Raw genomic sequence first — 55,292 nt, forward strand, 5'->3', positions numbered from 1 at the left:
GTGCTTCTGAAGGCCAAGTCGGAACAGGCCGGGGTGGCGCAGAAGCTGATCGCCACCGCCTCCGAGCTGGATGCCATCGCTGCCGGGCGGCGCGACGGCGCGGCGCTGCGGGGCTGGCGGGCCGAGGTCTTCGGCGATGACGCGCTCAGGCTGTGCGCGGGCAAGATCGCGCTTGCCGCCAAAGGCAGCAACGTGGCGGTGGTTCCGCTCTGATCCGTCCCGCCCTGCGCAAGGCCCGCGCATGATCTGCCGCGGGTCCGGGGCACGCCCTGCCGGTCCGGCGGGCATGATCTTCCCGTGCCCGGCCGTGCCGCGCAATGGTGTCAGGTCAGCCGCGTCGGGGTACGCCCTGTCAGGACGGGAGCCGGCACTCATAGGCGCGGGCGATCAGGGCTTGTTGCGCTCGCGCCAGTAGGTCGCCTCGCTTGACATGTCGCGGGAATTCAGACGGCGCAGCCTTGCATCGCTCCGGCTCAACGCCTGTTCGAGATCGCGGCAGGGCAGATATTCGGGCGGGGTCACGGCTTCGGTCGCCGTCCCGGTGCCCGGGTCTTGCGGCGCGGTTTCGCGGGCGGCTGGGGTGGACTGGCAATCCGCGACAAGCGCGGTGGCACACAGGATCGGGAAAACAGGCCTTGTGGCCATGGTGTTCTCCATCATGGCAGTCGTCGGATATCGCGATCTCCCCCCGCCATCCGGCGGACGGTGCCGTCTGGATGCGTCCTGCCGGGCCCCGCAGCCCATGCCGCTAGCGGCGGGCCTGCCTCTGGTTCTGCGCGCCGCGGACCACCAGCGTGCGGATGCCCTGCAGATCGTCTTCGGACAGGAACCGCCCGGCGGTGATCTGGCGCGAGGGCTCGGTGCCGACCGCTGTCGCGGTCCCGGGGCGCGCGATCCTGAAGTCGAAGACCAGCGTATCGGAGGGGACTTCGTCCTCGGCGGCAGGGACGGGCACCAGCGCGGCATCCCAGAAGCCCTGACGCTCGGGCAGTCCGGTTGCGGTCAGGATGGCGCCGCCCGGCGCGCGATCGACGGTCATGGCGGTCACCTGATCGACCAGCGGTCTGGGATCCGCGGCCTCGGCGCGGCGCAAAGGTTGTTCTGCGGTGGTTTCGGTCTCGGTCGAACTGCTGAACCAGTTGAACGGGTTCAGCCGCGACTCGCGCACCGTTCCGCAGGATGACACGGCGAGCGCCGCGCACAGGGCGGCCGAAAGCGATGTTTTCATGGGCAGGCCCCCGGTTGCTTCGTCCAATCGGTTAGCCGAAACCGGCGCCGTTGAAAAGCCGGTCTGGTCCCGAAGCTGGACCTTTGGCCGCACCGCCGCTAATCAGGACCGGTCAGGCAAGGAGAGATGACGTGTCGAGTGAAGCCTTCGAGGAGATCGTGGAGACCTTCGAGTTCCTGGAGGACTGGGAGGACCGTTATCGTCATGTGATCGAACTGGGCCGCGCGATGGAGCCGCTGGCCGAGGCGTTCAAGGTCCCCGCGACCAAGGTCGATGGCTGTGCCAGCCAGGTCTGGCTGATGGCCGATGTCGAGGGCGCGGGTCCCGAGGCGGTCTACCGCTTCCAGGGTGACAGCGACGCGATGATCGTGAAGGGGCTGATCGCGGTGCTGCGGGCGCTTTACAACGGGCTGACCGTATCGAAGGTGCTCGACACCGATGCGGGCGCCGAGCTGGCGCGGCTGGGGCTGGACGAACACCTGTCCTCGCAACGCTCGAACGGTCTGCGCGCCATGGTCGAGCGCATCCGGACCCAGGCCGCGGGCGTCGCCGAAGGCGTCTGACGCGCGGCGGTCGGGCCAGACGGGCCTCGACGGGGCTCGGTCGGGCCTAGACGAGGCTCAGTCGGTGAAACGCACCGCGCCGATATAGGGCAGGTTGCGGTTTCGCTGCGCATAATCGATGCCAAGCCCCACCACGAACCGGTCCGGGATCTCGAAGCCGACCCAGCGCGCGCGCACGTCGACCTCGCGCCGCGCCGGCTTGTCGAGCAGCGCGCAGCATTCCAGCCGTGCCGGCTTGCGCCCGCCCAGAAGGTGCAGCACGTGCTTCAGCGTGTGACCGGTATCGACGATATCCTCGACCACCAGCACGTCGCGGCCCTCGATCTCGCCGCGCAGATCCTTCAGGATCCGCACCTCGCGCGAGGAGGAGGTGGAATTTCCGTAGGACGAGGTCTCGATGAAATCGACCTCGACCGGCAGGTCGAGTTCACGGACCAGATCCGCGATGAAGATGAACGAGCCGCGCAAGAGCCCGACGACGACCAGCTTTTCGGTTCCTGCGAAATGCGCGGTAATCTCGCTCGCCAGCGATTCGACTCGGGCGGCAATGGTCTTCGCCGACAGCAATTCGTCTATGACATATGGTCTCTCGGCCATGGGACCCCCTTGATTTTGCCGGGCTTCTAGCAGAAATGGCGTCCCATTGTCAGCAGCGAACGGGATCCCATGCCGCGCCATTCGGAAAACCGCGAGATGCCTTACACCGCCCAGCAGATGTACGATCTGGTGGCCGATGTCGCGTCCTACCCGCAATTCCTGCCCTGGACCGCAGCCGCGCGCATCCGCTCGCGCAAGGATTTCGGCGATCACGAGTTGATGGAGGCCGATCTGGTGATCTCGTTCAAGGTGTTCCGCGAACGCTTCGGCAGCCGGGTGACGCTCTGGCCGGCGGATTTCCGGATCGATACCGAGTATCTCGACGGGCCGTTCCGCTACCTCAAGTCGCACTGGAAGTTCGAGGACCTGCCCGGGGATCGCTGCAAGGTCGAGTTCTTCGTCGATTTCGAGTTCAAGAACCGGGTGCTGCAGGGGGTGATCGGCGCGGTCTTCAACGAGGCGATGCAGCGGATCGTGCGGGCCTTCGAGGACCGGGCGCGGGCGCTTTACGGCGCGCGCCCCTGAGGCCCGCCGAAAGCCGTTCAGCCCGCCGGGCGAGGCGCGCCCAATGCCGCCAGCAAAAGCGCCAGCGCATGGTCGCGGGTCGCGGCGCGGACCCGGTCGCGGCCGAGCGCGCCGAATTCGACGGTCTCGGTCAGGGTCTCGATCCCGGAAACGGCACCGGCATCGGCACGGCGCCTGGCGAGGCCGAAACAGACCCGGCCCTCGGGCTTGAACTCGGATCCGCCGGGGCCGGCGATGCCGGTGACGGCGACGGCAAGATCGGCTGCCGAATGCGCCAGCGCGCCCGAGGCCATTTCGGCCGCGACCTCTTCCGAGACCGCGCCATGGGCCTCGAGCGTTTCGCTCAGAACCCCCAGCATCGCCTGCTTGGCGGCATTCGAATAGGTGACGAAGCCCCGGTCGAAGACGGCGGAAGAGCCCGGTACATCGGTGATGGCAGCCGAGATCATCCCGCCGGTACAGCTTTCGGCGGTGGCGATCACCAGACCCGCGGCGCGGGCCCCGGCGATGAGAGGGGCGGCCTTGTCGCTCACATCAGAAAGATATGCGACAGGGCGGCCAGCGCAAGCACCAGAAGCGCCGTCGCGGCGCCCGCCAGCACGTCGTCGAGCATCACCCCGACCGGCGTCTTCATCCGGTCGGCGAAGCCGATCGGCCCCGGTTTCCAGATGTCGAACAGCCGAAAGCCCAGGAAGGCCGCGATCCAGCCGGGGTAGAGCGCGGTCGCATCGCCCCCGGCCGCCGCCGCGCCGAACGAGACCGGCAAGAGCGCGATCCACATCCCCGCGACCTCGTCGATCACATATTCCGAGCGGTCCGGGTCGGACGCGCCCGCCGCCGCCTCGCGCACCGCCCAGATGCCGAGCGGGATCACCGCCAGCGTCGCCAGGGCGGTCAGGAAGACCCCGCCGGTCACGTCGAGCGCCCAGAAGGCGGGGATCGCCGCCAGCGAGCCCCAGGTGCCGGGGGCCGGGCGCAGGCGGCCGACCCCGAAGACGGTGGCGATCTGCGTGGCGAGGCTCATGGCGCCACCAGCGTCACCGTGGCGAGTGCCGCGATCCCTTCCTCGCGCCCGGTGAAGCCCAGCCGTTCCGAGGTGGTGGCCTTGACGCTGACGCGGGCCTCTTCCATCCCCATCAGCCGCGCCATCTCGGCCTGCATCGCGCCGGCGACTGGGCCGATCTTGGGCCGCTCGCAGATCAGCGTCAGATCGACATTCGAGATCCGGAAGCCCCGCTCGGCCGCCAGCGCGACCGCATGTTTCAGGAAGATCTCGCTGGCCGCGCCCTTCCATTGCGGATCGGAAGGCGGGAAATGCCGGCCGATATCGCCCTCGGCCAGCGCGCCATAGATCGCGTCGGTGACCGTGTGCATGCCGACATCGGCGTCGGAATGGCCCTTCAGCGCCTTGTCATGCGGCACCTTGATGCCGCAGAGAATGACGCCGTCGCCCTCGCAGAAGGCGTGCACGTCAAAGCCGTTGCCGGTGCGAATGTCCATGTTTCTCTCCCGCAGGACCCGCTCTGCGCGGGCGAAATCCACCTTGTGGGTGATCTTGAGATTGTCTTCGTCGCCCTCGACGATGGCCACGTCAAGGCCTGCCGCCAGCGCCACCTCGACATCGTCGGCGGCGCCGCCCGGATGGGCCTCATGCGCGGCGAGGATGGCGCGCAGGTGAAAGCCCTGCGGCGTCTGGGCGCGGTAGAGCCCGTCGCGCGGATGCGGGGCCTCGACCTTGCCGTCGCGCCCTTGCCAGAGCGCGTCGGTCACGGGCAGGGCGGGGGCTGCGCCGGGGCTGTCATCGAGCGCGTCGATCACCCGCCCGATCAGTGCGGCCCCGACCAGCGGCCGGGCGCCGTCGTGAATCAGCACCCGCGTGGTGCCGTCGGGCGCGGCGCGCAGGCCCGCCTGTACCGAGGCATCGCGCGTGGCGCCGCCCGGAACGGTCGTGACCCGGGCCGTGCTGTCCGCGAGGGCGGTTTCGAAAAGTCCGCCATCCTCGGGGTGCAGAACCACGACAATGGCCCCGATCCGGGGATGGGCGGCAAAGGCCTCTACCGTGCGCGCCAGCACGGCGCGGCCTGCAAGATTCTGATATTGCTTTGGTTTGTCGCCCCCGACCCGGGTGCCGCGGCCCGCGGCCACGATGATCGCCGTGACAGTCATCTTTCGCCCCCCTGCTGCCCGCCGGGGTTTTAGGCAAGCCCGTGCTGCGGGGCAATGGGGCAAACTGGCGGCGATGAGTGCTTGATTTTTGTGCAAATGAATTTTCCGATGGGCCAAAGCCTGTCAGGATGATTGCCATTGCGGGGTGGGAAAGCTAAATCGATCTCAAATGCACAAGGATTAATCAATTGGCCATTCATATGGCAGGCATCACGCTCGACCCGCCGGTTCTTCTGGCGCCCATGGCGGGCATCACGGACTTGCCGTTTCGACGGCTGGTTGCCTCCTTCGGGGCCGGTCTGGTGGTGTCCGAGATGGTCGCGAGCCAGGAGATGGTTCAGGCCAAGCCGGGGGTGCGCGAGCGCGCCGCGCTGGGGCTTGGCGAGGAGGCGACGGCGGTGCAGCTGGCCGGACGCGACCCGGACTGGATGGCGCGGGCGGCACGGATGGTGGAAGAGCAGGGGGCCAGGATCATCGATATCAACATGGGCTGTCCGGCCAGGAAGGTGGTCGGAGGGCTGTCGGGCTCGGCGCTGATGCGCGATCCCGACCGGGCCCTGCGGCTGATCGAGGCGGTGGTGACGGCAGTGTCGGTGCCGGTCACGCTGAAGACGCGGCTGGGCTGGGATGACGATCTGCGCAACGCGCCCGATCTTGCACGCCGGGCCGAGGCGGCGGGGGTGCGGATGATCACCATCCATGGCCGCACCCGCTGTCAGTTCTACAGGGGCCGGGCCGACTGGCGCGCGATCCGCGAGGTCAGGGAGGCGGTCTCGGTGCCGGTCGTGGCCAATGGCGATATCGTCTGCGGCGAGACCGCCTCGGCGGCGCTGGCGCAATCGGGTGCCGACGGGGTGATGGTCGGGCGCGGGGCGCAGGGGCGGCCCTGGCTTCTGGCCGAGATCGGCGCCCGGATCGCGGGGCGTCCGGCGCCCGCCGCGCCCCGGGGGGCGGCGCTGACCGAGATGGTCGCGCGCCATTACGAGGACATGCTGGGCTTTTACGGTGCGGCGCTTGGCGGACGCGTCGCGCGCAAGCATCTGGGCTGGTACATGGACCGTGCGGGCACGCCCGGCTCCCTGCGCCGCCGGGTGCTGACGGCGCCGGCCGGGGCGGCGGTGCTGGCGCTTCTGCCCGAGGCGCTGGCCTCGGAGCGGAGGGCCGCGGCATGACGCTCGATCAGGACGCGATCTGGACCGCGCTGCCCATTCCGGCCTTCCTGCTCGATGCGGATGACCGGATCACCAATATCAACCCGGCCTCCGAGCTGTTCGTCAATGCCACGATCAAGACCCTGAGCGGGGTGCCGGTCTTCGACAGGCTGGCGGTCGATGCGCCGCTCGACGAGGCCTTCGCCCGGGTTCGCGCCAACCGCGCGCCGCTTTTCATCAACGATGTCGATGTCAGCGCGGGCAACAGGCCGCCGGTTCTGTGCAATGTGCAGGTGGCGCCGATGAACGACGCCGAGGAGCATCTGCTGCTTCTGGTCAGCCCGCGCGAGATCGCCGGGCGGCTCGGCCGGGTGCATTCGGTGAAATCGGCCGCCAGGTCGGCCATCGGCATGGCCGAGATGCTGGCGCATGAAATCAAGAACCCGCTTGCGGGCATCACCGGGGCAGCGCAGCTCTTGTCGATGAACCTCTCGAATGGCGATCTCGAGATGACCGATCTGATCGTCGAGGAGAGCCGCCGGATCGTGAAGCTGCTCGAACAGGTCGAGCAATTCGGCAATCTGCGCCCGCCGGCCTGCAAATCGGTCAATATCCACGATGTGCTGGACCGGGTGCGCCGCTCGGCAACGGTCGGCTATGCCGCCAACATGGCCATCCACGAGGAATACGACCCCTCGCTGCCGCCGACCTGGGCCGATCCCGATCAGCTGATGCAGGTCTTCACCAACCTCATCACCAATGCCGCACAGGCGGCCGGTCCGCGCGGCGGCACGATCAGGCTGCGCACCTTCTACGATCTGTCGCTCCGGCTGCGCCATCCCGACGGGTCGGGCGTTCCGGTGCCGCTGCAGGTCGAGATCACCGATGACGGGCCGGGCCTGCCCCCCGAGATTTCCGCCGAGATCTTCGAGCCCTTCGTCTCGGGGCGCGAGAACGGCACCGGGCTGGGGCTTGCGCTGGTCTCGAAGATCATCGGCGATCATGGCGGCTGGATCGCGGTCGACTCGGTGCCCGGGCGCACCGTGTTCCGTGTCTCGCTGCCCGTTGCCCCGAAACCCGAAGAGGATGAGAGCTGATGGACGGAACCGTACTTGTCGCCGATGACGACCGCACGATCCGCACCGTTTTGACCCAGGCGCTGACCCGGGCGGGGTGCAAGGTGCATGCCACCTCGTCCCTGACCACGCTGATGCGCTGGGTCGGCGAGGGCAAGGGCGATCTGGTGATCTCGGACGTGATCATGCCCGATGGCAACGGGCTCGAGATGCTGCCGAAGATCGGGCAGGAGCGGCCCGGCCTGCCGGTGATCGTGATCTCGGCCCAGAACACCATCATGACGGCGATCCAGGCGGCCGAGGCCGAGGCCTATGACTATCTGCCCAAGCCCTTCGATCTGCCCGATCTGATGAAGCGCGCGGCGCGCGCGCTCGAGACCAAGCGCCGGGTCGGGCGTCCGCGCGAGACCGCGCCGCCGAGCGGGGGCGATACCCAGGACGACCTGCCGCTGGTCGGGCGCACGCCGCAGATGCAGGCGTTGTACCGGCTGGTGGCGCGGGTGATGAATGCCGATCTGCCAGTGCTGATCACCGGCGAATCCGGCACCGGAAAGTCGCTGATCGCCCGCGCGATCCATGATTTCTCGGACCGCCGCTCGCTGCCTTTCGTGATCGCGACCGCCGCCGACATGGAGGGCATCGACGGCCCCTCGGCGCTGGTGGCGCGGAGCCGGGGCGGTTCGATCCTGTTCGACGAGGTGGCCGATCTGAGCGAGGAGGCGCAGGGGCGGATCGTGCGCATGCTCGACAGTTTCGGCGACAGCGCGCCCCGTGTCATGGCCACCAGCCAGTCTGACCTGATGGCGCGGATGGAGGCCGGGCAGTTCCGTCAGGACCTGTTCTACCGGCTGGGCGGCGTCAGCGTCGCGGTGCCGTCCCTGCGCGAGCGGGTCGATGACATTCCGCTTCTGGCCGAGCATTTCCTCGGTCGGAGCGAGCGCGACGGCACCGCGCCCCGGCGCCTGGCCGAGGAGGCGATGGACCTGATCCGCGCCTATAGCTGGCCCGGCAATGTCCGCCAGCTGGAGCACACGATCCGCCGCCTCGTCGTCACCAGCCCCGAAGAAGTGATCACCCGGGCCGAGGTCGAGGCGGTGCTGGGCAACCAGCCCGAAATCGAGCCGCTGGTCGGCGGCGGCGATGGCGAGAAGCTTTCGGCCTCAATCGCCAAGCATCTCAGGCGCTATTTCGACCTGCATGGGGGCGTGCTGCCGCCGCCCGGGCTTTATGCCCGGATCCTGCGCGAGGTCGAAATGCCGCTGATCGAGATCGCGCTGGATGCGACCGGCGGCAATCAGGCCAAATGTGCCGATCTTCTGGGGATCAACCGCAATACCTTGCGCAAGAAGATCACCGATCTCGATATTCGCGTGACACGGCGTCGCAAGTTGATGTAAATTGGCAACAACGCGTGGCCGACCGGACATAGGACCGGCGGCCGCGCGGTGAGGCCGATACCGCCTTCGGGCGATGCAACGACACGAGGCGAGCAGTGACACATGCCAAGGGCCTTCTGGCCCTGGAAAGGTTCTTGCGTCTGCGCAGATCGCGCCAGGCGGGCAATGCGGCCACGCTGGGCGTCGTCGTGCTGGGGCCGCTTCTGGCGGTTCTGACCTTCCTGACACTCGGCCCGCTCGAGCAGGTTGCCTCGTCGCACGGGCTCCGCATCGTGCTGCTGGCCGATCTGGTCTATGCGCTGGTGGTGGCGACCCTCGTCGTGCAGCGCATCGCGCAGATGATCGCGGCGCGGCGGCGGCATTCGGCCGGCTCCCGCCTGCACCTGCGGCTGACCGGCGTCTTTGCGCTGATCGCGCTGATCCCGACCGTCTCGGTCGCCATCTTTGCCGGGCTCACCATCAATATCGGGCTCGAGGGCTGGTTCTCGGAACGGGTGCGCAACGTGGTCGGTGCTTCGCTGGCCGCGGCCGAGGCCTATGAGGAGGAGCACCGCCGCGATCTGGTCTCCGATGCCCATACGCTGGTGGGCTATCTGACGGCGGCGCGGCAGGCGACGGTCTTCCTGTCCGACGGCGACATGCGCCAGATCCTGACCCAGGCCCAGGCGCGGGTGCAGCGCGGCCTCAAGGAAGCCTATGTGATCGACGGATCGGGCGAGATCCGGGCCCGGGGCGAGCGGTCTTATCTCTTCAATTACGAACGCCCGGATCCCGAGCAGATCGTCCGCGCCGGTGCCGGCGAGACGGTGGTGATCCAGGACTGGGACAACAACGAGTTCCGCGCGCTGATCAGGCTCGACGGCTATCTCGACCGCTATCTCTACATTTCGCGCACGGTCGATGGCGACATCCTGAACCTGCTGGACGACACCCAGCAATCGGTGCGGCTGTACCAGCAGCTCGAGCAGGAGCGCGGCCGGGTGCTGTTCGAATTCGGGCTGCTCTATCTCGGCTTCGCGATGATCCTGATCCTCGCTGCCGTCTGGCTGGGGCTGTGGTTCGCCGAGCGGCTGTCGCGGCCGGTGGGCCGGCTGGCGGGGGCTGCGCAGCGGGTCGGCGCGGGCGATCTCGACGTGCGGGTGCCCGAGGAGACCAGCGATGACGAGATCGCGATGCTGGGGCGGATGTTCAATCAGATGACAAGGCAGCTCAAGCTGCAGCGCGATGCGCTTCTCGACAATACCCGCCAGATCGAGCGGCGGCGGCGGCTGTTCGATTCCGTGCTGTCCTCGGTGACGGCGGGGGTGATGGGGCTCGATGCCGAGGGCCGGGTCGAGGTGCTGAACCGCTCGGCGCTGGCGCTGTTGCGGCTGGATGCGGCCGATGCCGAGGGCCAGGAGCTGCGCGTGGCGGTGCCGGAATTCGCCGAATTGCTGGAAAAGCTGAAGGCCAGCCGCCGCGGCACCGCGCAGGAAGAGGTCCGGCTGCTGCGGGGCGGCAACATGGAGCATCTGCTGGTGCGCATGGCGATGCGCCGGCGCGGCGATGGCGGGGCCGAGGGCTATGTCGTGGCCTTCGACGATGTCACCGACCTGGTGACGGCGCAGCGGATGGCGGCCTGGGGCGACGTGGCGCGCCGGATCGCTCATGAGATCAAGAACCCCTTGACCCCGATCCAGCTCTCGGCCGAACGGATCAAGCGCAAGTTCCGCGGCGCGGTCGGCGATCAGGCCGAGGCGCTGGACCAGATGACCGACGTGATCGTGCGTCAGACCAATGACTTGCGCCGGATTGTTGACGAATTTTCCAAATTCGCCCGGATGCCCGAACCCGACCGCAAGCCGGTCGATCTGACGGCGCTTCTGCGCGATGCGGTGATGCTGCAGGAAGCAGGTCAGCCGGGGGTCGCCTTCGCGGCCGACATTCCGCCGGAACCTGTCCCTGCCGAGCTCGACGCGACGATGATCGCCCAGGCCCTGACGAACATCATCAAGAACGCGGGCGAAGCGATTGAAAGTCTTCGGGAAAAGGGAGAGCCAGAGGGATATGCCCCCGAGATCCGGGTGAGCTTCTCGGTCGAGGAGGGCAATGCGGTAATCCTGATCGCAGATAATGGCGTCGGCCTTCCGCAGGACCGTTCGCGGCTGTTCGAGCCTTATGTCACCACCCGCGATCACGGTACCGGGCTTGGCCTTCCCATCGTCAAGAAGATCATCGAGGAACATGGCGGACGGCTCGATCTGCGCGATGCAGAGCCCTTCGCCGAAGGCGCCCATTGCGGCGCCCTGGCTGAAATCACGTTGCCGGTCGGTCCTGTGAAGGCCCCGGCGCCGCGCGCGGCGGACCCCGCGCTTACCGACACGACATCCGCAACCGCGGGAACCGGGGAGTAGGACATGGGCGACATCCTCATCGTCGACGACGAGCGCGACATCCGGGAACTGGTCTCGGATATTCTGCAGGACGAAGGCTACACGACGCGGCTGGCGGCCAATTCCGATGCCTGCATGGCCGAGATCAACGCGGCCGCACCGGCGTTGATGGTGCTCGATATCTGGCTCAAGGACAGCACCATGGACGGGATCGACATCCTGTCGAGGGTCAAGCGCGACAATCCCGATATTCCGATCGTCATCATCTCGGGGCACGGAAATATCGAGATCGCGGTCGCGGCGATCAAGCAGGGCGCCTATGATTTCATCGAAAAACCCTTCAATATCGATCAGTTGCTGGTCGTCATTCGCAGAGCGATGGAGGCCTCGCGGCTCCGGCGCGAGAATCAGGAACTGCGCCGCAAGGATGTGACGCAATTCGAGATGATCGGGTCCAGTCCGGCCTTCAAGCTGTTGAAATCCAATCTCGAGAAGGTCACACGCTCGAATGGACGGGTGATGCTGAAAGGCCCGTCGGGCTGCGGCAAGGAGGTCGCCGCGCGTTACATCCATGCCAATTCCGGCCGCGCCTCGGGTCCCTTCGTCGTGGTCAATTCCGCCTCGATCGAGCCCGAGCGCATGGAAGAAGTGCTGTTCGGCCGCGAGAGCCCGACGCGCGGTGTGGAAAAAGGCCTTCTGGAACAGGCGCATGGCGGGGTTCTTTACTTCGATGAAGTGGCCGATATGCCGCTCGGGACCCAGTCGAAGATCCTGCGGGTTCTGGTCGATCAGCAGTTCCAGCGCGCGGGCGGCACGGACAAGGTGCGGGTCGATATCCGCGTGATTTCCTCGACCACCCGCGATCTGACCGAGGAGATCCAGGCCGGCACCTTCCGCGAGGAGCTCTATCACCGGCTGAACGTGGTGCCGATCGACGTGCCGGCGCTCGACGAGCGGCGCGAGGATATTCCCGAGCTGGCGCGCCATTTCATCGCCGGGTTCAACAAGACACAGGGATTGCCGCTTCGGGCGCTTGGCGAGGAGGCCGAGGCGCTGTTGCAGACCATGTCCTGGCCCGGCAATGTGCGCCAGCTCAAGAACGTGATCGAGCGGGTGCTGATCCTTGGCGAGGGCACCGATCCGATCCTTGCGACCGAACTGCCGATGCAGGCCGAGGGCCCGGCCGAGGAGGGGCGGATCGTGCTGGCGGGCGCGCTGGCCACGCTGCCGCTGCGCGAGGCGCGCGAACTGTTCGAGCGCGAATACCTGCTGACCCAGATCAACCGCTTCGGCGGCAACATCTCGCGGACGGCCAATTTCGTCGGCATGGAGCGTTCGGCGCTGCACCGCAAGCTCAAGTCGCTCGGCGTTGTGACGACGGCGCGGGCGGGCGGTCGGGTCGCCCATGTCGAGGAGGAGGAGGAACAGCGGACCGCCGCCGATTGACCCTCCATGCCGCTTCTGCGAAGGATTGGGGCAGTTTTCCCTGACGGATACGGGGCGCATGAAGGTCATCATCTGCGGTGCAGGCCAGGTCGGCTGGCAGATTGCCCGCCATCTCTCGGGCGAGAAGAACGACGTCACCATCGTCGACATGAACGCCGATCTGATCCGGCGCGCCACCGAGGCGCTGGACGTGCAGGGGATCGCGGGCCATGCCTCCTATCCTGACGTTCTGGAGCGCGCGGGCGCGCGCGATGCCGACATGATCATCGCCGCGACCCAGTCCGACGAGGTCAACATGGTGACCTGCCAGGTGGCGCATTCGATCTTTGCCGTGCCACGCAAGATCGCGCGTCTCCGGGCGCAATCCTACCTGACGGCGATCTATTCCGACCTCTACCGCCGCGACCACATGCCGATCGACGTGGTGATCAGCCCCGAACGTGAGGTCGCCGAGGCCGCGCTGCAGCGTCTGGCCGCGCCCGCCGCCTTCGATACCGAAAGCTTCCTGCAGGGGAAGGCGCAGCTTCTGGGGATCACGCTCGAAGAGGATTGCCCGGTGCTGCGCACGCCGCTGCGCCAGCTTACCGACCTGTTCTCGACGCTGCGGGCGCTGGTGGTGGGGGTGCGCCGCGAGGGCACGCTTTTCGCGCCCGAACCGGGCGACCAGCTGTTTCCCGAGGACCAGATCTATGTCTTCGCCCATGTCGAGGACCTGAACCGCACGCTGGAGATCTTCGGCAAGTCGACCAAGAAGCAGGAGCGCGTGGTCATCATCGGCGGCGGCAATGTCGGGCTGGCGGTGGCCAAGGCGCTGGAGGCCCATGCCGACCGGATCCGCGCCAAGGTGATCGAGATGGATCGTCGCCGGGCCGAGGTGGCGGCCGACGCGCTGGAACGCACCATCGTGCTGAACGGCGACGGGCTCGACATCAACCTGCTGGCCGAGGCCAATATCGAGCGCGCCGATGCCGTGCTGGCGGTGACCGATGATGACAAGACCAACCTCCTGGCCGCCGTGCGCGCCAAGATGGCGGGCTGTCCGATGGCGATCTGTCTGGTCAACGATCCCTCGCTCGTGTCGCTGATGGGCGCGCTCGAGGTCGACGCCTATATCAACCCGCGCGCCACCACCGTCAGTTCGATCCTGCGCCATGTCCGCCACGGCCGGGTGCGGGGGGTCTATTCGATCGGCGATGCCGAGGCCGAGGTGCTGGAGGCACAGGTGCTTTCGACCTCGCCCATGGCCGGCAAGCGGGTTCAGGATATCGATTTTCCGGAGGGCGCGCTGGTCGGCGCGGTGATGAAATCGGGCGAGGTGATCCTGCCGCGCGGCGATACCCGGATCGAGGAAGGCGACATGGTGGTGATCTTCGCCCTCAGCGCCGACGTCCCCGAGGTGGAGCGCCTGCTGCAGGTATCCATCGACTTCTTCTGAGCCATGCGCCGTCTGGCAGATCTTCCCTTCCTGGTGATCCTGATGGGGATCGGGGCGCTGGCGATGTTTCCGCCGGTCGTGCTTGCGCTGGCCGAGCGCGACTGGACGACGGCGCGCGCCTTCTTCAATTCCGGCCTGCTCTTCTTCGTTCTGGCGGTGCTGATCGGGCTGTCGACCATCAACCGGCCGGTGCATAACCAGGCCCGGAGCCATCTGCTGGCGATGCTGGGCGTCTACACCCTGCTGCCCCTGATGCTGGCGGTGCCGGTTTCGGAGGCGGTCGGAGACACGAGCTTTCTCAATGCCTATTTCGAGATGGTCTCCTGTCTGACCACGACCGGCGCCACTCTGTTCGACAGCCCCGAACGGCTGTCGCCGGGGGTGCATCTCTGGCGGGCGACGGTCGGATGGATGGGCGGCTTTTTCGTCTGGGTCACGGCGATCGCGATTCTCGCGCCGATGAATCTGGGCGGCTTCGAGGTCACGGCCGGAACCGGCAGCATCGCGGGCCGTATCGGTTCCGAACGCGGCGAGGTCAGTCCCGCCCACGATCCGCGCGAACGGCTCTTGCGCTTCGCCCGTCAGCTTGCCCCGGTCTATATCGGGCTGACTGGCAGCCTCTGGGTGCTGATGGTGGTGGCGGACGAGGGGCCGCTGGTCGCGGCCTGCCATGCGATGTCGGTGCTTTCGACCTCGGGTATTTCGCCGGTCGGCGGGGTCGCGGGGGGCCAGAGCGGCGTCCCCGGCGAGATCATGCTGTGGGTCTTCATGCTGTTCGCGATCTCGCGGCAGATGTTCATGTTCGATTTCCGCCCCGAAAGCTGGCGCAGGCTGAAGGCCGATCTCGAATTGCGGATGGGCATCGGCATCACCTGGGTGGTGACCGTCTTCCTGTTCGCCCGGCACTGGGTCGGTGCCTATGAGGTCGCGGCCGAGGAGAACGGCCTGGCCGCGCTGCGCGCGCTCTGGGGCGCGCTCTTCACGGTGACCTCCTATCTCACCACGACCGGTTTCGCCTCGGTCGAATGGATCGATGCAAGGCAATGGTCGGGGCTGGCGACGCCGGGGCTGATTCTCGTCGGGCTAGCGGTCTTCGGCGGCGGGGTCGCGACTACCGCCGGGGGCGTCAAGCTGCTCCGGATCTACGCGCTCTACAAGCACGGCATCCGCGAGATGGAAAAGCTCGTGCATCCCTCCTCGGTCGGCGGCGCGGGCGCCTTTGCCCGCCGCATCCGCCGTCAGGGCGCGCAGATCGCCTTCGTCTTCTTCATGCTCTTTGCGCTGTCGGTGGCGGTGGTCATGGTGGCGCTGGGGCTTCTGGGGCTTGATTTCGAGGCCTCGATGGTGCTGACCGTCGCCGCGCTGACCACGACCGGCCCGCTGGCGGCGGCCGCGACCGACCCGCCGCTCTCCTATGCCGCGCTTGGCGAGGCCTCGAAACTGGTGCTGGCCGCGGCGATGGTACTGGGCCGTCTCGAGACCCTGGCCATCATCGCGCTCTTCAATCCCGAGTTCTGGCGCAAGTGAGTTTGGAATGTTGCAAATTTCCCCCCTGCGAGACGTTGAACAGGGGTGGAAACTCGGTAAACCTCGCTTCATACTCGCCCTCAGAGGGAGACGGCTGTCCGCCGACGGGCAGATAGACAACAAGGCAAAGAAAAAATGGCTGCCGATAAGCAAAACCTGCAAGACGCGTTTCTTAACCATGTTCGCAAGACGAAGGTCCCGGTCACGATCTTTCTGATCAACGGGGTCAAGCTGCAGGGCGTGATCACCTGGTTCGACAATTTCTGCGTGTTGCTGCGCCGGGACGGACAGTCCCAGCTGGTCTACAAGCATGCGATTTCGACGATCATGCCCTCTCAGCCGATCAGTCTTTACGAAGGTGAGGATTGAGCCCCTCCGAAGCGGACGGCTCCGAGCCTCGCATCACCCGCGCCTGGGTGCTGCATCCCGACATCGCGTCGGACCGCGAGCGCCGGGAGGCCGGGCCCGCGCTTGAAGAGGCCGTGGCACTGGCGGCGGCGCTTCCCGATCTCGAGGTCGTGGGCGCCGAGACCGTGCCGCTGGCCCGCCCCCGGGCGGGCCATCTCTTCGGGTCTGGCAAGATCGACGAGCTGAAGGAAAGGCTTACCGAGGCCGAGATCGAGCTGGTGCTGATCGACGGGCCGGTCAGCCCGGTTCAGCAGCGCAATCTGGAGAAGGCCTGGAAGGTCAAGATCCTCGACCGGACCGGGCTGATCCTCGAGATCTTCGCCGACCGCGCGCGCACCCGCGAGGGTGTGCTTCAGGTCGAACTGGCCGCGCTCAGCTATCAGCGCACGCGGCTGGTGCGGGCCTGGACCCACCTCGAGCGTCAGCGGGGCGGGCTGGGATTCGTCGGCGGCCCCGGCGAGACCCAGATCGAGGCCGACCGCCGCGCCATCGACGAGGCCATCACCCGGATCCGGCGGCAACTGTCGAAGGTCGTCAAGACCCGCGATCTGCACCGCGCCGCCCGGCGCAAGGTGCCGTTCCCGATCGTGGCGCTGGTGGGCTATACCAATGCCGGCAAGTCGACGCTGTTCAACCGGCTGACCGGGGCCGAGGTGCTGGCCAAGGACATGCTCTTTGCCACGCTCGACCCGACGATGCGGGCGGTGGCGCTGCCGACCGGGCTCAAGGTGATCCTGTCAGATACGGTCGGCTTCATCTCCGATCTGCCGACCCAGCTGGTCGCGGCCTTCCGCGCCACGCTCGAAGAGGTGCTGGAGGCCGATCTGATCCTGCATGTCCGCGACGTCGCCCATTCCGACAGCGAGGCCCAGGCCGGGGATGTGCGCGCGATTCTCGCCGATCTGGGCGTCGCGCGCGAGACGCCTCAGATCGAGGTCTGGAACAAGACCGACCTGCTCGATGACGAGCGCCGCGCCGCGACCGAAGCGGCGGCCGCGCGGCATGACGAGGTCGCGGCGATCTCTGCCTGGACCGGGCAGGGCGTCGGGCCGTTGCTCGAGGCGGTGACCGAGCGTCTCGATGCGGCACGGCAACGCCGCGAGGTGCATTTGGGTCATGACGACGGACGTCGCCGCGCCTGGCTTTACGAGCAGGGCATTGTCGAGGGCGAGGTGCCCGATGATGAGGGATCGACGCTGACGGTCAACTGGACGGCGCGCCAGGAACAGCGCTTCCGCAGCCTCTAAAGCGTTTTGCATTTAATTTGAGGCATATCCGGCGGCTTTCAGGAAGTTGCAGTATTCATCTGGATCGAACAGGCCACAGATATCCCCAAGGGCTTCGAGCATGGCATCAGAGGTTCTGGCGCCGATGCGGCGCAAGTGGGCTTTGAGCTTGGAGAAGGCCATCTCGATCGGGCTGAGATCGGGGCAGTACACGGGCAAGAACAGAACCAGTAGCCTCGCTTTCGCATAGCTTCGGTCGCGCGCGGGCTTCGATGGGTGGAGAGGTTGGCGAGGATCACGACGGTTCCCGGATCAGACACCGAGGCCAGTTGCGTCTCGACATACGCGTCGAAAGCCGCCCCGTTCATTGCGCCATTGATCACCCATGGTGTGATCAGGGTGTCCTGCGTCAGCCTGGCGACGAAGGTCTGCGTCCCCCATTGGCCAAAGGGTGCCGCACCGCAGAGCCGCTCACCGACGGGTGCCCGCCCCCGCAAACATGTGAGGTCGGTCCTGACCGCCGTCTCGTTGATCAAGACCAGCCTGTGCGGCTCCGCGCGCATGCGGGGCTGACGGCGCATGATCCGGTCTCTGCGTGCCTGGCGCAACGCGGGCCGATCACGTTCCGCTGCTATCAGTCCTTTTTTATATGACGGCCCTGAACGTTCCAGGGCGCGGTGCCGCGAGGAAAGCTGGATTTCGACATCATGTGTCTCTGACAAGGCGGCGGCGAGTTCTTTGAGCGTGATGTCCGGTCCGGCTCGCACGATCTCCAGCAGAAAAGCACGGTATGTTCCATATTGGCCAGCGGGGCGGCCCTGCGCCTTGGGAATGGCGGCCCCCTCTTTCGATGCTCTGCTACAAATCGCACCGCCGTCGCAGCGCTTATCCCAAAACACGCCCTGCCGGCCGAGCAGAGTTCCCCTTGGCCACATAGGCGCAGATCCGCTCCAGAAGGTCCTACGAGCAGGGGGGGTGCCCATGATCCACCTCTCGGAAGAAGTGAAACAGACAATCGGACCCGTGTGACTCCCCGCTCGTTTCAGATCAAACGCAAAACGCTCTGGCAGGTGTCTGACGCCGCGCAAGCGGGGCCGCGGCAAGGAAATCTGAACGTCTTACAGTCAGGGTATCGGGCAGATCACGCGCTCAGAACGAGGTGCCGATGACTCTGCCGCGAAACCGCGCCCCGGCGCCCGGCCTTGCCTGTGCCTTTGGCTTCGGGCTGGCGCTTGTCTGCTTTCTCCGTGTCGTGGCCGCCGAGCCTGTCTCGCTGATCGGGGCGGGCGGTCTTCTGCAGCCCGAGGGGGCCACGGGGCCGCTTCTGACGCAGATGCGCGGGCCGATGCTGGGACGACCGATGCCGGGCTCCGGGCCGGCGCCGGAGGGCAACCGGGACGGCGTTTCCGGGCCGGTCGGCGCCAGCCTGTTTGTCGGGCGCGGCGGGGCGAGCTTCTTCGCCTCCGATCCGGTGGTCGATCCGGTGGTTCGGGCGCGGCGGGCGCCTGAGTCCGCGACCGCCGTGCTGTTCTCGCCGCTTCGCCCCGGCGGCGGAAATGCTGCTCTGGCCGAGGGCATCCGGCTTCTGATCGGCCGGGCTGAGGCAGGGCGGATGGATTATGATGCGGTTCAGCATGGCGCCAGGATCCGGCCTCCGGGGCCGCCGACCCGGCTGAGCATCGCCGAGATCTACAAATGGATCGACGAGACTCCGGGTCAGCCGCATGCGATCGGCCGCTATCAGTTCATTCCCGCCACGCTGCGCCGGCTTGTGGCCGAGCTCGGGCTTGACGAACGGACCCGGTTCTCGGCGCCGGTTCAGGACCGCCTCGCCGATCTTCTGCTCGAAGAGGCCGGACTCAGCGCCTTCGGGGCCGGAGAGATGAAGCGCAAGGCGTTCATGCATAATCTCTCGCGGATCTGGGCGGGGCTGCCGACGGCCAACGGCCGGTCCTATTATCATGGCGTCGCGGGGAACCGGGCGACAATGACCTGGGCGCAGTTCGAGGCGGCGATGTCGCGGATCGCGCCGGAAACGGTAAGGTTGCCGAAGGACGGCTGAGCCTCCGCCCGCCCGCGGCTTCTGTCGGGGGGATCGGTGGCGGGCTCCAGTCCTGCAGCGGGCGGGCGCATGCTTTGCGGAAAGCGGACACGATGGCGCCCGGGCGGGGGGCGGACCCTTGCCGCGCGCCTTTGGTCCCTCCCGGCCCGGAACGGCCGTCCGTGGCCCACGCGGGCGTTGGTGGGGGATTTCGTTGAAAAACGCGCCTGCGGGGGCACCGCGCACCAAGTCGTGGGACATGGTTCCGGTTGTCATGCCCCTGCCTCATAAGCAGTCCCCTTTTCCTCCTTTGAGAAACGCCATTCCGAACTCAGGCGATCTCTCGGCCGCTGTCGGAGTTTCTCAACGCAATCGGCTAGTTGCGCAAACTGGTGTTGAGCGTCCCGGATCTGTTCTGCCGGTGCCGGGCCCGGGCGGACACGTGCCGGGTCCGGATTACCTGTCGACGGGGCGGGGGCATGTTTCACGAGACTGGCCGTCACCGCGGAAGGCGCGCGGTTGGGGCGGCGGCCGGAAGGCGGGTCAGGATCGCGTCTGCCCGGGTTCAAAATGGCCCAAAGGCGGCACCCGGCAAGCTGACCTCGAAGGAGCGCAGTCATCGGGTCCGCGCGCCAAGCCGGTGCTCCGGCAGTTCATCGCCTCAGCTCTCGTCCGCCCGGGAATGGTGCGAAAATATCCCGGGCCGTCGCAACCCTCCGTCGGGCCGGGCTGAAAGCGCCGGACAGGCTTGCGGTCGGTCCGCCCGCCCGCGCATGACCCGGCAAGCCCGCGGTTCAGCGCCCCGCAGGCCGCTTGGCCGGGCGGGGCGCCGGATCAGCGGGATTTCTGCACCAGAGTGGTGATGCCGACTGCGGCGGCGCGGGCAAGGGCGGGATCGAGCGTCATCGGGATATATTCGCCCCGACGCCAGAGCTCGCCCAGATCGTCGTAATGACGGCTCAGCGGATGGCCCGACTGGCCGGTCGAGATGATGAAGACCGAGCTGTCTGGATCGGCGAAATCGTAGACCCCGCGATAGCCCGCGCCATGCAGACTGGCGAAGGGGAAGGGATCGGTGCCCTTGGTCAGGCCCCGGTTGAGCGTGTTGTCCCCGCCCGAGGTCGGCTGGCGTATGTTCACGATCCATTTCAGCAACGGCGTCTCGCCCAGCACCGGATGGTCGTGCCAGGCCTGATGCGCCTGCCCCCAGCGCAGCGATTCGAGCGATCCGCCAAAGGTCTCGGAGAGATACAGCAGCGCCTCGTCGAGCGACTTGCGGGCGATCTCGGTGCAGGTCTCGATCGGGGCCGACTGGCGGATATCGCACCAGATCGAGGCGCCGTCGATGTCACGGAACACCCGCTCGATGAACAGGGGGTCGACATGGGTGAAGGCCCGCGCGAGCGGTCCGAGATCGTCCTCGATCAGGTCGCGCTGAAGAAAGCGCATCCAGGCGGCATAGATCAGCGGCTCGGGCAGATGCTCGTTCATCTCGCCGTTCCAGCCGGCCAGCAGTTCCAGCGCGCGCTGGCGCAGCCTTTCGGGGCTGCCTGCGGGCGCGGGCGCGCCGGTGAACCACAGATCCCTGCCGACCAGAGGCAGCAGCGAGCGCGCGGTGAAGGAGACGGTGTCGAGCTGGGCCTCGATGAAGCTTTCGCGGGTATGGACCTTGCGGGTCTCCATCAGCCGCTTCCAGCGCTGGATCCGCTGGCTGTCACCCCAGTCGAAGCTGACATGAAGCGGAAACGGCCGGTCGACCAGCTTGTTGTTGGTATTGCCCAGAATGCCGCTTGCGGGGTCGCGGAAGCTGGGATTGGCGGCATAGTTCAGCCAGCCCTGCCAGCGGTTTTCTTCTTTCCAGCCCGGCTGGGGCAGGCGGCCCTGGCTCTGGTTGTCGGCCATCCGCCGGGGCATGGCCCCGATCATCTGCAATGCGATGCTGTCGGCATCGGCCAGGGTCAGGTTCAGCGAGGGCGCGATGAAGAACCGGCCGGCTTCGATCGCCTCGTCGACGCTTTGCGAGCGCATGACCTGCATCGCTGCGCTGATCGAGGTATCGGCGCCGTTCAGCAGCGTCCAGCCCAGCGACGCCACATGGCCGGGCGGGGTGATCGAGGCCAGGTCGTAATGGCTGCCGGGCAGGACCGGCCCGTTCTCGGTCCAGCGCAGCGTGATGGTGACCGGCTCGGCATCGGCGACCTTGATGATGCTGCGCCGGGTCTCGAAGGGCCGGAAGCCGTCGGGCGTCCGGTATTCCTGTGGATTGTCCGGGTTCAGCTGTTCGAGGAACACATCCTGATCGTCGAGATAGGAGGTGGTGAGCCCCCATCCGAGCTTGGCCGAGCGGCCGGAAAGGATCGTCGGAATGCCGGGGATGGTGCCGCCGATCACGCCTCCGGTCGACAGCTCGAGCCGCGCGAGATACCAGATCGAGGGCGCGGAAAAGCCCAGATGCGGATCGTTGGCCAGAAGCGTGCCGCCCGCGGCCGAGCGTTTCGGGGCGGCGGCCCAGGCATTCGAGGCGCCGGCGAAGTCCGGTCCGGCGAAAGGCGAGAGCGGACCCTCGGCATAGCGCGCCAGCGGCGCCGAGGAGGGCACGACCCCGGGGGCGAGATCGGCATAATCGGGCAGGGCCGCCAGCCCCGGTCCGGGGGCGTCGGGCAGGATGTCCCTCACCCGCTCGGGCTCCATCAGCAGAGAGACCCGGGCCCGCAGCACCTCGGCATCGAGATGCGAGGACAGCCGCACGCCCATCAGCTTGACCAACGCGATCGAGTCGGCCGGCTGCCAATAGGCGACTTCCGGCCGGAACAGGAAGAACTCGGGCGCGCCACGGCCGCGGGCCTCGGTATTGACGGTCTCGATCCAGGCATTGACGCCACGGGAATAGGCTTCGAGCGCGGCCAGGGTCTGCGGGTCCTGGGCCTCGACCGAGTCCTGCGCGAGGCGATAGATATCGAGCCGCCGCATCAGCTCGTCGATCTTCAGCGTCCGGGCTCCGAACAGTTCGGACAGGCGGCCCTGTGCCGTCCGGCGCAGCACCGTCATCTGCCAGAGCCGGTCCTGTGCATGGGCATAGCCCAGTCCGAAGAAGACGTCCTCGTCGGTCTTGCCGAAGATATGCGGCACGCTGCTATGGTCGCGCACGATCTCGGCCGGGGCGCTCAGGCCCTCGACCTCATGGGTGCCGTTGTAATCGGGCAGCGAGCGCGAGGCGAGATAATAGACCCCGCCGATGCCCAGACCGGCGAGGATGACGACGGCGGTGAAGATCCGCAACAGCCAGCGGAAGAGATGGGGCATGGCGCACCTGTTGTTGACGCCTCGGATGAGGCCGTTAGGTAAGAGAAAAAGACGTTTCATGCAACGAGGGGAGGAGCCGCATGGCACGGGTTGCATTTCTGGGCCTTGGGGTGATGGGCTTTCCCATGGCGGGGCATCTCGCCGCAGCGGGCCATGAGGTTGCCGTCTACAACCGCACCGCCGCCAAGGCCGAGGACTGGGTCGCGCGTCATGGCGGCCGCGCGGCGCCCACCCCGGCCGAGGCGGCGCTGGGGGCGGCGTTCGTGATGGCCTGCGTCGGCAATGACGACGATCTGCGCGCGGTCTGTACCGGCGAGAGCGGTGCCTTTGCGGGGATGGAGGCGGGGGCCGTTTTCGTCGATCACACCACTGTCTCGGCGATGGTGACCAAGGAAATGGCCGCACTGGCCGAGACCCGCGATATCGGCTTTGTGGATGCGCCGGTATCGGGCGGGCAGGCGGGCGCCGAGGGCGGCCAGCTTGTCATCATGTGCGGCGGATCCGAGGCCGCCTATGGCAAGGCCGAGCCGGTGATGGCCGCCTATGCCAAGCTTTCCAGGCTTATGGGCGCCAGCGGTGCCGGGCAGCTGACCAAGATGGTCAACCAGATCTGCATCGCGGGGCTGGTGCAGGGGCTGTCGGAAGGGTTGCATTTCGCCGAGAAGGCGGGGCTTGACGGGCGCGCCGTGGTCGAGGTGATCGGGGGCGGCGCGGCCGGAAGCTGGCAGATGACGAACCGCTGTCAGACCATGCTGGAGGATGAATTCGACCATGGCTTCGCGGTCGACTGGATGCGCAAGGATCTGGCCATCTGCCTGGCCACTGCCGAGCGGACCGGTGCCAGCCTGCCGGTCACGGCGCTGGTCGATCAGTTCTACAAGGACGTCCAGAACCTTGGCGGCGGGCGTTGGGATACGTCGAGCCTGATCAGGCGTTTGCGGACGATGGGCTGAGCGCTCTCAGAGCCTGCCGGACCCGGTCGGCTTTGGCCTGACCCGGACCGACCGTTCGGGCTATCGCGAGGTGTTTTGCCGAAATCCAGGGCAGATGCCCGGGAAACCCTCCGAAGGCGGGCCGGCTGCCCTTGCGCAGGGCCGCGTCTGTTTCCATGATCGCGTCCAAAACGGGGAGTGGCGCGATTCCGATGATCAAGATCAAGGCTTGGCCCCGGCTGGGCCGAAGCGAGGCGGCGCAGGGGTATTTCCTGGTGGCGCCGCCCTTCCTTTATGCGCTGCTGCTGCTGGCGGTGCCGCTTGCCGCGATCGTTCTGTTCAGCTTCTGGAGCCAGGATTACCTGACGCTCGATACCACGCTGACGCTCAAGAACTACCGCGAGGCCTTTTCCGACCCGCTTTACAGCCAGCTTCTGCTGCGCTCGCTTCTGATCTCGCTGGCGGTGACCGCGGCAACCGTGCTGGCCGCCTTTCCCATCGCCTATTTCATCTCGTTCAGCGTGCCGCCCTCGCAGAAGTCGATGTGGATCTTCCTGATCACCATCCCGTTCTGGTCGTCCTATCTGATGCGGGTGTTTCTGTGGAAGGTGATCCTTGGCTATAACGGCGTGCTCAACACCACGCTGAGCGGGCTGGGGATCATCGACGAACCGCTGAGCTTCATCCTCTATAACGCCAATGCGGTGGTGATCACCCTGGCCCATGCCTATGCGCCCTTCGCGATCCTGCCGATCTTCGTCGCGCTCGAGAAGATCGACCGCTCGCTTCTCGAGGCCAGCCGCGATCTGGGCGAGAGCCGGGCGATGACCTTCCTGAGGGTGACGCTGCCGCTGGCGATGCCGGGGGTGGTGGCGGCGGTGCTGATCGTCTTCATCCCGACCATCGGCGATTACGTGACGCCCCGGCTGGTGGGCGGGCCGGACGGGCTGATGATCGCCAACATGATCCAGACCCAGTTCCTGAAACTCAACAACGCGCCGATGGGGGCCGCGCTGGCGGTGCTGGCCATGGCGATGGTGACGGCGGTCGCGGTGCTGTTCCTGGTGCTGAACCGTCGCTACCTGAGGGGTCAGAAATGAAGGGGCTCCGGCTTTACGCGATCTTCTATCTGATCTTCCTTTACGCGCCTATCGCGCTGCTGCCGGTCTTTGCCTTCAATGACGGCACGGTGATCGCCTTTCCGCTGAGGGGGGTCACGTTCGAGTGGTTCCGCGAACTGATGACCATCCCGGCGCTGCATACGGCGGTGCTGAACAGCCTGATCATCGCGGTCTCCTCGGCGGTGATCGCCACCTGCCTCGGGATCTGCGCGGCGCGGGCCGGCACGCGCTTTGCCTTTCCGGGCAAGAAGGGCATCCTGGGGCTGATCATGCTGCCGCTGGTGCTGCCCGAGATCATCGTGGCGGTCTCGCTTCTGGTGGTGCTGCTGCAACTGGGCCTGCCGCTCGGATCCTGGACGGTGGTGCTGGGCCATGTGCTCATGTGCACGCCGTTTTCCATCGCGATCCTGAACTCGGCCTTCCAGAGCCTCGACGTCTCGCTCGAAGAGGCCGCGATCGATCTCGGCGAGAGCCGCTGGTCGAGTTTCCGCCTCATCACGCTGCCGCTGGTGATGCCGGGCATCGTATCGTCTCTGCTGATCGCCTTCACGATCTCTCTGGACGAATTCATCATCGCCTTCTTCCTGACCGGCACCAACCCGACCCTGCCAGTCTATATCTGGGGACAGCTTCGCTTCCCGCAGAAGATTCCCGTGATCATGGCGCTCGGCACACTGCTTGTGCTGACCTCGGTGATCCTGCTGACCGTTGCCGAATATGTCCGCCGCCGGGGCGCCGCGCGCACCGGGAAGGCCGATGCCGGAGGATTCCTGTGAAAGACACGCTGGGCATCGAACGCCCCATCATCGCGCTCGAGAATGTCGAGAAATATTACGGCGAGTTTCACGCCCTGCGCGGCATCTCGGCCGAGATCCGGCAGGGCGAGTTCTTCTCGTTGCTGGGGCCGTCGGGCTGCGGCAAGACCACGCTTCTGCGCACCATCGCGGGTTTCGAGGAACTGTCTGGCGGGCGGCTGACGATCGACGGCAAGGACATGAGGCGCGTGCCTGCCAATGTGCGGCCCACCAACATGGTGTTCCAGTCCTACGCGATCTTCCCGCATCTGAGCGTGGCCGAGAATGTGGGCTTCGGGCTGCGGCGCGAGCCCCTGAGCAAGGCGCAGAAGGCCGCGAAGGTGGCCGAGGCGCTGGAGATGGTCGGGCTGAGGGGCTTTGGCGCGCGCGCGGCCCATGCGCTTTCGGGCGGGCAGCGTCAGCGGGTGGCGCTGGCGCGGGCGCTGATCCTCGAGCCCAAGGTGCTTTTGCTCGACGAGCCACTCTCGGCGCTCGACAAGAAGATGCGCGAGCAGATGCAGACCGAACTGCGCCGGTTGCAGCGGCAGGTGGGCATCACCTTCATTCTGGTGACGCATGACCAGGAAGAGGCGCTGATCATGTCCGACCGGATCGCCGTGATGTTCGAGGGCCAGATCGCCCAGCTCGATACGCCGCAACAGCTTTACCGGCGGCCCAACACGCGTCAGGTGGGCGAATTCATCGGCGTGATGAACTTCCTGCCCGCGACCGCCCGGGTCGGCGACGAGGATCATATCGAGGTCGAGGCGGCCGGGCTTGGCCGTGCGGTGATCGGCCCCGATCAGCTGCCCGGCGGCTGGCATCCGGGCCAGACCCAGAGCGTGGGCATCCGCCCCGAGACCATGTCGATCCTGTTTCCCGGCGAGACCACCGATCGCCGCGTCGCGACCGGCACGGTCGAGGATCTCTCCTATTATGGCGACATGACCTATTACGTGGTGCGGCTTGACGGGGTCGACCGGCCGATGACGATCTCGATGAAGAACCTCGTCGGGCGCCCGGTGCTTGAACGCGGCACCGAGGCGCGGGTGGCCTGGGACGCGCGCTCGCTGGTGCTGTTCGCCTGAGGGCGCGCAGCCCTCAGGGGGCCCAGATCTCGGGGCCGCCGCAGATCTGCGGGTCGGGGGCGGCGACGATCCTGTCGGATTTTCCCTTGTACTCGACCAGCGTCAGCACGCGGCGGATCGCGGCCAGCCGTGCCCGGCGCTTGTCATCCGAGCGGATCACCGTCCAGGGCGCATGACCGGTATGGCTGCGCGCGAAGGTCTCGCGGATCGCGTCGGAATAGGCGTCCCAGCGGCTGAGGCCCTCGACATCGATCCGGGACAGCTTCCACTGTTTCAGCGGGTCGCGCTCGCGCTTGAGGAAACGGCGCAGCTGTTCGGCGCGGCCGACATTGAGCCAGAACTTGATCAGCAGGATGCCCTCGTCGACCAGCATCCGCTCGAAATCCGGCAATTGGCCGAAGAAGCGTTCGCGCTCTTCCCTGGTGCAGAAATCGAAGACATGCTCGACCACGGCGCGGTTGTACCAGGACCGGTCGAACAGCACGATCTCGCCGCCAGCGGGCAGATGCTCGACATAGCGCTGGAAATACCATTCGCTTTTCTCGCGGTCCGAGGGCGCGGGCAGGGCCACCTGCCGGGCGATGCGCGGGTTCATATTCTTGCGGAAGCGCCGGATGGTGCCGCCCTTGCCGGCGGCGTCGCGCCCCTCGAACAGCACCGCGATGCGCTTGCCCGTGGCCTTCACATCGGCCTGCAGCTTTGCCAGCTCGATCTGCAGCGCCTTCAGCTCGTCGGAATAGATGTCGCTGTCGAGTCGCCGGTCATGGGGATAGCTCTGGTCCAGGATGTCGTGCTTGTGGCCATCGGCGATGGCCTCGCGAATGTCATCGGGGGCCCCGTTTCGGTAATAGCGGGTAATGGCGCCGTCGAAGGGAAGATCTGTCATCGCATGCTCCGGTCGCTGCCGGACCAGTATGGCGATCAGGCGCCCGGGTGCAATCCGGCCCGTTCCGCAGCCCGCCGGATCGCGGCGACCGCGGCCTCGGGGTCGGCATGATGCGGCATGTGACCGATGCCGTCCAGTTCGGTCAGATGCACATTGGCCAGCCGCTCGGCCAGCGGCCGGGAATGCACCTCGATCGGCACGATGCGGTCGGCGGTGCCATGCAGGATCTCGATCGGCATCGTCAATTCGTCATAGCGTTCGGCCATGGCGCAGATATGGGGCTTGAGCCCGTTCACCTGGCGCGTATTGGCGCGCAGCGTCTCGGGGCGCAGGCTGAGCGCGATGCCGATATGCGCGCCATAGCCCTCGGGCACCGGATCGGGCTCGAAGATCCGGGCGATGGTCTGCTCGGCGACGAAGCGCGGAACGAAGGCCGAGATCAACGGCACCATGAACATCGAGCCGAAATCCGACGAGACCAGTTCGTAATAGGGGCCGAGCCCGCCCGGCCAGGGCATTGCCGCGCCCGCAAGCGAGACGATGGCCGCGGCCCGCTCGGGATGGTCGAGCGCCCAGGCCAGCGCCACCGCGCCGCCGAAGGAATGGCCGACCAGAACCGCCGGGCCAAGCCCGAGCCTGCGGCTGGCGGCTTCCAGCACCGCGGCCTGTTCGGCCGGGCTTTCGCCATTGGGGTGCAGCGGGTCGGTATGGCCGAGCCCGGGCCGGTCGAAGGCGGTGACGCGGAACGCGCCTGACAGCCGGTCGAGCAGATCGAAGGTGAAATCGCGGGTATTGCCCCCCGCGCCATGCAGCAGGATCACGTCGGGCCCGCTGCCCTCCTGATGGGCATGGACCCGGCGCCCCTCGATCTCGATCAGCCGTCCGGTCGGCGCATAATCCTCGGCCATGCTCAGAGCGTCCCGATCCGGTTCAGTTCGAACGGCGTGGTCTGGTACATCAGGTTGATCCAGTTGCCGTAAAGAAGATGCGCATGGCTGCGCCAGCGGTTCTGCGGCGGCCGCGTCGGGTCGTCGGCCGGATAGTAGTTCTGCGGCACGTTGATCGGCGTGCCATTGGCCACGTCGCGGTCGTATTCCTGTTTCAGGGTGTCGCTGTCATATTCGAAATGGTTGAAGATATAGAGCGCGCGATGGCCTGCATCCTCGACCAGGCAGGGGCCGCTTTCGTCGCTGCCAAGCAGTGTCACCAGCCCGGGTGCCGCGTCGATCTCGTTCTGCCGCATCTCGGTCCAGCGGCTGACGGGAATGACGCAATCATCCGAGAAGCCGCGCAGATAGGGCGAGGCCGGCGCCAGGTTACGATGCCGGAAGCAGCCGAAGGCCTTGGCGGGCAGGATATGCTTCTGGACGCCGTGGAAATGGTAGATCATCGCCATTCCGCCCCAGCAGACGCCGAAGGTCGAATGCACATGGCTCTGGGTCCAGTCGAAGACCCGGGTCAGCTCGTCCCAATAGGTGACCTCGGTGAAGGGCAGATGCTCGATCGGGGCGCCGGTGATGAGGAAGCCGTCGAATTTCTCGCCGCTGTCGGCGACCTCGGCGAAAGGGCGATAGAAAGCCTCCATATGCTCGGCGGCAGTGTTCCTGGTCTTGTGCTCGGTCATCCGCACCAGGCTCAGCTCGATCTGAAGGGGCGTCGCGCCGATCAGCCGCGCGAACTGGGTTTCGGTCTGGATCTTTTTCGGCATCAGGTTCAGAAGCGCGATCTTCAGCGGCCTTATGTCCTGACGCGAGGCCTCATCCTCGCCCATCACCATCACCCCCTCGCGCGACAGCACGTCATAGGCGGGAAGGTCGGACGGGATCTTGATGGGCATCGGACATCTCCATTCGAACGGCGCGCGAACATAGGCGAGTTGCGGCTGTCCCTCAAGGGTTGCTTCGGTCGATTGACAGAACGGACCCTGCGTTGTTCCATATCTCGGAACAATCCGCAAAAGACGGAGGGAATGGGTGCGAGGCTGGACAAGCGCTGCGGGCTGGGGCGTCGCTGCCCTTGCGGCCGGTCTGATCGCGGCGGCGGGCGCCGGGCGGTCCCAGCAGGAGGGGCCGGAATGGGAGTTGCAACGCTGCGTCTGGCGCTGCCTGTCGGCATTCGGGCCGGCCGACAGTGCTGCCTATGCCGCGTGCGTCTCGCGCGACTGTTCCGGGCAGACCTCCCCCGCAATCGTGCCGCCGGCGCCGCTCTGGTCGAGCGGGGTGACCTCGGATGGGCGCGGCGCCTTTGCCGGGGGGCCGGCCGAGGGCCGTCAGGACGCGTTTTTCTATCTTTTCTGCGCCCGCGGCGGCGAGCGGCTTCTGCAGATTGACGGGATCGGCGGCGGTGCCGGGCCGCGCATTCTGACCCTGGCCATAGACGGGCAGGGATTTCCGGTAACCTTCGCCGCGAGCCCTGGGGCCGGTATGCTTGCCCGGCTGCCGCCCGGGGCACCGGTGCTGGGTGCACTCCAGCGCGGCCAGACGCTCGAGATCCAGGGCGGCGCGGGCCCGAGGCTGGGCCGCTTTCCGCTGGCGGGTGCCGCGGCTGCGATCAGGGCCGCGCTGGCGCTCTGTCGATAGCCTGGGCGATCAGGTTGGTGAAATCCTCGGGGCTGCGCAGGGCTGCCACGTCTTCGGCCCGAACCCTTACCCCCCAGTTCCGCGCCATCGCCTCGTAACGCGGCTGGCGGTGGGCCAGCGCGCGGGCATAGGTCCAGCGCACGAAGGCGTCGGGATCGACCGCCGCCTCGGAAAGCCCGGTCCGGGACAGGTAGTCGGCCCAGGCCTCATGCAGGAAGGCGGGTTGGTAATACATCGGCTTCGGTGCCCGGTCGAAGCGGCGCACCAACTCGGCGGTATGGGCCTCGCTACCCTCGATCCAGACCAGCAGCAGCCGCGCGGCCAGCGCCGAGAGTACCGGATCGGCCGGATCCTCGGGGTCGACCACCTCGCAGATCGAGCCACCGGAATCGCAGACGAAATCGCCATAGCCGTACAGCTCGGCCGCGCGGTCGATGAAGCGCGGCGTATCCAGCAGGGCCGATATCTCGGCCTCGCGATGCTGTTCCTGGCGGCGCATGTATTCGTCGAAGGGCAGGCCGCCCTTGTCCCGCGCACCGGGCTTGCCGAGATAGGTCGAGAGCGGCGCGAGATTGTCGAAGGTGATGTTCGAGGCGATGAACACGCTGTCGGTGCGCAGGAGCTCGCGCAGCAGCGGCACCTTCATCGCCTCGCGCTTGAAATTATCGGCGATGAATTCGCCCATGTAGCGGGTGCCGATGCGGTAATCGACCGAGTAGTGGAACCAGCCGCCCGCAGCGCGCAGCATGTTCGAGACATGGGTCTTGCCCAGGCCCGACATGCCGAACAGCAGCACATGCCGCCTGTCTGCCTGCCGCCAGGCCTTTGCCGTGTCATAGATCATTCGACCATCCCTCGATCCGCGGCCGCGTCCTATCCCGGCGCTGCGGGTCGGTCAAACCCATTCGCTTCTGCCCGAACGCAAACGCCCCGGCAGGGCGGCCGGGGCGTCGCTTGCAGCCATGGTGCCAGGCTCAGAAATAATACCCGACCCGGAGCCCCACACCGATGCCGTCATTGCCCTTGAACCTGGTCGTGCTCGGTCCGAACCGCGTCTTGGCATCGCCGATATCGACATAGCGGATACCGCCCGTCACCTTGACCCTGCCGGTCGAGTAGGTGGCGGCCAGACCGATCGAGCGGAACCCGTCGGTCGGCCCAAGATTTCCGGTATAGCTGCCCTCGTGCTTCTCGTAGCCGAACAGGATAGCTCCTGACCAGTTGTCGTTGAACTTACGCCCGAGACCCAGGTTATAAGTGATCACGTCATGGTCGTAATCGACGAGAGATCCGCCCGGCACCACGCTGCCGGTGTAAAGGTCCGGGGTGATGTCGAAGGCCGTCCAGTCCACCCACCTGACAGAGCCGAAGAGCAACGTATCCGCCGCAACACCGGTCTGGAATTCCAGCGTCAGCGCTTGCGGAATCGTGACATCCAGATCGTTCGAGATGGAAAACGACCCGGCGCTCTCAACCGTATCGAACTTGTGATCGATCGCCGAGCTGTATGTCAGCACCACGCGTGCCGCGATTTCCGGCTTTTCCCAGGCGATGCCGACGATATAGCCGAAATCGGTCTCGGTCGAGGAGTTCAGCGAATAGGCGCCGACCCCGGGAAGGCTCACGGTGCCCGACGTCCTGATGGCGCGGAGACCACCGATCAGGCTGACATTGGAAGGAAGCTCGTATCGCAGCAGCGCCGTGACGCCGGTCGCGTTGACGTCGGCATTCGCGCCGTCAAGCGTCGATGTCGGCGATCCCACCGGATAGTTGTTTGTGCTTTCATAGGACACATCCGCGCCGACCGGTTCGTCGAGGATCAGTGCGAGGGAAGCGTTGTCTCCTAGGTCCTGCTTGAAGGAGAGAGAGGCGCCGTTGAAGCCCGGCAGCATGTCGCCCGAGCCCAAACCGGTGGCGCTGGACGACCCGCTCACATCGGGACTGAACCGGCTGAAGCCGAGTTCGAGATAGGTGCCTTGCTCGAACAGGATGCTGACGGATTGATTGCTTCGCTCGATCCCGCCCGCGAGGGCGGGTCCTGTCGTCACGATGGCCAATGCGGCCGCCCCAACGGCATATTTCATTTTCTCCTCCCACTTTTCATTTTTGACTTTTTCTCTTTTGGGAAAACGCTAGCGGGCGGATGCTTCGGCGGTCAATCGTTTCCGCGACGTGCAGGGGATGCGGCCCCTGTTTTCCGGCTGGCGTGTCTTGAGTGCCGCGTTTCCCCGCGCAGGTTGAGGAAGTTCGCCACCAGGATGATCGCGGCGCCGATCAGGACGTAGGCGTCGAGCGGCTCGTCATAAAGCAGCATCCCGACCACGGCGATGACCGGCAGGCGCAGGAAGTCGAGCGGCATGACGATGCTGGCAGGCGCCACCGAGAGCGCGCTGGTCAGGCAGAAATGCGCAGTCAGCCCGGCCAGGCCGATCACCGTCAGGGGTATCCAGGCGGCGGGAGAGGGCCAGGCGATCTGGCCGTCGATCCCGGCGCAGATGAGCCCCATCGCGGCCTGCATCGCCGTCAGCCAGAACAGGATCGAGACGATCGACTGGCTGCGCGTCAGCCGCCGGGTGAACAGCGCCGATCCGGCAAAACCGATGGCGGCACCGGCCGCGGCGATGGCGCCGGGCTCGAGCGCGGCCGGATCGGGACGGGCCACGATCAGGATGCCCAGAAAGCCCACGAAGGCCGCGAGTGCGCGCATCCGGGTCAGCCGCTCGCCCAGGATCACCGGCGCCAGCACCGCGACCCAGATCGGCGAGGTGAATTCCAGCGCGAAGACCTGCGCCATCGGGATCAGGCCCAACGCCAGGAACCAGAGGTTCTGGCCGGTGAAATGGCAGAGGTTGCGGATGAAATGAAGCCCGAGCTGGCGGTGCGAGATCTCGTGCAGTCGCCCGAAGGCGCCGCCGACCGTCAGCACCAGTCCCAGGCCGATCAGCGAGCGGTAGAGCATCAGCTCGAAGGTGTCGAGCTCGACCGAGACCATGCGGCCCGCCACCGCCATCGAGGAAAAGGCGGCGATGGCTCCGGTCATCCACAGGGCGGCCCGGAGCACAGGGGTCATGGCCGGGCGCTCATGCGGGCAGGCCCGCGATCTCGATCTCGCGCGGCAGGCCGGCGGCCGCCAGTTCCCAGGCCGTGCCCTCCTTGCGGGCACGATGGGCGGCGAAGGCGGCGGCGTCGGTGAATTCCTCGTCCAGCAGGAAGCGGCCGGGCCGGTCGGGGTCTTCGCGCATCTCGAAGCGCAGACAGCCCGGCTCGGCCCGGGTCAGGCGCACATGCTCGGGCGCCGCCGCCCGAAGCGCCGCAAGACGCTCGGGCGTGGCCTCGATCCAGCCGGTGACGGTCACTCCCATTCGATCGTCCCCGGGGGTTTCGAGGTGATGTCGTAGGTCACCCGGTTGATCCCCTTGACCTCGTTGATGATCCGCGTCGCGGTCTCGCCCAGGAAGTCATGGGTGAAGGGGTAATAATCCGCTGTCATGCCGTCGACCGAGGTCACGGCGCGCAGCGCGCAGGCATAGTCATAGGTGCGCCCGTCGCCCATGACGCCCACGGTGCGGACGGGCAGGATGGCGACGAAGGCCTGCCAGATCTCGTCGTAAAGCCCGTGCTTGCGGATCTGGTCGATATAGACGGCATCGGCCTTGCGCAGGATCTCGAGCTTCTCGCGGGTGATCTCGCCGGGGCAGCGGATCGCGAGACCCGGCCCGGGGAAGGGATGGCGGCCGATGAAGCTGGCGGGCAGGCCAAGTTCGTGGCCCAGCGCCCGGACCTCGTCCTTGAAGAGCTCGCGCAGCGGCTCGACCAGCTCGAGGCCCATCTTCTCGGGCAGCCCGCCCACATTGTGGTGCGACTTGATGGTGACCGAGGGCCCGCCCGAGAAGCTGACGGATTCGATCACGTCGGGATAAAGCGTGCCCTGGGCCAGGAAGCGGGCACCCTCGATCTGGTCGGCATATTTCTGGAACACGTCGATGAAGAGCCGGCCTATGGTCTTGCGCTTGGTCTCGGGGTCGGAGACGCCCTCGAGCTCGCCAAGGAAGAGGTCCTGTTCCTGGGCATGGATCACATGCAGGTTCATGTGGTCGCGGAACATCGCCACCACCTCGTCGGCCTCGTTCAGCCGCAAGAGCCCGTGATCGACGAAGACGCAGGTCAGCTGATCGCCCACCGCCTCGTGCAGGAGCGCGGCCGCGACCGAGCTGTCGACGCCGCCCGACAGCGCGCAGATCACCCTGGCATCGCCGACCTGCTCGCGGATCTTGCGGATCGCTTCCTCGCGATAGGCGCCCATGGTCCAGTCGCCGGTGAAGCCCGCAAGCCGCACGAAATTCTCGTAAAGCGTCTTGCCGTTCGGGGTGTGATGCACCTCGGGATGGAACTGCACGGCGAAGAAGTTGCGCGACAGGTCCGCGGTGATCGCGAAGGGCGCGTTGGGCGATGTCCCGTACACCTCGAAGCCCGGCGCGATTTCAGCCACATGGTCGCCATGGCTCATCCAGACCTGTTCGCGGTTGGTCGTGAACCAGCCGTTCAGCAGGTTGATCCGGTCGTCCGAGGGCGTGACATAGGCGCGGCCGAATTCGGCGGTGCCATCGCCGCGCTCGACCCGGCCGCCCAGCATCTGCATCATCACCTGCTGGCCATAGCAGATCCCGAGGATCGGGACGCCCAGCGTGAAGACGCTTTCCGGCGGACGGGGCGATCCCTCGTCCAGCACCGAGGCGGGCCCGCCCGAGAAGATCACCGCCCTGGGCGCGAAGTCGCGCAGGAAGGCGTCGGTGACGTTCTGGTAGGGATGGATTTCACAATAGACGTTCAGCTCGCGCAGGCGACGCGCGATCAGCTGCGTCACCTGGGAGCCGAAGTCGATGATAAGAAGGCGGTCATGCGTGCTCATGGCGTCTCATTATGCGACCCCATGCGCCGTGGCAATCCGCCGGATGCGGAGGCGGTCAGCGGATTTGCGAAAGCAGCTCCACGGCGGTCACGAGGGGACGCACGCCATGGCTGTGATCTTCCTCGAAGACGTTGCCGAGAGCGGCCCATTCGTAAAGCGAGTTGATGTCGAGCCGGGCGCAGTCGGGGCGGACCGACCAGGTCACCTGCAGCGGCGAGCAGATGGTCTGGCTGTAGCTCGGTCCGGTGGTCGAGCCGCCATAGGTGACCGGCGTGCCGGTATCGCCGGGCAGGGCGCGCGGCTGGTGCAGGGCCTGCACCTGATGGCCGCGGTAGGTATAGTCCTTGAAATCCAGCGCGGTGTGGTCGTTGACCAGAAGGAAGACCTGGGATTCGACGCGCAGTTGCGGGTTCTGACAGCTGTCCGACATGCAGGCCCCAAGCCCCTTGCCCGGGGCCACGTCGCAGGAGCTGAACACCCAATGCACCTCGATGCTATCGCCGGGTTTCGCGCCGTGAAAGGCGCCGAGCCCGGCGGCGGGGTCTTTCAGCTCCTTCTCCGTCAGCTGCGCGGTCTCGTTGCACTTGTAGCCGCCATGCTCGCCGCCGCCCGCGCTGAGCGCGAAGCCCGGACCGGCATGTTCGGCATTGGTATGGGTGTGGATGTTGCAGAGATTCATCTGGGAGGCCGGCGGCGCCATGGTGAAGAGGCGCGCATTGCGGCCGGCGGGCGCCGAGATGTCGCGCGGGGCCTGGGGACCGAAGCCGCGGCAGATGCCGCCAGTCAGAGCGGCGGCCGGGGTGGCGGGACCGGCTCCATGCGCCACGGTACCGTGCGCGGCGGGATCTGCGACGGCCATCTGGCTGCCGTGACCCCGCCCCGGCCTCGAACTGTCGGCCGGGGCGGGGGTGGCCAGCAGGCCTCCGATGAAGGCGAGGGCGGTCAGGGCCAGGAAGGCGGTCAGGCGACGCGGCATCGGGTCCTCTCTTGTCCAATGTCGGTCCAATTCCGGGCTTGGCGGCACGAACCGCGGGTGGACGGCAACATGACGAAGAATATCTCCGCAGACCGAGACCGTCACGCGGCAGGTTGTCGACCGTATCCGGGCGTTTCCCGGGCCAGACAGGGCAAGGGTGGCCGGAATTCGGACAGATGCGGGGCAGGGCGCGCCGCCGATGTCGCGGAAGACAAAGGAAAGGCCGCAAACCGCGCGGCCCGGCACGGGGGATCGGCCTAGAACTCTGATCAGGCAATGCCAGAACGACGGGAGACGTGCATGAGCGAGGCAGAGGCGACGGGCGCGCGCCGGGGCCGCGGCGGTGGCGGTGCCGCGCGGCGTGCGGCGCGCAGCAATCCGGGCATCGAGACGGCGCGGTTCATCACCCGCAACATCCCCGATTTCGAGATCCTGACACCCGAGGCGCTGGAACTCATCGAGGCCAATGCCGAGACGGTTCTGGCCGAGATCGGCGTCAATTTCGTCGACAATCCGGCCGCCCTTGCGCGCTGGCGCGAGGCCGGGGCCGAGCTTGAGGGCGAACGCGTGCGCATCCCGCGCGGTCTTGCGCGCAGGCTTTGCGCCACCGCGCCCGCGCGCTTCACCCAGCATGCCCGAAACCCCGCGCGCAATGTCGAGATCGGCGGCCGCAATCTGGTGCTGGCGCCGGTCTATGGTCCGCCCTTCGTGCGCGACATCGAGGGCGGGCGGCGCTATGCGACGATGGAGGATTTCCGCCGCTTCGTGCAGCTGGGGCAGATGTCGAAATGGCTGCACCATTCCGGCGGCACCGTCTGCGAACCCACCGACGTGCCCGTCAACAAGCGCCATCTGGACATGCTGCATGCCCATATGACGCTGTCGGACAAGCCGTTCATGGGCTCGGTCACCGATCCGTCGCGGGCCCGGGATTCGGTGGCTATGTGCGAGCAGCTCTTCGGCGCCGACTTCGTCGCCGAGAACACGGTGATGACCTCGCTCATCAACATCAACTCGCCGCTGACCTTCGATGCGACGATGATGGGCGCGCTCGAGGTCTATGCCGCGGCCAATCAGGCCTGCATCGTCTCGCCCTTCATCGTGGGCGGCGCGATGGCGCCGGTGACGGTGGCGGGCACGCTGACCCAGGTGCTGGCAGAAGTCATGGCGGGCGTGGCCTATTCGCAGCTGGTGCGGCCCGGCGCGCCGGTGGTCTTCGGCGCCTTCGTGACCTCGATCGACATGAATTCCGGTGCGCCGACCTTCGGCACGCCCGAGGCGAGCCAGATCCTTTATGGCGCGGGCCAGCTGGCGCGGCGCCTAGGGCTGCCGTTCCGCTCGGGCGGGGCACTTTGCGGCTCGAAGCTGCCCGATGCGCAGGCCGCCTACGAGACCGCGCATACGCTGAACGCGGCGCTTTTGGGAGGCGTCAACTTCATGCTGCACGCGGCGGGCTGGCTGGAAGGCGGGCTGGTCGCAAGCTACGAGAAATTCGTGATGGATGCCGATCAGCTTGGCGCGCTGCACCGGATGGCGGCGGGGATCGCGACCGATGGCGCGGCGCAGGCGATGGACGCACTGCGCGAGGTGGGCCCGGGCGGGCATTTCCTTGGCTGCGCCCATACCCAGGCGCATTTCCGCGAGGCGTTCTGGCGCACGGATCTGCTCGATTACAAGCCGTTCGAGACCTGGGACGAGGAAGGCGCGCGCGACACCGCCACGCTTGCCGCGGAGCGGGTCCGTACGCTGCTGAGCCGCTTCGAGGCGCCACCGCTCGATCCGGCGCGGCGCGAGGCGGTCGAGGATTACATGGCCCGGCGCAAGGTGGAAATGCCTGACGCCTTCGTCTGACTCCGGGCGCCCCCGCTCGGCGGGCGCCCGCGCCTGTGCCCGCCCCTCAGCCGGCCGAACGCTGGCTGTCGATCTCGCAGATCAGCCGGGCCTCGGCCATCAGCGCGATGAGCAACTCGACATGCCGCGCGATCGAATATCCGGCGTCGCCAGACTTCCGGGTTTCCTCCATGCGCTCTTCCTGTTCGATCAGCCAGCTCAGCACGGTGCGGGCGTTGCCCGGCATCTGTCCCTGCGTCAGCCGCACCAGATCGCGGTCGCGGCGGTAATCGGCCAGACCGAACCGCGCCGCCCGCACCAGCAGGCGGGGGCGACGCAGCGTGGCAAGCGTGGCGGGCAGCATGTTCATGGCAGGACCTCCTGGTAATGACACCGAGCATCCTTGCACAACCATAGCGGGTGTTGCGTCTCCGAAAGAGGCTGCGCACTCTATCCACAGAAATCTTTAGTGTCTGGAAACAATAATGAATGCGTAGTTAATCGGTTAACTGTAACGTAACTAAATCAACCTTTGATTGTAAAATGCGGCAGGCAAGCACCCATGCTTCGGCCGCATTTCCAGAGAGCCGAAGGAAGGAGTGCCGTGGCCATGCATCGCCAATTGCAATCCGCGCCGGTGTGGCTGCCCCGGGCGGCGCGGCTCTATCTGGCTCATATCGAAGGGGGCGTGTCGCTGCGCGCCCTGGCCCGGATCGAGGGCTGCCATCCCTCGACCGTCATGCGCCAGGTCCGTCGGGTGGAGACCCGGCGGGACGATCCCCTGATCGATGACGCGCTGAGCCGCCTTGGCGCTGAGCCCGTCCCGTCCGATGATCCCCAGAAGGAGACCCCCTACATGTCCTCGACAATGCGTTCGCGTCGTCCGGTTGCGGATGAGGCCACGATCAGTCGCGAAGCGCTGCGCATCCTGCGGCGCCTGAACGAGCCGGGTTCGTTCATGGCCGTTGCCCGTGACATGGAGAAGGCCGCTATCCTGCGCGAGAGTGGCGGAGGTCAGACCACGCGGACCGCGGTCGTCGACCGCTCGGTCGCCGAGGCCTTCGCATTGAAGGACTGGATCGTCTGCCGCAATCGCGGCCGGGTCACGATCTACGATATCAGCACGGCCGGGCGGGCGGCGCTGAAGCGGCTGCAGATGCGCGAGGCCGAGCGGCGCGACGGTCTGGCCGAACCGGCCTCGCCCTTTGCCGAGCAGCACCGCGACTGGGAAGAGGGCAAGACGGCGCGGGCCGAGCGGATCCGCTTCAACCGGGCCGAGTCGCCGCTGTCGATACTGGCACGGCGCAAGGAAAAGGACGGCAAGCCCTTCCTCAGCCCCGATCTGGTCGCGGCGGGCGAGCGGTTGCGCGAGGATTTCGAGGTGGCCCAGCTCGGCCCCCGGGTGGCGCAGAACTGGGACCGGTTCCTGACCGGCGGCGATCGCGGCGCCTTCTTCGGCAATGACGGTCCGGCCGAGGGGCCGGGCGCGGCCCGGGAGAGGGTGAGCGCCGCGCTGCGCGAGCTGGGGCCCGGGCTTGGCGATGTGGCGCTGCGCTGCTGCTGTTTTCTCGAGGGGCTGGAGCAGGCCGAGAAGCGCATGGGCTGGTCGGCGCGCTCGGGCAAGATCGTGCTCAGGATCGCGCTGCAGCGGCTCAAGCGACATTACGAGACCCTTGGCGACAAGGGCGGGATGATCGGATAGCCGGGGACGCCCTTCTGGCCTTTGCTGGTGCCCGGAACCGCGTGATTGCCGGTTCCGGGCGTTCTCATGTGCGGGCCGATGGCAGCAGAGTACCCCTGGCCGCGCAAGAGGTTCAGGGCATCAGGCGGCGGACATAGCCCGGAAGCGCGAAGGCGGCCTTGTGGACCTCGGGGGTATAATACTCGGTCGAAATCCCGGCCGCCGCCGCCCGGGCCTCGAGCTCGGCCAGGGACACCGTGCGGCCCGGACCGTCGGTGCCCCAGCCGAAGGCCATCGGGCCGCCGGCATAGGTCGGCACCGTCGCGAGGTAGCATCCCCAGTCGGCAAAGAGCGCCTTGAAGGCACGCATCGAATTGGTCAGCTCGGCGCCCTGGACGAAAGGCACCCCGTTCTGCGTCACCAGGATGCCCCCCTCGGTCAGCGCGCGCTTGGCATGGCCGTAGAAACTGTCGGTGAACAGCACCTCGCCCGGTCCGATCGGATCGGTGGAATCGACCACGATCACGTCGTATTTCTGCTGGGTATTGCGCATGAAGGCGGCGCCGTCATCGATCACGAGCTTCAGTCGCGGATCGTCGAAGGCGCCCTGGCTGATGCCGGGCAGGTAGGTCTTGCAGAACTCGACCACGCCGGCGTCGATCTCGACCATGGTGACCTCCTCGACTGCGGGATGGCGCAACACCTCGCGGGCCATCCCGCCATCGCCGCCGCCGACGATCAGAACCCGCCTGGCCGCACCATGGGCGAGGATCGGCACATGGGTCAGCATCTCGTGATAGATAAAATTGTCGGCCTCGGTCACCTGCACCACGCCGTCCAGCGTCATCACCCGACCAAAGCTCGGATTTTCGAAGACCCTCAGCCGCTGGTGTTCGGTCCGGCTGTCATAAAGCAGCTCGGTCTCTTCCAGCGCCTGGCCATAGCCATTGTGCAGGCGTTCGAGGGTCCAGCCCGGAATCGGGGTGTCTGTCATAGCGTCGCTCCTTGATTTCAGTCTGTTTGAAGGCCCGGCCCCGGGCTCAGGTCGGAAAGGCTTCGGCGAGCGCATGCGCGCCCACCGGGGTCAGAGGCAGATGGCACGCCCGCTCGGGGCGGCACAGCCCGCCCGCGCACTGCGCGCGCGGGCCGGGGCAGGCACGGCAAATCGGGCGCCGCCCGCGACCGGTCCGGGGCAGGGCGAGGCCGGGCCTCGCGAAAAAGGCCGGCTTGCGGCCGGTCGGGGCCGCATCCTGCTGCGGGGCGGTCAGCCCGCCGCGTGCCGCGAGGCTCTTGAGGAGCGCGACCGCGCGGGGGCCCGTGCCAAGGTCATGCCAGACCCGGATCCTGCGCGGCGTGGCATTGCGCGGCCCGGTGCGGCTGCGCAGATGCCCCCTGGCGCGGGCCAACCCGACACGCACCCCGCCTGCGACCATGCTCCCGGCAAGTGCGAAATGGCGGTGGCGGCCCTGCTTGCGCACCCGGATCGGCGCAGCCTCGGTCGGCTGGCGCGGAGCAGCAGAGATCCCGGGCCCGAAAGTCGGTTCGCCCAGGCACGCCATCGGGATCGAGGCACGCATCGGGGTGGCGGTCAGCGCGGTGCTGCGGGAAATATCGGGGCCGTCCTTCATGGCGCAAGCCTTCCGGGCCCCGGCGACGGGGTCAAGCCGTAACCCTTCGGTCAGGGGCCGAAATGCCGGGTCCCCCGTCTCTGCGAGAGCGAAAGCCACCGGGGCCGTTCCGCAGACCGCCGCGAAGATAAGAAGACCGATATGCATCAATGCCGTATCGCAGGGGCATCGCCCCGCCCGCCGCCAGTCCGAAGGCCCTGCCGGGTCTGCGCGCATCGGTTCGGCAACCGCAGCAGCCGCACCGATCCTGGCTGGCTGCCACCGCAAGTCTTGCAGGATATTGTCATATCAAGGGGTATGTCGCGCCGCGAGACGGCGCGACCATTCTGGCCTGGTTATGCCTGGCACCGGCCGGTCAGGCGGCGACGCGCGCAGCCACCACATCCTCGCCGCGGAGCAGCTCCTTGACGCGGATATCGCCGGCGTTGAAAGCCGTGCGCAGCACGTCGACCGCGCGCCAGGGTTCGGCATCGCCGCACATGAAGACGTCGAAGGCGCCATAGCCGATCTCGGGCCAGGTGTGGACCGAGATATGGCTTTCGGCCAGCACCGCCACGCCGCTCACGCCCTGGGGGCTGAACTTGTGGGTGTGGATGTGCAGAAGCGTCGCTCCGCATTCGTCGACGCAGTCGCGGAACGCCTTCTGAATCCGGTCCTCGTCATCCAGCCCATCGCCATCGACGACCTCGATGATCAGATGGGTCCCGGCAAAGATCCGGCCTTCACGGCGTATGAAATGGTCGTCACGCGCAACGTCAAAGACATCGCGAGTGGCGTCGGCGGCCGGGTGGCCGCGGTGATCTTCCGCATGGGCGCCTGTCTCCAGACCGATCCCCAGTCGGAAGAGGTTGGCGTCAGTCATGGCGCGCCCCTTCTTACCAGCAGATTGAATCCAGTCGGTCCCTTAGCGCCCCCCCGGGAAGATCCGAAGTTGGGATCGGGTCCGATCGTTCGCGTCACCTATGGAAGGTTTGGGATTCGATCAATAGCAAATTCGGGAAAATGACGCGAAAGCGGCACCTGCGGAGCAGAAATCCGCCACGTCGCCGCCACAGCCTAAGCATCGCGTCCCGTTTTTCCCGCTGAGGGGGCGTTGGACAAGGCTTGCCGGATGATCCGGAGCGATTAAAGTGACCGATATCGGCAACCGGTCCGGGTGGGGCAGTTGCCGGGAATATTTTCCATGATTTTCTTTGGGGGACGCCTTGATATGAAAACGGAATTCCTGCTTGGGGCCGCGCTGGCGGTCTCTCTTGGCGGGGCTGCGCCCGCGGCGACGCTGTCGGCATCGGAGATCCTCTCGCAATTCTCGATCGTGACGGCCGGCGATCTCGACACCAACCAGGACAATTACGGACGCGCCTATGTCGGCGGCGATCTGGTCGCCTCCTCGGGCAAGGCCGATTTCGCCAATCGCGACATGCCGGGGTCGGCCTATCCCGATGTGATCGTCGAAGGCGATGCGCGCGGGCCGGGCGCCATTCGCATCGGCTCCGGCGGAACCACCCTGGCGGTCCGGGGCGATGTCTCTGTCGATACCGTGCAGTTCGGTGTCGAGCGGACCGGCGAGGTGCTGGTCGGCGGGACGTTGTCGGAGGGCACGAGACAGAACATCAACAACAAGGAAACGCCGACCTTCGACGGTGTCCGGGTCGAAAGCGGGCTTCAGGGCGATGCCGGTTTCGAGGCGCTGTTCCCGACCGACATGGTTGCCACCCTGAACAAGGCCTCGGAGGATCTTTCGGCGCTTGCCGCAACCGGAACCGCCACCGTCAGCGGTGGCAACACGCTGAAGATCGACGCCACCAGCGGCGGGCTCAATGTCTACAATTTCGACATCTCCGATTTCGGCGGCGCCATCGGTCAGATCGATTTCATCCTCGGCGCGAGCGATACGCTGATCCTGAATGTGTCGGGATCTTCGATCCTGTTCGAGGACAACCTTCTGGGCCTGCAGGCCAGCGACGGGCAGCGCATCATCTGGAACTTCTACGAGGCGACCTCGGTCGCTCTTGATCGGATGGTGTACGGCACGGTGCTGGCCGGCAATGCCGCGCTGACCAATTCGACCGCCATCGAGGGCAATGTCTTCGCGGCTTCGGCCGTGCTGCGCGGTCAGGTTCATCTGCAGCCCTTCGCGGGCGGGCTGCCTTCGACCGACCCGGCGCCGGTTCCGCTTCCGGCCACGCTGCCGATGCTGGCTGCGGGCCTCGGGCTGATCGGAGCGATGCGCCGCCGCCGGACCTGAGCCGCGCACGACGAGACGACAAGACGACAAATGGCGCGACGCCGGCCGGGAACGGCCGGCGTTCGGCATTCCGGGCCTCCGGAGGCGTCTGATCTTGGGGTAATATGATACCTATTTCGCAAGTATCTGAGAAACAACAATTAAGTCAGGCTCAACGCTCTTGACCCGCGCGCGGAAATGCTTAGAAAGCGTCCATCCGAGTTCCGGAGCGGTCCGCCGTTTCCGGGCCGATCTTTCAGCCGATACAGGGCAGAGCCAATGAAAACCTTTACCGCTACCCCGGCGGATATCGAGAAGAAATGGATCGTGATCGACGCCGAGGGCGTCGTTCTCGGCCGTCTCGCCTCGATCATCGCCATGCGTCTGCGCGGCAAGCACAAGCCGTCCTTCACGCCTCACATGGACATGGGCGACAACGTGATCGTCATCAACGCCGACAAGGTGCAGATGACGGGCAAGAAGCGCAGCGACAAGAAATACTACTGGCATACCGGCCATCCGGGCGGCATCAAGCACCGCACTGCCGCGCAGATCCTCGAAGGCGCCCATCCCGAGCGCGTCGTGACGGCTGCGGTCAAGCGCATGCTGCCGGGCAATCGCCTGAGCCGCCAGCAGATGACCAATCTGCGCGTCTATGCCGGGGCCGAGCATCCCCACGAGGCCCAGAATCCCGAAGTGCTGGACGTCAAGTCCATGAACTCGAAGAACACCCGGAGCGCGTGATGGCCGAAGAAATCAAATCTCTCGATGAGCTGCAGTCGGTCGTGTCCGGCACGCCTGCCGCTTCGGCTGACGAGAATGCGCCGCGCGAGCCCGTTCGCGATTCGTTTGGCCGTGCCTACGCCACCGGCAAGCGGAAAGACGCGGTTGCCCGTGTCTGGATCAAGCCGGGTTCCGGCAAGGTCACCGTGAACGGCAAGGACATCAACGCCTATTTCGCGCGTCCCGTGCTGCAGATGATCCTGCGCCAGCCCTTCACCGTGGCCGGTGTCGAAGACCAGTTCGACGTGATGGCGACGGTTGCCGGCGGCGGTCTGTCGGGCCAGGCCGGTGCGGTCAAGCACGGCATCTCGAAGGCGCTGCAGCTTTACGATCCGAGCCTGCGCGGCGCGCTCAAGGCGGCCGGCTTCCTGACCCGCGACAGCCGGGTCGTGGAACGGAAGAAATACGGCCGCCGCAAGGCCCGCCGGAGCTTCCAGTTCTCGAAACGCTGATCCGCGTTTCCCCCGATTTCGAAGGGCCGTGCCGAAAGGTGCGGCCCTTTTTCCGTTTCGGGCCGGGCAGTGGTCGTGTCCCCGCGGGATCGCCGGGCCGCTCTCTCGCGCTGCAGATCGCCGGAACGAACGGACAAGGCGGGCTTCGGCCCCCGGTGCGAGGCGCTCGTGGCGGTGGGGTGCTGGAAAGGGCGCGCCTGCGCCACAATCCGGACCTTCTGTCCTGCAGGCGGCAGGCCTGCGCAGGTCTTCCCGGCCCCCGGCAGGTCTTCCGGCGCGCTATTTCGCAACCGGGGGAGCTTGTGGTCGGCGCGTCGCTGGACTGCGCCGGGCGGAAGTCAATCGCCTGGAACCTGACGCCCCTCGCCTGGCCGACGAGGGCGGCTCTCGTCTATTCAGGGGCGGTTCGGAAAACCGGCTCCATCTCGTCAAGCGTCTCGGGCGGAAGGTGGCAGAGGATGGAATGGCCGGCCGCGCGCTCGACCATGGGCGGCAGATTTCTTTTGCAAAGATCGTCCGGGACCCTGTGGGCCCAGCGGCAGCGGGTCTGGAACGGGCAACCGGGCGGCGGGTTCAGCGCCGAGGGCAGCTCTCCCTCCAGCAGGATCCGGGTCTTCTCTATGCGCGTATCGGCGACCGGCACGGCCGAGAGCAGCGCCTCGGTATAAGGATGATAGGGGGGCGCGAAGACCTGCGCGGCGAGGCCGATCTCGACCACATGGCCGAGATACATCACCATCACCCGGTCGGCGAGATAGCGCACGATCGAGAGATCATGCGAGATGAAGATCAGGGTGGTCCGCTGGCTGCGCTGGATTTCCATCAGCAGATCCGCCACCGCTGCCTGCACGCTGACATCGAGCGCCGAGACCGGCTCGTCGGCCACCACGATGCGGGCATTCCCGGCAAAGGCGCGGGCAATGCCCACGCGCTGCTTCTGTCCGCCCGATAGCTGGCGCGGCAGCCGCTCGGCGAAGTCGCGCGGCAGTCCGACCAACTCGAGCAGTTCGAACATCCGCGCGCGGCGGGCACGGCGGGTCTTGCCGATGCCGAAGACCTCGAGCGCGCGCAGGATCTGGTGGCCGACCCGCTGGGCGGGGTTGAGCGTGTCGAAGGGGTTCTGGAACACCATCTGCAAATCGGCGACGGTCCGGGCCCCGCGCTTCTGTACGGGGGTGTTCTGCAGGTCCCGACCGTGCAGCCGCACCTGGCCGCCGGTCGCGGTCTCAAGCCCGAGCAGCACCCTGGCGAGGGTGGACTTGCCGCACCCGGATTCGCCGACGATGGCAAGCGTCTCGGCGGTGCGGGCCTCGAAACTGAGCCTCTCGTTGGCACGGATGAGCGCAGGTCGGCGGCGCCCGAACAGGCCTCCGGACGAGATTTCGTAATATTTCCGCAAATCGGTGACGGTCAGAACCGGCGGCCCGATTTCGCCTTGGGGCGGGTTTGCGGGGGCGCTCGCGCGGCTTTGCCAGTCGATCTCCTCGAAACGGAGGCACCGCGCCTCATGGCCGCCCGGGAGGCCCGTGGCGTCGGGTACTGGCCGCATGGCGATTTCGGTCGCGTCGCAGAGCCCGGGGATGGCATGGGCGCAGCGGGGCGCGAAATTGCAGCCGCGGGGGCGGTCCTGCGGCATCAGCAAGCGGCCGGGGATGGTCTCGAGCCGCTCTGTGGTCTTGTCAGTGCCGGGCCGCGGGATCGCGCGGAACAGCGCCTGGGAATAGGGGTGGCGCATCCGCTCGAAGACGGACCGCACGGGGCCGTGCTCGACGGCCTCGCCCGAATACATGACGCAGACCCGGTCGCAGACCTCGCATATCAGGCCGAGATTGTGCGAGATGAAGAGAAGGGCGGTGCCGTATTTCCGGCCCAGGCCGCGTATCAGATCGATGATGGCGGCCTCGACGGTCACGTCGAGCGCGGTGGTCGGTTCGTCGAGGATCAGAAGGGCCGGGCGCGACATCAACGCCATCGCGATCACGATCCGCTGTTGCTGGCCGCCCGAAAGCTGATGCGGATAGGCATTCAGGATGCGGGCGGGATCGGGCAGGCCGACATCGGCGACCATCGCTTCGGCCAAAGCCCAGGCCTCGGCGCGCGAGGCGCCGGCATGCACCATCGGCACCTCCATCAGCTGGCGGCCGATCCGCATCGCAGGATTGAGGCTCGCCATCGGCTCCTGGTAGACCATCGCGATTTCGTTGCCGCGGATGCGGCGAAGCTCATTGGCCGGAAGCTGGCCGAGGTCGCGTCCGCGAAAGCGGATCGTGCCGCCGGTGATGCGGCCACTCGGGCCGAGATCGCGCAGGATCCCGAGCGCGACCGTGGATTTGCCGCAGCCGGATTCGCCTACGAGCCCGACCGCCTCGCCAGCGCTGATCGAGAGCGAGAACGCCGCGACCGCGGGAATGTCGCCCTTGCGCGAGGAAAAGCCGATGGACAGCTGGTCGATGACAAGGAGCGGCTCGGTCATCTGCCGATCCGCCCGGTATGGGGCGCGAATTTTCGACGAAAATTCGTCATCGAGTCATTCCTTCAGGCTTTCCTCGCGGAGCCCGTCCGCAAGCAGGTTCAGGCCCAGAACCAGGCTCATGATCGCGATGGCGGGCACCAGGGGTGGAAATGGCACGAATTGCAGAAGACCCCGGCCGGCATTGATCGAGGTGCCCCAGTCGGGGCTCTCGGGGGGCAGGCCGAGACCGAAGAAGCCGAGCGTGCCGAGCAGGATGGTGGTGTAGCCGATCCGGAGGCAGAAATCGACAAGGAGCGGCCCGCGCGCATTGGGCAGGATCTCCCACAGCATGATGTAACACGCCCCCTCGCCACGGGTTTGCGCGGCGGCCACGTAATCGCGGGCGCGCAGATCGAGCGTCAGGCCGCGCATGATCCGGAACACCGACGGCGCATTGACGAAGACAACCGAGACGAAGACGATCAGCACCCCCGGGGGCAAGGCGAGGATCCCCAGCGGATCGGCGCTCCAGGCGAGCCCGGCATAAAGCCAGCCGCCCAGCGCCAGCGTCGCCGCGATCAGCCCTGCGCAAAGGCGCGGCCGGGTCCGGAAGCGCGAATTCCACAGGATCGTCAGGAAGATCAGCGGGAACAGGAACAGCACCCCCGCCATGTAGCGGGGCACGCCCATCGCCACGATCTCGGGCGTCACCAGCAGGAAGAAGAGCAGGATCACCGGGAAGGCCAGTACCAGATTGGCAAGAAAGGTGAGGCCCGCATCCAGGCGTCCGCCGAGATAGCCGGCTGGTAGCCCGAGCGTGATCCCCACCATGAAGGCGAAGACGGTCGCGGCGGGCGCAATCGCCAGCACCACCCGCGCGCCGCTCACCGCGCGCGAGAAGACATCGCGCGCAAGCGCGTCGCCGCCTAGAAGATAATAGCCATAGGCCGTGCCGTCAGAACCGGGCAGGGGGGTGCCGGGGGGCTTGTTCTTCATGCCCGCGATCACGTCGGTGACCGGGTCGAAGGGCGCGATCTGACCGGCGAAAAGCGCGACGAAGACCCAGAACAGCACCAGCCCGAGCCCGACGGCACCGGCGGGATTTGCCAGCAGGTGGCCGAGCAGCCCGAGCCGTCGCCGAAACAGGGCGATCAGCGCGAAGCTCGCCCCCAGCGACAGCCAGACCGGCCAGAGCCGGGTCGCGATCCGCCCCAGGATGCCCTTCGCCTCGGGCGGCGCCAGGATCCCTCCGATCAGGAATGCCACGAGCACCGCCGCAACCGCCCGGAGCGACAGCCGCAAGAGCCCGCCCGTCACCCGCACCGCGATGCCCGGCCCGGTTCGCGCGGCCTCCGGCCCAGCGCCGCCGCCTCGGCCCGCGGCCAGCAGCGCCAGCGGATGGGCCAGCGCCGCCAGTGCCAGGGCAATCAGTGCGGCCCCGAGTACGGGAACCAGCCAGGCGCCGAGGCCACCGGTCCAGCTCAGCCGCTCCATCCCGTCCCTCTCATGCCACGCGGATCCGCGGGTTCAGGAGCGCATAGCCGATATCGGACAGAAGCTGGGTTGCCAGCACCACGGTCACCGCCACCACCGAGATCGCCAGCAACAGGTCGATATCGTTGTTCTGCGCGCCCTGGACCAGCGCATCGCCGAAGCCCGGATAGACGAACAGCGCCTCGACGATCACCACCCCCGTCAGAAGCCAGGGAAATTGCAGCATGATCACCGTGAAGGGCGCGATCAGCGCGTTCCGCAGCGCGTGGCGCAGCACCACGGCGCGAAAGCTCAGCCCCTTCAGCCGGGCGGTGCGGATATATTGCGCCGTCATCACCTCGGCCATCGAGGCCCGCGTCATCCGGGCGATATAGCCCATGCCGTAAAGCGCCACCGTCACGACCGGCAGGGTGAAGTTCCGGAAGGTCACCCCGTCGACCGCCGACTTCGCCGAGCCCGTGAACCATTTCAGCCCGACCATGGACGAAGCGAAGAGTGCGACGAAAATCACCCCCGAGACATATTCCGGCGTCGAGGTCGTGGCGATCGAGACCGTCGACAGCCCGCGGTCGAGCGCCGAGCCCTCGCGCATGCCCGCCAGCACCCCGATGACCAGCGCAAGCGGAACCATTACCGCGAAGGCCCAGCCCATCAGCACCCCGGTCCGCTTCAGCCGCTCGGCGATCACCCCGGCCACCGGCTGCCGGAACTTGGTCGAATAGCCCCAGTCGCCCTGCAATATGCCGCAAAAGCGCGGGACGGCCGCAGGCGCGAGGCCGGGATGGCCGCGCAGACAGCGTCCGCCCAGGACCTGTCCCGCCGCATCGGTCGCGGTTGCCGCAGGCAGCACGCCCAGCCATTCGCCATAGCGGCTCAGCATCGGTTCGGCATAGCCGTTCTTCTCGAGCCAGCCCGCGACCTCGGCATCGGTGATCCGCGTGCCGGCCTGGGTCTTGGCGAGCTTCTCGAGATTGGGCGCGAGATTGGTCAGCAGAAAGACGAGGAAGCTCATGCAAAGCGCGCTCAGCGCCAGACCGCCCAGACGCCTCAGGATGAAACCGGCCAGTCCGGCCTGTGTGCCTTCCCCGGCCATCGCTCCGGATCAGGCCCAGCCCAGATGATGGATGTTGATCTCGTATTTCGGATGCATCCCGGCATTGAGCACGCCCTCGCGGGCATGGCGGTAGAGCGAGCGGAAATAGGGGATGATCGCGACGCCCTCCTCGACCATCATCCGTTCCAGCTTCGCCATCACCGCGCGCCGCGCGGTATCGTCGGCAATGGCGGTCGCCTCGTCCAGCAGCGCGTCGAATTCGGCATTGCGGAAGCCGGTCTCGTTCCAGGCCGCGGTCGAGCGATAGGCGAGGTTCAGCATCTGGATGCCGGTCTCGCGATGGCTCCAGTTGGTCGAGGAGAACGGATATTTGGTCCAGTCGTTCCAGAAGGTCGAGCCGGGCAGCACCGTCCGCCGCACCTTGAAGCCGGCATCGCGAAGCTGTGCGGCGACGGCATCGGTGGTGTTCTTGCGGTAATCGTCATCGATCGAGATCAGTTCGTGTTCGTAATCCGTCATCCCGGCCTCCTGCATCAGCCGGAGCGCCTCGGGGATGTCCTGCCGGTGGGCCTCGATCTCGGCATAGTCCGGATGCACCCCCGGCGTGACATGGAAGTTGTTGCGCGATTCCCGCCCGCGTCCCGAGATCCCCAACTCGAGCGGCACCGCATTGTCGACCGCCAGTGCCAGCGCCCGGCGCACGCGCGGATCGGCATAGGGGCGGACGCCTCCGATCTCGGCCTCCTGATTGGTCCGGATCACCACGGTCGAGGAGGTGCCGACCGTGCTCTCGACCCAGCCCAGCGCGGTGAAGATGTCGATGAAATCCGACACCGTCTCGTAGGTCATGTCGAACTCGCCCGCATCGGCGCCCGCAAGCCAGGCGGCCGGGTCGGTGCCGTAGTCGAGAAACTCGACCCGGTCGAGCCAGGCGCCGTCGCCCCAGTAGCTGTGCCCGGGATTGCGGACCAGCACGATGCGCTCGCCGACCTTGAACTCCTCGAACATGTAGGCGCCGGTGCCGATGCCGTGATCGGCGACCGAGGTGCCGATCCAGTCGCGATGCATCACCGCGGCCGGGTAATCGGCCATGCCGAACATCAGCGTGCCGTCGGGGCGCAGCAGGTGCAGCCGGACGGTCAGCGCGTCGACGATCTCGATGGCACCCTCGGCGGCCTGGCCGTTCTCGACCATGGCCGCCATCCGCGAGGGCATGGAATTGCCCTCGACCGAGCTGTCGCACCAGCCCGCGAGGTTTGCTGCCACATCCTCGGCGGTGAAGGCCTCGCCCGTGTTCCAGGTCACGCCGGGGCGAAGCTTCAGCGTGTATTCGGTGGCGTCCTCATTGGCCTGCCAGCTTTCCAAGAGCATCGGGCGCAGCGTGCCGTCGGGGTTCAGCTCGGCCAGGTATTCGACGATGCCGCGTGTCTCGTTGGCCTTTTCCGACCAGTCATAGGTGCGCGGGTCGGAAAGCGCGCGGCAATCCATCTGGATCCGCAGCGTGCCGCCGCGACGGGGCGCGGGCTGGGCGCGGGCGGGCGCGGGCCGCCCGATCAGCCCGTAGGCTGCACCCGCGCTCAGGCCCAGCGCCGTCGCCCGGCCGAGAAACTCGCGCCGGTCCATCAGCCCCGCGCGATATTCGCGCGCATAAAGCTCTGCGGCCGGATGGGGCTGGTCGGGGCGGTCGGACGGCGTGGTCATGGCTCGGATCTCCCTGTCGAATGCGCCGGACCTGGCGCGAGGGGCCGGTCCGGCTTGGCCCGGCCGCGTGCTGGCCGCACGCTGAGGTTCTGATCGCGCGCGGGCCGCGCGCCGGGGCTCTGATCGCGCGCGGCCCGCGCGCGGGGATGGGGCGCCGCGATCGTCCGGACCTTCCCGGCGTCCGGCCATTTCACGGCATATGGCTCAGCAAAGACGACATCCCGCCGCGATGCAAGTCTCGGCTTCGGAGCCGGGAGCCGCCGTGCGCGGGGAGGCGGTCGCGCCCGGGCGCGACCGGCTGTCCCCTGTCGCGGGGCCGATGGGGCCGCTGCATCAGTGCCCCTTGCGGAACCGGCTTGGCGAGGCGCCCGCCCGGGCCTGGAAGGCGCGGGTGAAATAGGCGGGCGAGGTATAGCCGAGCGCCGAGGCGATCTCCTTGATCGGGGCCCGGGTATCGGCCAGAAGCCGCCTTGCCTCGCTGATCTTGCGTTCGGCCAGAAGTTCGGAGGCGCTGCGCCCGCAGGTGCGGTTGCAGACCCGCGTCAGATGGGTGGGCGTCACGCCGAGGGCGGCGGCATAGTCCGAAACGGACTTGGCCGAACGGAATTCCTTCTCGACCAGCGCGGCGAAGCCCGAGGCCAGCCGGCGCGCCGGATCCGGGCGGCCGGTGGCGGTCTCGTCCAGGGCGATCTGGCGGTCGAGCCAGACCGAGACCAGCCCCGCCAGATGCCGGATCGCGCGCCGGGCCTCGGGCCGTCTGCCCTCGAGCTCGCGCTGCAGGCTCTCGACCAGAAACGTCAGTTCGGCCTGCACCGCGCCGTCGCGGATGCGCAGGTGATGCGGCCTGTCTGGCAGCTCGATAGCGGGCAGATCGGCGAAGACGATGCCGGTGCCGTAGACTTGGCTTGTCATCTCGAAGCCATGCATGGTGTGCGCCGGGATGAACACGGCGTTATGGGCACCATAGCCCCGGGTGACGCCGCCGACGGTGATCCGGCCCTGACCCTTGGTGATCCAGAGCAGTTGCGGCGCGGAATAGCTCCGCATCGCCTCGACCCGCCACCGGCTGCCATTGGTCAGGCGCGAGAACGGAACCAGGCGAAGTTCGGAGAACAGCGACATAAAGGAAAATCCCGGGTGCAAGGGCGCGCAAGGCGTCTGGCGCGCCGATCTTGGTCCGATTCGGAGGGCCGGTAAAGCGTGCCCGGCCGGGAAGGGCGGTTCAGCCCGCAGGCCAGCGCGGCCAGCCTCCCAGCCGCGAGCGGAACCAGCTGCGCTGTCGCTTGGCATATTGGCGCGAGGCGGTCTTGGCGGACGACACGGCCTCGGCAAGCGGGATTTCGCCATGCAGATATGCCACCAGATCGGGCGCGCCGATGGCCTTGGCCGACAGCAGCGCCGGATCCCAGCGGGGCAGGTTGGCGCGGACTTCCTCCAGCGCGCCTTCCGCGATCATCCGCTCGAAGCGCGCATCGATCCGGGCGTTCAGCCAGTCGCGGCCGGCCTCGATCACCAGGGGCTGCGCGGCCGCGAGGGGCAGGAGCGGGGGCGGGGTCTCGTCCTGCCAGGCGGCAAGCCCGCGGCCGGTTGCGCGCTGGACCTCCCAGGCGCGCTGGACCCGGACCGGGTTCAGCCGGTCGATCCGCGCCAGCGTGGCGGGGTCGAGCGCGTCCAGCAGCGCCTCAGGCCCCTCCGCGGCCAGACGCCGGTCGGCCTCGGCCCGGATCTCGGGCGGGGTCGGCGGGATCTCGGCCAGACCCTCGGTCAGCGCGGTGAAGTAAAGCCCGGTGCCGCCGACCACGATCGGGCGTTCGGGGCCCTGCAACAGGGGCGCCAGATCGCGCAGCCAGTGGCCGACCGAATAGTCCGCCGTGAAGGGGACATGGCCGTAAAGCGCATGCGGCACGCTGGCTTCTTCGTCGGGCGTGGGGCGGGCGGTCAGCACCTGCCAGCCCTCGAACACCTGCAGCGCATCGGCATTGACGATCACGCCGCCCTGCGCCCCGGCGATGGCCAGCGCCAGCGCCGACTTGCCGCTGGCGGTCGGCCCCGCGATCAGGACCGGCCGCGCCGGGTCGAGATCGGGCAGCCCTGCTGCCCCGGTTCCGGCCTGTTGGGCGTTGAACCCGCCCCGCTTTTCCGACATGGTGCCGCCCGACTGACATTCCTGAAAACAGAGGCAGACCATATGAGCGACGGCAGCGCCGATCAACCGAAGCCGGCCTATAACCGCGTGCTTCTGAAAATCTCCGGCGAAGCTCTGATGGGCGATCAGGGCTATGGTCTTCACCCGCCGACGGTCGAGCGCATCGCGCGCGAGGTCAAGGCGGTGCGCGATCTCGGCGTCGAGATCTGCATGGTGATCGGCGGCGGCAACATCTTCCGCGGGCTGCAGGGCTCGGCACAGGGCATGGAGCGGACCACCGCCGATTACATGGGGATGCTGGCGACCGTGATGAACGCGCTGGCGATGCAGTCGGCGCTGGAGGAGATGGGCGTTTTCTGCCGGGTGGTCTCGGCGATCCGGATGGATGAGGTGGCCGAGCCCTATATCCGCCGCCGCGCCGTCCGCCATCTGGAAAAGAAGCGGGTGATCATCTTCGCCGCGGGCACCGGGAACCCCTATTTCACCACCGATACCGCCGCGACGCTGCGCGCCAACGAGATGGCCTGCGAGGCGATCTTCAAGGGCACCAAGGTCGACGGGGTCTATGACAAGGACCCGGTCAAGCATGACGATGCCGTGCGCTATGACGAGATCAGCTATGACGACTGTCTGGTGAAGAATCTCAAGGTGATGGATGCCTCGGCGATCGCTCTGGCGCGCGACAACGACCTGCCGATCATCGTCTTCAGCCTGGACGAGCCGGGCGGGTTCCGCGGCATCCTTGCCGGGCAAGGCACCTATACAATCGTGCACGGATAGCGGTATAGCAACCAAAACACGCGACACCACGAGGCAACGGGAAGAAAGACCATGGCGGAAGACGAGCTGGATATCGACCTTGACGACCTGACCCGCCGGATGGACGGCGCGATGGCGTCGCTCAAGCACGAGTTTTCCTCGCTCCGGACAGGGCGCGCCTCGGCCAGCATGCTCGACCCCGTCACGGTCGAGGCCTATGGCACGCCGACCCCGATCAACCAGGTGGGCACGGTCAACGTGCCCGAACCGCGCATGGTCACCATCAATGTCTGGGACAAGTCGATGGTGAACAAGGTCGAGAAGGCGATCATGGAATCGGGTCTCGGGATCAATCCGCAGACCAACGGCACCATCATCATGCTGCCGATCCCCGAGCTGAACGAAGAGCGCCGCCGCGAGCTGACCAAGGTCGCGGCCCAATATGCCGAACAGGCCCGCGTGGCCGTGCGCAACGTGCGCCGCGACGGCATGGAGCAGCTCAAGAAGGCCAAGGCGGCCGGCATGGGCGAGGATGACAACAAGATCTGGCATGACGAGATCCAGTCCCTGACCGACAGGTATATCGCCCAGGTCGACAAGGCGCTCGAGACCAAGCAGCAGGAGATCATGCAGGTCTGACTGCAATCGGTCCCGCAGGGGCGGAAAGGGGGCGGCGTGGCCGCGAAGGACAGCAACCAGAGCGGGCCCGCCCATGTCGCCGTCATCATGGACGGCAATGGCCGCTGGGCCCAGATGCGCGGCCGGCCGCGTCTCTTCGGCCATCAGGCCGGGGCGCGCCGGGTGCGCGAGATCGTCGAGGCCTGCCCCGATCTCGGCATCCGCTACCTGACGATCTTCGCCTTCTCGACCGAGAACTGGCGCCGGACCCAGGTCGAGGTCACGGGCCTGATGACGCTGTTCCGCCGCTACATCCAGAAGGAGGCGACGGCGCTTCTGGAAAAGGGCGTGCGGGTGCGCTTCATCGGCGACCGCGACCGGCTCGATCCCAAGCTGGTCGGCATGATGCATGCGCTGGAAGAGCTCACCGCCGGCAACGATCTGGTGAACCTGACGGTCGCGATCAATTATGGCGGCCGCGACGAGGTTGCGCGTGCCACCAAGCGGCTCGCGCGCGAGGTGGCGGCCGGGCGGCTCGATCCCGAGGATGTCGATGCCGAGACGCTGGCGCATTTCCTCGACACCTGCCTCCTGCCCGACCCCGATCTGGTGATCCGGACCTCCGGCGAGGCGCGGATCTCGAACTTTCTGCTGTGGCAGTCGGCCTATGCGGAATATGAATTCACGCCCGTGCTCTGGCCCGATTTCACGGCGGCGCATT

At 67.0% G+C, this 55,292-nt stretch carries 52 protein-coding genes and 1 pseudogene (2 of these 53 running past the window's edge); 26 read left to right on the forward strand and 27 right to left on the reverse strand.

Features of this window, described 5'->3' with window-relative positions; all coding sequences use genetic code 11:
* Positions 1 to 213: the end of a ribonuclease D gene (rnd, locus tag ACK8CO_RS18795; RefSeq protein ID WP_080618012.1), read on the forward strand. 954 nt of this gene lie to the left of the window's left edge; 213 of the gene's 1,167 nt are visible here — the last part of the coding sequence; its start codon lies beyond the left edge, outside the window; its stop codon occupies positions 211 to 213.
* A 174-nt stretch (positions 214 to 387) separates the two neighbouring features.
* On the opposite strand, the gene ACK8CO_RS18800 is transcribed toward rnd, so the two are convergent.
* Positions 388 to 645: a hypothetical protein gene (locus tag ACK8CO_RS18800; protein ID WP_414897632.1), complete on the reverse strand. Its 258-nt coding sequence runs from the start codon at positions 643 to 645 to the stop codon at positions 388 to 390.
* Between the two features lie 103 nt (positions 646 to 748).
* The gene (locus ACK8CO_RS18805; protein WP_414897633.1) at positions 749 to 1,228 is read right to left on the reverse strand and encodes a hypothetical protein; all 480 of its coding nucleotides are present in this window, start codon (positions 1,226 to 1,228) and stop codon (positions 749 to 751) included.
* A 131-nt stretch (positions 1,229 to 1,359) separates the two neighbouring features.
* Here ACK8CO_RS18805 and ACK8CO_RS18810 point away from each other — a divergent pair, with 131 nt between their 5' ends.
* Positions 1,360 to 1,791, forward strand: coding sequence for a SufE family protein (locus ACK8CO_RS18810; protein WP_080616444.1), 432 nt, complete (start codon positions 1,360 to 1,362; stop codon positions 1,789 to 1,791).
* Between the two features lie 57 nt (positions 1,792 to 1,848).
* On the opposite strand, the gene hpt is transcribed toward ACK8CO_RS18810, so the two are convergent.
* Entirely contained in the window at positions 1,849 to 2,388 is a 540-nt protein-coding gene (gene hpt, locus ACK8CO_RS18815) for a hypoxanthine phosphoribosyltransferase (protein WP_414897634.1), read from the reverse strand.
* A 69-nt stretch (positions 2,389 to 2,457) separates the two neighbouring features.
* Here hpt and ACK8CO_RS18820 point away from each other — a divergent pair, with 69 nt between their 5' ends.
* Positions 2,458 to 2,913, forward strand: coding sequence for a type II toxin-antitoxin system RatA family toxin (locus ACK8CO_RS18820; RefSeq protein ID WP_080616442.1), 456 nt, complete (start codon positions 2,458 to 2,460; stop codon positions 2,911 to 2,913).
* A 17-nt stretch (positions 2,914 to 2,930) separates the two neighbouring features.
* Here ACK8CO_RS18820 and ACK8CO_RS18825 read toward each other — a convergent pair whose 3' ends face one another.
* The 3 genes from ACK8CO_RS18825 to ACK8CO_RS18835 are packed head-to-tail and all read right to left on the reverse strand — an operon-like array spanning position 2,931 to position 5,079.
* The gene (locus ACK8CO_RS18825; RefSeq protein WP_414897635.1) at positions 2,931 to 3,446 is read right to left on the reverse strand and encodes a CinA family protein; all 516 of its coding nucleotides are present in this window, start codon (positions 3,444 to 3,446) and stop codon (positions 2,931 to 2,933) included.
* Positions 3,443 to 3,937 (reverse strand): phosphatidylglycerophosphatase A, encoded by a 495-nt coding sequence (locus ACK8CO_RS18830; protein WP_414897636.1) that lies wholly within the window; start codon positions 3,935 to 3,937, stop codon positions 3,443 to 3,445. The genes ACK8CO_RS18825 and ACK8CO_RS18830 overlap by 4 nt, the downstream gene beginning before the upstream one ends.
* A complete protein-coding gene (locus tag ACK8CO_RS18835) occupies positions 3,934 to 5,079 on the reverse strand; it encodes a bifunctional 2-C-methyl-D-erythritol 4-phosphate cytidylyltransferase/2-C-methyl-D-erythritol 2,4-cyclodiphosphate synthase (RefSeq protein ID WP_414897637.1) in 1,146 nt (381 codons plus the stop codon). The genes ACK8CO_RS18830 and ACK8CO_RS18835 overlap by 4 nt, the downstream gene beginning before the upstream one ends.
* 200 nt (positions 5,080 to 5,279) lie before the next feature.
* Between ACK8CO_RS18835 and dusB the strand changes: the two genes are divergently transcribed.
* From dusB to hflX, 9 genes are all read left to right on the forward strand, one after another.
* Entirely contained in the window at positions 5,280 to 6,251 is a 972-nt protein-coding gene (dusB, locus tag ACK8CO_RS18840; protein WP_414899047.1) for a tRNA dihydrouridine synthase DusB, read from the forward strand.
* Entirely contained in the window at positions 6,248 to 7,327 is a 1,080-nt protein-coding gene (locus tag ACK8CO_RS18845; protein WP_414897638.1) for a two-component system sensor histidine kinase NtrB, read from the forward strand. The genes dusB and ACK8CO_RS18845 overlap by 4 nt, the downstream gene beginning before the upstream one ends.
* On the forward strand, positions 7,327 to 8,703 hold the full coding sequence (locus ACK8CO_RS18850) for a response regulator (RefSeq protein WP_414897639.1): 1,377 nt from the start codon (positions 7,327 to 7,329) through the stop codon (positions 8,701 to 8,703). The genes ACK8CO_RS18845 and ACK8CO_RS18850 overlap by 1 nt, the downstream gene beginning before the upstream one ends.
* A gap of 134 nt (positions 8,704 to 8,837) precedes the next feature.
* Complete coding sequence (locus tag ACK8CO_RS18855) at positions 8,838 to 11,096, forward strand: ATP-binding protein (RefSeq protein ID WP_414897640.1); 2,259 nt, start codon at positions 8,838 to 8,840, stop codon at positions 11,094 to 11,096.
* Between the two features lie 3 nt (positions 11,097 to 11,099).
* Positions 11,100 to 12,521, forward strand: coding sequence for a sigma-54-dependent transcriptional regulator (locus tag ACK8CO_RS18860; RefSeq protein ID WP_414897641.1), 1,422 nt, complete (start codon positions 11,100 to 11,102; stop codon positions 12,519 to 12,521).
* Positions 12,522 to 12,579: 58 nt separating this feature from the next.
* Positions 12,580 to 13,956, forward strand: coding sequence for a Trk system potassium transporter TrkA (trkA, locus tag ACK8CO_RS18865; protein WP_080616435.1), 1,377 nt, complete (start codon positions 12,580 to 12,582; stop codon positions 13,954 to 13,956).
* Positions 13,957 to 13,959: 3 nt separating this feature from the next.
* Positions 13,960 to 15,483, forward strand: coding sequence for a TrkH family potassium uptake protein (locus tag ACK8CO_RS18870; RefSeq protein WP_414897642.1), 1,524 nt, complete (start codon positions 13,960 to 13,962; stop codon positions 15,481 to 15,483).
* 135 nt (positions 15,484 to 15,618) lie between these two features.
* Positions 15,619 to 15,852 carry an RNA chaperone Hfq gene (gene hfq / locus ACK8CO_RS18875; RefSeq protein WP_080616433.1) on the forward strand — a complete coding sequence of 78 codons (234 nt, stop codon included), beginning with the start codon at positions 15,619 to 15,621 and terminating at the stop codon, positions 15,850 to 15,852.
* Positions 15,849 to 17,138, forward strand: coding sequence for a GTPase HflX (gene hflX, locus ACK8CO_RS18880; protein WP_414897643.1), 1,290 nt, complete (start codon positions 15,849 to 15,851; stop codon positions 17,136 to 17,138). Before hfq ends, hflX begins: the two co-directional genes overlap by 4 nt.
* A gap of 12 nt (positions 17,139 to 17,150) precedes the next feature.
* Here the strand turns inward: hflX and ACK8CO_RS18885 are convergent.
* Positions 17,151 to 18,071, reverse strand: a pseudogene (locus tag ACK8CO_RS18885) (IS630 family transposase).
* A gap of 211 nt (positions 18,072 to 18,282) precedes the next feature.
* Between ACK8CO_RS18885 and ACK8CO_RS18890 the strand changes: the two are divergent.
* Complete coding sequence (locus ACK8CO_RS18890; RefSeq protein WP_414897644.1) at positions 18,283 to 19,179, forward strand: hypothetical protein; 897 nt, start codon at positions 18,283 to 18,285, stop codon at positions 19,177 to 19,179.
* 813 nt (positions 19,180 to 19,992) lie between these two features.
* On the opposite strand, the gene ACK8CO_RS18895 is transcribed toward ACK8CO_RS18890, so the two are convergent.
* On the reverse strand, positions 19,993 to 22,461 hold the full coding sequence (locus ACK8CO_RS18895) for a penicillin acylase family protein (RefSeq protein WP_414897645.1): 2,469 nt from the start codon (positions 22,459 to 22,461) through the stop codon (positions 19,993 to 19,995).
* 80 nt (positions 22,462 to 22,541) lie between these two features.
* Between ACK8CO_RS18895 and ACK8CO_RS18900 the strand changes: the two genes are divergently transcribed.
* The 4 genes from ACK8CO_RS18900 to ACK8CO_RS18915 all read left to right on the forward strand — a co-directional run bounded on the left by ACK8CO_RS18900 (position 22,542) and on the right by ACK8CO_RS18915 (position 26,396).
* Positions 22,542 to 23,414 (forward strand): NAD(P)-dependent oxidoreductase, encoded by an 873-nt coding sequence (locus ACK8CO_RS18900; protein WP_414897646.1) that lies wholly within the window; start codon positions 22,542 to 22,544, stop codon positions 23,412 to 23,414.
* Between the two features lie 191 nt (positions 23,415 to 23,605).
* Positions 23,606 to 24,493 carry an ABC transporter permease gene (locus tag ACK8CO_RS18905; protein WP_080616430.1) on the forward strand — a complete coding sequence of 296 codons (888 nt, stop codon included), beginning with the start codon at positions 23,606 to 23,608 and terminating at the stop codon, positions 24,491 to 24,493.
* Positions 24,490 to 25,290, forward strand: a complete 801-nt coding sequence (locus tag ACK8CO_RS18910; protein ID WP_414897647.1) for an ABC transporter permease — start codon at positions 24,490 to 24,492, stop codon at positions 25,288 to 25,290. The genes ACK8CO_RS18905 and ACK8CO_RS18910 overlap by 4 nt, the downstream gene beginning before the upstream one ends.
* Positions 25,287 to 26,396: an ABC transporter ATP-binding protein gene (locus ACK8CO_RS18915; RefSeq protein ID WP_414897648.1), complete on the forward strand. Its 1,110-nt coding sequence runs from the start codon at positions 25,287 to 25,289 to the stop codon at positions 26,394 to 26,396. Before ACK8CO_RS18910 ends, ACK8CO_RS18915 begins: the two co-directional genes overlap by 4 nt.
* A gap of 13 nt (positions 26,397 to 26,409) precedes the next feature.
* On the opposite strand, the gene ppk2 is transcribed toward ACK8CO_RS18915, so the two are convergent.
* From ppk2 to metA, 3 genes are read right to left on the reverse strand one after another with little or no spacing between them, the layout of a single operon-like run.
* The gene (gene ppk2 / locus ACK8CO_RS18920; RefSeq protein ID WP_414897649.1) at positions 26,410 to 27,282 is read right to left on the reverse strand and encodes a polyphosphate kinase 2; all 873 of its coding nucleotides are present in this window, start codon (positions 27,280 to 27,282) and stop codon (positions 26,410 to 26,412) included.
* A 35-nt stretch (positions 27,283 to 27,317) separates the two neighbouring features.
* A complete protein-coding gene (locus tag ACK8CO_RS18925; RefSeq protein WP_080616427.1) occupies positions 27,318 to 28,190 on the reverse strand; it encodes an alpha/beta fold hydrolase in 873 nt (290 codons plus the stop codon).
* Positions 28,191 to 28,192: 2 nt separating this feature from the next.
* The gene (metA, locus tag ACK8CO_RS18930; RefSeq protein WP_414897650.1) at positions 28,193 to 29,119 is read right to left on the reverse strand and encodes a homoserine O-acetyltransferase MetA; all 927 of its coding nucleotides are present in this window, start codon (positions 29,117 to 29,119) and stop codon (positions 28,193 to 28,195) included.
* A gap of 136 nt (positions 29,120 to 29,255) precedes the next feature.
* On the opposite strand from metA, the gene ACK8CO_RS18935 reads away from it, so the two are divergent.
* Positions 29,256 to 29,861 carry a hypothetical protein gene (locus ACK8CO_RS18935; RefSeq protein WP_414897651.1) on the forward strand — a complete coding sequence of 202 codons (606 nt, stop codon included), beginning with the start codon at positions 29,256 to 29,258 and terminating at the stop codon, positions 29,859 to 29,861.
* On the opposite strand, the gene ACK8CO_RS18940 is transcribed toward ACK8CO_RS18935, so the two are convergent.
* The 6 genes from ACK8CO_RS18940 to ACK8CO_RS18965 form a co-directional block, all read right to left on the reverse strand.
* A complete protein-coding gene (locus ACK8CO_RS18940) occupies positions 29,833 to 30,705 on the reverse strand; it encodes an ATPase (RefSeq protein WP_414897652.1) in 873 nt (290 codons plus the stop codon). The two genes, ACK8CO_RS18935 and ACK8CO_RS18940, sit on opposite strands and share 29 nt — an antisense overlap.
* A 130-nt stretch (positions 30,706 to 30,835) precedes the next feature.
* Complete coding sequence (locus ACK8CO_RS18945; RefSeq protein ID WP_414897653.1) at positions 30,836 to 31,945, reverse strand: hypothetical protein; 1,110 nt, start codon at positions 31,943 to 31,945, stop codon at positions 30,836 to 30,838.
* Between the two features lie 71 nt (positions 31,946 to 32,016).
* Entirely contained in the window at positions 32,017 to 32,931 is a 915-nt protein-coding gene (locus ACK8CO_RS18950; protein WP_414897654.1) for a DMT family transporter, read from the reverse strand.
* A gap of 10 nt (positions 32,932 to 32,941) precedes the next feature.
* Positions 32,942 to 33,223: a putative quinol monooxygenase gene (locus ACK8CO_RS18955; protein WP_080616421.1), complete on the reverse strand. Its 282-nt coding sequence runs from the start codon at positions 33,221 to 33,223 to the stop codon at positions 32,942 to 32,944.
* Positions 33,214 to 34,770, reverse strand: a complete 1,557-nt coding sequence (gene guaA / locus ACK8CO_RS18960; RefSeq protein ID WP_414897655.1) for a glutamine-hydrolyzing GMP synthase — start codon at positions 34,768 to 34,770, stop codon at positions 33,214 to 33,216. The genes ACK8CO_RS18955 and guaA overlap by 10 nt, the downstream gene beginning before the upstream one ends.
* A 55-nt stretch (positions 34,771 to 34,825) precedes the next feature.
* Complete coding sequence (locus tag ACK8CO_RS18965; protein ID WP_414897656.1) at positions 34,826 to 35,746, reverse strand: delta-class carbonic anhydrase; 921 nt, start codon at positions 35,744 to 35,746, stop codon at positions 34,826 to 34,828.
* 300 nt (positions 35,747 to 36,046) lie between these two features.
* Here ACK8CO_RS18965 and ACK8CO_RS18970 point away from each other — a divergent pair, with 300 nt between their 5' ends.
* A complete protein-coding gene (locus ACK8CO_RS18970) occupies positions 36,047 to 37,597 on the forward strand; it encodes a trimethylamine methyltransferase family protein (RefSeq protein ID WP_414897657.1) in 1,551 nt (516 codons plus the stop codon).
* 46 nt (positions 37,598 to 37,643) lie between these two features.
* Here ACK8CO_RS18970 and ACK8CO_RS18975 read toward each other — a convergent pair whose 3' ends face one another.
* Positions 37,644 to 37,946, reverse strand: a complete 303-nt coding sequence (locus ACK8CO_RS18975) for a DUF6477 family protein (protein WP_414897658.1) — start codon at positions 37,944 to 37,946, stop codon at positions 37,644 to 37,646.
* A gap of 240 nt (positions 37,947 to 38,186) precedes the next feature.
* On the opposite strand from ACK8CO_RS18975, the gene ACK8CO_RS18980 reads away from it, so the two are divergent.
* On the forward strand, positions 38,187 to 39,278 hold the full coding sequence (locus ACK8CO_RS18980) for a DUF6456 domain-containing protein (protein ID WP_414899048.1): 1,092 nt from the start codon (positions 38,187 to 38,189) through the stop codon (positions 39,276 to 39,278).
* A 112-nt stretch (positions 39,279 to 39,390) separates the two neighbouring features.
* On the opposite strand, the gene speE is transcribed toward ACK8CO_RS18980, so the two are convergent.
* The 3 genes from speE to speD form a co-directional block, all read right to left on the reverse strand.
* Positions 39,391 to 40,251 carry a polyamine aminopropyltransferase gene (gene speE, locus ACK8CO_RS18985; protein ID WP_414897659.1) on the reverse strand — a complete coding sequence of 287 codons (861 nt, stop codon included), beginning with the start codon at positions 40,249 to 40,251 and terminating at the stop codon, positions 39,391 to 39,393.
* A gap of 46 nt (positions 40,252 to 40,297) precedes the next feature.
* Positions 40,298 to 40,885, reverse strand: coding sequence for a hypothetical protein (locus ACK8CO_RS18990; RefSeq protein ID WP_414897660.1), 588 nt, complete (start codon positions 40,883 to 40,885; stop codon positions 40,298 to 40,300).
* Positions 40,886 to 41,240: 355 nt separating this feature from the next.
* Positions 41,241 to 41,747 (reverse strand): adenosylmethionine decarboxylase, encoded by a 507-nt coding sequence (gene speD, locus ACK8CO_RS18995; RefSeq protein WP_080616413.1) that lies wholly within the window; start codon positions 41,745 to 41,747, stop codon positions 41,241 to 41,243.
* A 348-nt stretch (positions 41,748 to 42,095) separates the two neighbouring features.
* Between speD and ACK8CO_RS19000 the strand changes: the two genes are divergently transcribed.
* From ACK8CO_RS19000 to rpsI, 3 genes are all read left to right on the forward strand, one after another.
* Positions 42,096 to 43,133, forward strand: a complete 1,038-nt coding sequence (locus ACK8CO_RS19000) for a collagen-binding domain-containing protein (protein ID WP_414897661.1) — start codon at positions 42,096 to 42,098, stop codon at positions 43,131 to 43,133.
* A gap of 258 nt (positions 43,134 to 43,391) precedes the next feature.
* Positions 43,392 to 43,856 (forward strand): 50S ribosomal protein L13, encoded by a 465-nt coding sequence (gene rplM, locus ACK8CO_RS19005; RefSeq protein WP_042461976.1) that lies wholly within the window; start codon positions 43,392 to 43,394, stop codon positions 43,854 to 43,856.
* Positions 43,856 to 44,347, forward strand: coding sequence for a 30S ribosomal protein S9 (gene rpsI / locus ACK8CO_RS19010; RefSeq protein ID WP_080616411.1), 492 nt, complete (start codon positions 43,856 to 43,858; stop codon positions 44,345 to 44,347). Before rplM ends, rpsI begins: the two co-directional genes overlap by 1 nt.
* A gap of 391 nt (positions 44,348 to 44,738) precedes the next feature.
* On the opposite strand, the gene ACK8CO_RS19015 is transcribed toward rpsI, so the two are convergent.
* From ACK8CO_RS19015 to miaA, 6 genes are all read right to left on the reverse strand, one after another.
* Positions 44,739 to 46,820, reverse strand: a complete 2,082-nt coding sequence (locus ACK8CO_RS19015) for a dipeptide ABC transporter ATP-binding protein (protein WP_414897662.1) — start codon at positions 46,818 to 46,820, stop codon at positions 44,739 to 44,741.
* A 54-nt stretch (positions 46,821 to 46,874) separates the two neighbouring features.
* A complete protein-coding gene (locus ACK8CO_RS19020) occupies positions 46,875 to 48,293 on the reverse strand; it encodes an ABC transporter permease (RefSeq protein ID WP_414897663.1) in 1,419 nt (472 codons plus the stop codon).
* A 10-nt stretch (positions 48,294 to 48,303) separates the two neighbouring features.
* Complete coding sequence (locus ACK8CO_RS19025) at positions 48,304 to 49,359, reverse strand: ABC transporter permease (protein WP_414899049.1); 1,056 nt, start codon at positions 49,357 to 49,359, stop codon at positions 48,304 to 48,306.
* Positions 49,360 to 49,395: 36 nt separating this feature from the next.
* Positions 49,396 to 51,048 (reverse strand): ABC transporter substrate-binding protein, encoded by a 1,653-nt coding sequence (locus tag ACK8CO_RS19030; RefSeq protein WP_414897664.1) that lies wholly within the window; start codon positions 51,046 to 51,048, stop codon positions 49,396 to 49,398.
* 333 nt (positions 51,049 to 51,381) lie between these two features.
* On the reverse strand, positions 51,382 to 52,170 hold the full coding sequence (locus tag ACK8CO_RS19035) for a helix-turn-helix domain-containing protein (protein ID WP_414897665.1): 789 nt from the start codon (positions 52,168 to 52,170) through the stop codon (positions 51,382 to 51,384).
* Positions 52,171 to 52,270: 100 nt separating this feature from the next.
* Positions 52,271 to 53,194, reverse strand: a complete 924-nt coding sequence (gene miaA, locus ACK8CO_RS19040) for a tRNA (adenosine(37)-N6)-dimethylallyltransferase MiaA (RefSeq protein ID WP_414897666.1) — start codon at positions 53,192 to 53,194, stop codon at positions 52,271 to 52,273.
* 42 nt (positions 53,195 to 53,236) lie between these two features.
* Between miaA and pyrH the strand changes: the two genes are divergently transcribed.
* The 3 genes in view from pyrH to uppS are tightly spaced (at most 51 nt apart) and all read left to right on the forward strand, a layout consistent with a single transcriptional unit that may run on beyond the window.
* The gene (gene pyrH / locus ACK8CO_RS19045; RefSeq protein ID WP_042461993.1) at positions 53,237 to 53,974 is read left to right on the forward strand and encodes a UMP kinase; all 738 of its coding nucleotides are present in this window, start codon (positions 53,237 to 53,239) and stop codon (positions 53,972 to 53,974) included.
* Between the two features lie 51 nt (positions 53,975 to 54,025).
* Entirely contained in the window at positions 54,026 to 54,592 is a 567-nt protein-coding gene (gene frr, locus ACK8CO_RS19050) for a ribosome recycling factor (protein ID WP_080616405.1), read from the forward strand.
* A gap of 36 nt (positions 54,593 to 54,628) precedes the next feature.
* Positions 54,629 to 55,292, forward strand: partial view of a polyprenyl diphosphate synthase gene (gene uppS, locus ACK8CO_RS19055; RefSeq protein ID WP_369822774.1) — the 5' portion only. It continues 62 nt past the right edge of the window; only the first 664 of its 726 coding nucleotides appear in the window; it begins with the start codon at positions 54,629 to 54,631; its stop codon lies off the right edge, out of view.

Source organism: Rhodovulum sp. HP10, assembly GCF_047553435.1.
Taxonomy (GTDB): Bacteria; Pseudomonadota; Alphaproteobacteria; order Rhodobacterales; family Rhodobacteraceae; genus Rhodovulum.

What these genes read in the sequence shown, in the direction of transcription:
- ACK8CO_RS18800 (WP_414897632.1), bottom strand. Translation starts at nt 645, where the DNA reads ATGGCCACAAGGCCTGTTTTCCCGATCCTGTGTGCCACCGCGCTTGTC.
- ACK8CO_RS18805 (WP_414897633.1), bottom strand. Translation starts at nt 1,228, where the DNA reads ATGAAAACATCGCTTTCGGCCGCCCTGTGCGCGGCGCTCGCCGTGTCA.
- hpt (WP_414897634.1), bottom strand. Translation starts at nt 2,388, where the DNA reads ATGGCCGAGAGACCATATGTCATAGACGAATTGCTGTCGGCGAAGACC.
- ACK8CO_RS18820 (WP_080616442.1), top strand. Translation starts at nt 2,458, where the DNA reads ATGCCGCGCCATTCGGAAAACCGCGAGATGCCTTACACCGCCCAGCAG.
- ACK8CO_RS18830 (WP_414897636.1), bottom strand. Translation starts at nt 3,937, where the DNA reads ATGAGCCTCGCCACGCAGATCGCCACCGTCTTCGGGGTCGGCCGCCTG.
- ACK8CO_RS18835 (WP_414897637.1), bottom strand. Translation starts at nt 5,079, where the DNA reads ATGACTGTCACGGCGATCATCGTGGCCGCGGGCCGCGGCACCCGGGTC.
- dusB (WP_414899047.1), top strand. Translation starts at nt 5,280, where the DNA reads ATGGCAGGCATCACGCTCGACCCGCCGGTTCTTCTGGCGCCCATGGCG.
- ACK8CO_RS18845 (WP_414897638.1), top strand. Translation starts at nt 6,248, where the DNA reads ATGACGCTCGATCAGGACGCGATCTGGACCGCGCTGCCCATTCCGGCC.
- ACK8CO_RS18850 (WP_414897639.1), top strand. Translation starts at nt 7,327, where the DNA reads ATGGACGGAACCGTACTTGTCGCCGATGACGACCGCACGATCCGCACC.
- ACK8CO_RS18860 (WP_414897641.1), top strand. Translation starts at nt 11,100, where the DNA reads ATGGGCGACATCCTCATCGTCGACGACGAGCGCGACATCCGGGAACTG.
- trkA (WP_080616435.1), top strand. Translation starts at nt 12,580, where the DNA reads ATGAAGGTCATCATCTGCGGTGCAGGCCAGGTCGGCTGGCAGATTGCC.
- ACK8CO_RS18870 (WP_414897642.1), top strand. Translation starts at nt 13,960, where the DNA reads ATGCGCCGTCTGGCAGATCTTCCCTTCCTGGTGATCCTGATGGGGATC.
- hfq (WP_080616433.1), top strand. Translation starts at nt 15,619, where the DNA reads ATGGCTGCCGATAAGCAAAACCTGCAAGACGCGTTTCTTAACCATGTT.
- ACK8CO_RS18890 (WP_414897644.1), top strand. Translation starts at nt 18,283, where the DNA reads ATGACTCTGCCGCGAAACCGCGCCCCGGCGCCCGGCCTTGCCTGTGCC.
- ACK8CO_RS18895 (WP_414897645.1), bottom strand. Translation starts at nt 22,461, where the DNA reads ATGCCCCATCTCTTCCGCTGGCTGTTGCGGATCTTCACCGCCGTCGTC.
- ACK8CO_RS18900 (WP_414897646.1), top strand. Translation starts at nt 22,542, where the DNA reads ATGGCACGGGTTGCATTTCTGGGCCTTGGGGTGATGGGCTTTCCCATG.
- ACK8CO_RS18905 (WP_080616430.1), top strand. Translation starts at nt 23,606, where the DNA reads ATGATCAAGATCAAGGCTTGGCCCCGGCTGGGCCGAAGCGAGGCGGCG.
- ACK8CO_RS18910 (WP_414897647.1), top strand. Translation starts at nt 24,490, where the DNA reads ATGAAGGGGCTCCGGCTTTACGCGATCTTCTATCTGATCTTCCTTTAC.
- ppk2 (WP_414897649.1), bottom strand. Translation starts at nt 27,282, where the DNA reads ATGACAGATCTTCCCTTCGACGGCGCCATTACCCGCTATTACCGAAAC.
- ACK8CO_RS18925 (WP_080616427.1), bottom strand. Translation starts at nt 28,190, where the DNA reads ATGGCCGAGGATTATGCGCCGACCGGACGGCTGATCGAGATCGAGGGG.
- metA (WP_414897650.1), bottom strand. Translation starts at nt 29,119, where the DNA reads ATGCCCATCAAGATCCCGTCCGACCTTCCCGCCTATGACGTGCTGTCG.
- ACK8CO_RS18940 (WP_414897652.1), bottom strand. Translation starts at nt 30,705, where the DNA reads ATGATCTATGACACGGCAAAGGCCTGGCGGCAGGCAGACAGGCGGCAT.
- ACK8CO_RS18945 (WP_414897653.1), bottom strand. Translation starts at nt 31,945, where the DNA reads ATGAAATATGCCGTTGGGGCGGCCGCATTGGCCATCGTGACGACAGGA.
- ACK8CO_RS18950 (WP_414897654.1), bottom strand. Translation starts at nt 32,931, where the DNA reads ATGACCCCTGTGCTCCGGGCCGCCCTGTGGATGACCGGAGCCATCGCC.
- ACK8CO_RS18955 (WP_080616421.1), bottom strand. Translation starts at nt 33,223, where the DNA reads ATGGGAGTGACCGTCACCGGCTGGATCGAGGCCACGCCCGAGCGTCTT.
- guaA (WP_414897655.1), bottom strand. Translation starts at nt 34,770, where the DNA reads ATGAGCACGCATGACCGCCTTCTTATCATCGACTTCGGCTCCCAGGTG.
- ACK8CO_RS18965 (WP_414897656.1), bottom strand. Translation starts at nt 35,746, where the DNA reads ATGCCGCGTCGCCTGACCGCCTTCCTGGCCCTGACCGCCCTCGCCTTC.
- ACK8CO_RS18970 (WP_414897657.1), top strand. Translation starts at nt 36,047, where the DNA reads ATGAGCGAGGCAGAGGCGACGGGCGCGCGCCGGGGCCGCGGCGGTGGC.
- ACK8CO_RS18975 (WP_414897658.1), bottom strand. Translation starts at nt 37,946, where the DNA reads ATGAACATGCTGCCCGCCACGCTTGCCACGCTGCGTCGCCCCCGCCTG.
- ACK8CO_RS18980 (WP_414899048.1), top strand. Translation starts at nt 38,187, where the DNA reads ATGCATCGCCAATTGCAATCCGCGCCGGTGTGGCTGCCCCGGGCGGCG.
- speE (WP_414897659.1), bottom strand. Translation starts at nt 40,251, where the DNA reads ATGACAGACACCCCGATTCCGGGCTGGACCCTCGAACGCCTGCACAAT.
- ACK8CO_RS18990 (WP_414897660.1), bottom strand. Translation starts at nt 40,885, where the DNA reads ATGAAGGACGGCCCCGATATTTCCCGCAGCACCGCGCTGACCGCCACC.
- speD (WP_080616413.1), bottom strand. Translation starts at nt 41,747, where the DNA reads ATGACTGACGCCAACCTCTTCCGACTGGGGATCGGTCTGGAGACAGGC.
- ACK8CO_RS19000 (WP_414897661.1), top strand. Translation starts at nt 42,096, where the DNA reads ATGAAAACGGAATTCCTGCTTGGGGCCGCGCTGGCGGTCTCTCTTGGC.
- rplM (WP_042461976.1), top strand. Translation starts at nt 43,392, where the DNA reads ATGAAAACCTTTACCGCTACCCCGGCGGATATCGAGAAGAAATGGATC.
- rpsI (WP_080616411.1), top strand. Translation starts at nt 43,856, where the DNA reads ATGGCCGAAGAAATCAAATCTCTCGATGAGCTGCAGTCGGTCGTGTCC.
- ACK8CO_RS19015 (WP_414897662.1), bottom strand. Translation starts at nt 46,820, where the DNA reads ATGACCGAGCCGCTCCTTGTCATCGACCAGCTGTCCATCGGCTTTTCC.
- ACK8CO_RS19020 (WP_414897663.1), bottom strand. Translation starts at nt 48,293, where the DNA reads ATGGAGCGGCTGAGCTGGACCGGTGGCCTCGGCGCCTGGCTGGTTCCC.
- ACK8CO_RS19030 (WP_414897664.1), bottom strand. Translation starts at nt 51,048, where the DNA reads ATGACCACGCCGTCCGACCGCCCCGACCAGCCCCATCCGGCCGCAGAG.
- ACK8CO_RS19035 (WP_414897665.1), bottom strand. Translation starts at nt 52,170, where the DNA reads ATGTCGCTGTTCTCCGAACTTCGCCTGGTTCCGTTCTCGCGCCTGACC.
- miaA (WP_414897666.1), bottom strand. Translation starts at nt 53,194, where the DNA reads ATGTCGGAAAAGCGGGGCGGGTTCAACGCCCAACAGGCCGGAACCGGG.
- pyrH (WP_042461993.1), top strand. Translation starts at nt 53,237, where the DNA reads ATGAGCGACGGCAGCGCCGATCAACCGAAGCCGGCCTATAACCGCGTG.
- frr (WP_080616405.1), top strand. Translation starts at nt 54,026, where the DNA reads ATGGCGGAAGACGAGCTGGATATCGACCTTGACGACCTGACCCGCCGG.